At 43.3% G+C, this 40,518-nt stretch carries 34 protein-coding genes and 1 tRNA gene (1 of these 35 cut by a window edge); 18 read left to right on the forward strand and 17 right to left on the reverse strand.

The genetic code is table 11. The features are described 5' to 3' along the window. On the reverse strand, positions 1-619 hold the start of the coding sequence (locus ACO0KZ_RS18760; RefSeq protein ID WP_422998040.1) for a TonB-dependent receptor. It extends 1,778 nt beyond the left edge of the window; 619 of the gene's 2,397 nt are visible here — the first part of the coding sequence; it begins with the start codon at positions 617-619; the stop codon falls past the left edge of the window. A gap of 511 nt (positions 620-1,130) precedes the next feature. After that, positions 1,131-1,565 (reverse strand): lysozyme inhibitor LprI family protein, encoded by a 435-nt coding sequence (locus ACO0KZ_RS18765; protein ID WP_422998042.1) that lies wholly within the window; start codon positions 1,563-1,565, stop codon positions 1,131-1,133. 205 nt (positions 1,566-1,770) lie between these two features. Between ACO0KZ_RS18765 and ACO0KZ_RS18770 the strand changes: the two genes are divergently transcribed. Further along, complete coding sequence (locus tag ACO0KZ_RS18770; protein WP_422998044.1) at positions 1,771-2,571, forward strand: hypothetical protein; 801 nt, start codon at positions 1,771-1,773, stop codon at positions 2,569-2,571. Positions 2,572-2,719: 148 nt separating this feature from the next. Here the strand turns inward: ACO0KZ_RS18770 and ACO0KZ_RS18775 are convergent. Further along, a tRNA-Phe gene (locus tag ACO0KZ_RS18775) sits at positions 2,720-2,788 on the reverse strand. Positions 2,789-3,310: 522 nt separating this feature from the next. Between ACO0KZ_RS18775 and ACO0KZ_RS18780 the strand changes: the two genes are divergently transcribed. From ACO0KZ_RS18780 to ACO0KZ_RS18800, 5 genes are all read left to right on the forward strand, one after another. Beyond that, complete coding sequence (locus ACO0KZ_RS18780; protein ID WP_422998046.1) at positions 3,311-3,832, forward strand: CAP domain-containing protein; 522 nt, start codon at positions 3,311-3,313, stop codon at positions 3,830-3,832. Positions 3,833-3,835: 3 nt separating this feature from the next. Further along, on the forward strand, positions 3,836-4,348 hold the full coding sequence (locus ACO0KZ_RS18785) for a hypothetical protein (RefSeq protein ID WP_422998048.1): 513 nt from the start codon (positions 3,836-3,838) through the stop codon (positions 4,346-4,348). A gap of 645 nt (positions 4,349-4,993) precedes the next feature. Next, a complete protein-coding gene (locus tag ACO0KZ_RS18790) occupies positions 4,994-5,329 on the forward strand; it encodes a helix-turn-helix domain-containing protein (protein WP_422998050.1) in 336 nt (111 codons plus the stop codon). Positions 5,330-5,332: 3 nt separating this feature from the next. Further along, positions 5,333-6,682 carry a HipA domain-containing protein gene (locus ACO0KZ_RS18795; protein ID WP_422998052.1) on the forward strand — a complete coding sequence of 450 codons (1,350 nt, stop codon included), beginning with the start codon at positions 5,333-5,335 and terminating at the stop codon, positions 6,680-6,682. Between the two features lie 1,306 nt (positions 6,683-7,988). Beyond that, a complete protein-coding gene (locus ACO0KZ_RS18800; RefSeq protein ID WP_422998106.1) occupies positions 7,989-9,206 on the forward strand; it encodes an IS256 family transposase in 1,218 nt (405 codons plus the stop codon). 29 nt (positions 9,207-9,235) lie between these two features. On the opposite strand, the gene ACO0KZ_RS18805 is transcribed toward ACO0KZ_RS18800, so the two are convergent. Continuing rightward, a complete protein-coding gene (locus ACO0KZ_RS18805) occupies positions 9,236-10,360 on the reverse strand; it encodes a hypothetical protein (protein WP_422998054.1) in 1,125 nt (374 codons plus the stop codon). Positions 10,361-11,298: 938 nt separating this feature from the next. Beyond that, positions 11,299-11,481 (reverse strand): hypothetical protein, encoded by a 183-nt coding sequence (locus ACO0KZ_RS18810; protein ID WP_422998056.1) that lies wholly within the window; start codon positions 11,479-11,481, stop codon positions 11,299-11,301. Positions 11,482-11,894: 413 nt separating this feature from the next. Here ACO0KZ_RS18810 and ACO0KZ_RS18815 point away from each other — a divergent pair, with 413 nt between their 5' ends. From ACO0KZ_RS18815 to ACO0KZ_RS18840, 6 genes are all read left to right on the forward strand, one after another. Beyond that, positions 11,895-13,433 (forward strand): IS3 family transposase, encoded by a 1,539-nt coding sequence (locus ACO0KZ_RS18815; protein WP_422998058.1) that lies wholly within the window; start codon positions 11,895-11,897, stop codon positions 13,431-13,433. Between the two features lie 29 nt (positions 13,434-13,462). Beyond that, the gene (locus ACO0KZ_RS18820) at positions 13,463-13,867 is read left to right on the forward strand and encodes a tyrosine-type recombinase/integrase (RefSeq protein WP_422998108.1); all 405 of its coding nucleotides are present in this window, start codon (positions 13,463-13,465) and stop codon (positions 13,865-13,867) included. Positions 13,868-13,987: 120 nt separating this feature from the next. After that, positions 13,988-14,545 (forward strand): hypothetical protein, encoded by a 558-nt coding sequence (locus ACO0KZ_RS18825; RefSeq protein WP_422998060.1) that lies wholly within the window; start codon positions 13,988-13,990, stop codon positions 14,543-14,545. After that, positions 14,542-14,808 (forward strand): hypothetical protein, encoded by a 267-nt coding sequence (locus ACO0KZ_RS18830; protein WP_422998062.1) that lies wholly within the window; start codon positions 14,542-14,544, stop codon positions 14,806-14,808. The genes ACO0KZ_RS18825 and ACO0KZ_RS18830 overlap by 4 nt, the downstream gene beginning before the upstream one ends. A 1-nt stretch (position 14,809) precedes the next feature. After that, entirely contained in the window at positions 14,810-15,313 is a 504-nt protein-coding gene (locus tag ACO0KZ_RS18835; RefSeq protein WP_422998064.1) for a protein-export chaperone SecB, read from the forward strand. Between the two features lie 488 nt (positions 15,314-15,801). Then, entirely contained in the window at positions 15,802-17,154 is a 1,353-nt protein-coding gene (locus ACO0KZ_RS18840; protein WP_422998066.1) for a tyrosine-type recombinase/integrase, read from the forward strand. 402 nt (positions 17,155-17,556) lie between these two features. On the opposite strand, the gene ACO0KZ_RS18845 is transcribed toward ACO0KZ_RS18840, so the two are convergent. Beyond that, positions 17,557-18,258, reverse strand: coding sequence for a hypothetical protein (locus ACO0KZ_RS18845; protein ID WP_422998068.1), 702 nt, complete (start codon positions 18,256-18,258; stop codon positions 17,557-17,559). 291 nt (positions 18,259-18,549) lie between these two features. Here ACO0KZ_RS18845 and ACO0KZ_RS18850 point away from each other — a divergent pair, with 291 nt between their 5' ends. The 4 genes from ACO0KZ_RS18850 to ACO0KZ_RS18865 all read left to right on the forward strand — a co-directional run bounded on the left by ACO0KZ_RS18850 (position 18,550) and on the right by ACO0KZ_RS18865 (position 22,853). After that, entirely contained in the window at positions 18,550-19,338 is a 789-nt protein-coding gene (locus ACO0KZ_RS18850; protein WP_422998070.1) for a plasmid recombination protein, read from the forward strand. Between the two features lie 541 nt (positions 19,339-19,879). Beyond that, complete coding sequence (locus ACO0KZ_RS18855; protein WP_422998072.1) at positions 19,880-20,242, forward strand: hypothetical protein; 363 nt, start codon at positions 19,880-19,882, stop codon at positions 20,240-20,242. A 640-nt stretch (positions 20,243-20,882) separates the two neighbouring features. After that, positions 20,883-22,028, forward strand: coding sequence for a hypothetical protein (locus tag ACO0KZ_RS18860; RefSeq protein WP_422998074.1), 1,146 nt, complete (start codon positions 20,883-20,885; stop codon positions 22,026-22,028). A gap of 6 nt (positions 22,029-22,034) precedes the next feature. Next, positions 22,035-22,853 carry a GSU2403 family nucleotidyltransferase fold protein gene (locus tag ACO0KZ_RS18865; RefSeq protein WP_422998076.1) on the forward strand — a complete coding sequence of 273 codons (819 nt, stop codon included), beginning with the start codon at positions 22,035-22,037 and terminating at the stop codon, positions 22,851-22,853. 12 nt (positions 22,854-22,865) lie between these two features. Here the strand turns inward: ACO0KZ_RS18865 and ACO0KZ_RS18870 are convergent, their stop codons facing one another. The 10 genes from ACO0KZ_RS18870 to ACO0KZ_RS18915 all read right to left on the reverse strand — a co-directional run bounded on the left by ACO0KZ_RS18870 (position 22,866) and on the right by ACO0KZ_RS18915 (position 36,733). Continuing rightward, positions 22,866-23,699, reverse strand: a complete 834-nt coding sequence (locus tag ACO0KZ_RS18870; RefSeq protein ID WP_422998078.1) for an SIR2 family NAD-dependent protein deacylase — start codon at positions 23,697-23,699, stop codon at positions 22,866-22,868. Positions 23,700-23,766: 67 nt separating this feature from the next. Beyond that, positions 23,767-24,018 carry a DUF5710 domain-containing protein gene (locus ACO0KZ_RS18875; protein WP_422998080.1) on the reverse strand — a complete coding sequence of 84 codons (252 nt, stop codon included), beginning with the start codon at positions 24,016-24,018 and terminating at the stop codon, positions 23,767-23,769. Between the two features lie 23 nt (positions 24,019-24,041). After that, on the reverse strand, positions 24,042-25,931 hold the full coding sequence (locus ACO0KZ_RS18880) for a 3'-5' exonuclease (protein ID WP_422998082.1): 1,890 nt from the start codon (positions 25,929-25,931) through the stop codon (positions 24,042-24,044). A gap of 103 nt (positions 25,932-26,034) precedes the next feature. After that, positions 26,035-26,904, reverse strand: coding sequence for a GIY-YIG nuclease family protein (locus tag ACO0KZ_RS18885; RefSeq protein WP_422998084.1), 870 nt, complete (start codon positions 26,902-26,904; stop codon positions 26,035-26,037). Positions 26,905-27,266: 362 nt separating this feature from the next. Continuing rightward, positions 27,267-28,124: a DUF3800 domain-containing protein gene (locus tag ACO0KZ_RS18890; RefSeq protein WP_422998086.1), complete on the reverse strand. Its 858-nt coding sequence runs from the start codon at positions 28,122-28,124 to the stop codon at positions 27,267-27,269. Positions 28,125-28,344: 220 nt separating this feature from the next. After that, the gene (locus ACO0KZ_RS18895; protein WP_422998088.1) at positions 28,345-30,051 is read right to left on the reverse strand and encodes a DUF262 domain-containing protein; all 1,707 of its coding nucleotides are present in this window, start codon (positions 30,049-30,051) and stop codon (positions 28,345-28,347) included. A gap of 52 nt (positions 30,052-30,103) precedes the next feature. Continuing rightward, a complete protein-coding gene (locus ACO0KZ_RS18900; protein WP_422998090.1) occupies positions 30,104-31,834 on the reverse strand; it encodes a restriction endonuclease subunit S in 1,731 nt (576 codons plus the stop codon). Then, positions 31,835-33,304, reverse strand: coding sequence for an N-6 DNA methylase (locus ACO0KZ_RS18905; RefSeq protein ID WP_422998092.1), 1,470 nt, complete (start codon positions 33,302-33,304; stop codon positions 31,835-31,837). It lies immediately after the preceding gene. A gap of 309 nt (positions 33,305-33,613) precedes the next feature. Continuing rightward, complete coding sequence (hsdR, locus tag ACO0KZ_RS18910) at positions 33,614-35,998, reverse strand: EcoAI/FtnUII family type I restriction enzme subunit R (protein ID WP_422998094.1); 2,385 nt, start codon at positions 35,996-35,998, stop codon at positions 33,614-33,616. 324 nt (positions 35,999-36,322) lie between these two features. Continuing rightward, positions 36,323-36,733 carry a hypothetical protein gene (locus ACO0KZ_RS18915; RefSeq protein ID WP_422998096.1) on the reverse strand — a complete coding sequence of 137 codons (411 nt, stop codon included), beginning with the start codon at positions 36,731-36,733 and terminating at the stop codon, positions 36,323-36,325. Between the two features lie 391 nt (positions 36,734-37,124). Here ACO0KZ_RS18915 and ACO0KZ_RS18920 point away from each other — a divergent pair, with 391 nt between their 5' ends. Both ACO0KZ_RS18920 and ACO0KZ_RS18925 read left to right on the forward strand, forming a co-directional pair. Further along, positions 37,125-38,951, forward strand: coding sequence for a C1 family peptidase (locus ACO0KZ_RS18920; protein ID WP_422998098.1), 1,827 nt, complete (start codon positions 37,125-37,127; stop codon positions 38,949-38,951). 2 nt (positions 38,952-38,953) lie between these two features. Beyond that, on the forward strand, positions 38,954-39,457 hold the full coding sequence (locus ACO0KZ_RS18925) for an OmpA family protein (RefSeq protein ID WP_422998100.1): 504 nt from the start codon (positions 38,954-38,956) through the stop codon (positions 39,455-39,457). 231 nt (positions 39,458-39,688) lie between these two features. Here the strand turns inward: ACO0KZ_RS18925 and ACO0KZ_RS18930 are convergent. Further along, positions 39,689-40,518 (reverse strand): caspase family protein (locus ACO0KZ_RS18930; RefSeq protein ID WP_422998102.1); only part of this gene is annotated, 830 nt, incomplete at its 5' end.

A 40,518-nucleotide genomic window follows, 5' to 3' on the forward strand; every position in this document is an offset into this window, starting at 1 on the left:
TATCAAAGCGGACGAAAGTGCGAGAAGCGCTATGACTACCAACAGTCTGTTGCAAATTCACGTTACGCTGTGCGAGCGGATCGCTCGAATAGGTCTCGATCGTGCCGCCGAGATTGCTGGTGGACGCTGTACCAAGATCACCCGCGCCCGTCGCCAAAACCACACGACGGACGTTTTCACTGGTGACCGCACGTTGTGGTGCTAAGCCATTGTAGTTGCCGTACTGCTGGTCGCCCAAGGGAACGCCATCCATGGTGTAGCCTAATTGTTGACCATTAAAACCGTGTACGAACAGGAGTAAATTTTGTTCATTATTACCCCATGGATCGGCCGTTTGAAAAGATACACCAGGCAAGGTCTGTAAGGCCTTTAAAGGATTGACACCAGGCAGAATTTTTTGAACTTCAGTGGAACTCATGGAAACAACTGAACGCGATTTTTTGGAGGAAATTTCGACTGTACTGACAGCAGTTGGATCTGTGCTCGCGGCTATCAATTGTGTGGATGCCGTGGTGGCGACGTCCTGCGCCAGCGCAATATTTCCCTGTACAGTGCACAAGGTCGAGGCAGCAAAAACAATCATGTTCGATGTACGTGGTTTGATAAAAAGCTTGTGCATAATGATTCCAATTAGAGAAATAGGTGGATATTGAAAAGAATTGATTTCAGTAAACTCGGCCGAAGTCTAATTGACATGTATGACACAATGGTGACGTAGCCCAATTGTGTAAAAAAAGTTTCTCTATTCCCGATATTTGCTCTGTTGCGCGTAGCGCCAAGTCGTCTAGTTTCTTAGACGGCGAAGTCAAGCGAGTTGTCGCCTAAATTAAATAATCTCAAATTGAACAATCCTGAATTGAATGCTACCAAACAGTTTTTTTAAAAGACCCGAAGCGGGTAATTCTACTTTCCTTAAATCTCTGCCTGCACCGACGATGGCGGACGAGATACATGTGCTGCAGATATCGTATTCAGAAACGTTTTTTTCCATCGACTGATTCGTTGATCATCAAAATGGGGCGCTTTGATAGGATTTCATGATGCTTTTTGCGCTTGTATTTTAGATGCTGTCGCGCTTTGTAGTCGTCACTTTACATTTGCAAATGAACACTCGGGAGAGTCCGTAGTTTCTAATCCGGATTCCAATTCAACAATTCCTTAGTTCGTTGCTCCGTCCGTTCGATCAAACAGCCGAGATGCACGACGCCACGTATAGTGCCTTTCTCATTGAGCGTATATTTGGCTTTGCAATCAGTGTCGCGATATTTGATCCAATTTTGCTGTGCTTCCAACAATTGCTTTTTGACCTCGGTGTAGTTGATATCATCAAACTTATCTGTTGGGGCAAGCTTTTTTATGAGCATTTGATAGGCGGCGTTGAGCGCTTTGTCTTTCTTTGCTAACTCAGACTTTGCGCACTCGTTGATTTCTATTGTATTTGCTTGCGTTTTGCACGGGTCCGCCGTGTTAGTTTCTGCGTAGGCATTTGCTGTCAAGTTAGGGCTCAAGCACATTAAACTGAGTGCGATGGCGTTGGTAGCAATGAGGTGCGATGTTTTCATCATTATTTTTCCTTTCTGCTCGTGTGCTATGTGTTGATGATCTCATTGTACGAGAGATTGGCGTCGTTCACTCTTCAGATACTGTTGAAGTCGATTAGTTGTTGAGATGGATTCGCCTGAGAATTTTCCATTGCAAGGCCTTAATACAGAAAGATCGCCCTATAATCGATTGTAAAATTAACTATTTTAATTGATCAAGAGGTAAGTAATGCTAAAACTCGGGAAGCTGTTCTCTTCGTTAGCTTGTTTGTGTTTTCTAGTCTTTGCAGCATCGTCGGCGCAGGCACAAGCAGCTGCCCCAACATCAAATCAAGCGCCGACTCAAACCCAGACTCAAGAGGGTGCAGCAAGTAGCACAGAAGCGCGTGTCGAAATTAGTTCATATAAAGGGCCGGAATTGCGTTCGTATGCGCAGATGTTAAAAGGACTGTTGGCGTATCAAGAGAAGCGCCTGCATGCACCCGATTCTGAGTTGTATTTCATTTTGATTCCGAAGAAAAAAGAAATGCGCTTAGAGGGTTTGACGATGCGATTGGCAAGCGATGAGACTTCAACCACGATTCCCATCGACACAGGCGGTAAGTTTCAATTGCCTTTGATCGAGCTGAAAAACGATAACGAATACGATTTGATTTTGAATCGACCCAAGGGGCAGTTCTACATTAAGCCCTACGTAAAAAGTGCGAACTTAAATCAAGATACCAAACGCATGGGCGATTTGCGTTTGGAATGTCAGGTACGTTGGGCGATCGAAAAACAAGACGTGTCCTTGGTATTTAGCGCTTATGTGAAATTGATGTCTTCAGGTAATCCATGCGAGACAAAAAACGTCGCGGTGTTTTATTTTGCACCGACGGGTGTTGAGGCGGTGACGTTTGATGCACCCAAAAAGAAGTACGTGATACCAGTGAATGCAGATGGTAAATACACCTTGCCACTTGAAGATAAGTCTATCAGCGATGATGTTTTGGTGTCTTTTGTAAGGAAAGCTGCTGCTCACCAAGAGTAAATTTCAGCTAGGTTGATCTTTGGTTTTTCGATAGACTCAGTTGTCGGTCAACTAGAGCCATGCTTGCAACTAGTCGGATCGGACGATACGTTCAGAAAAGCGACGCCCAAATAAAAACGGCTCACATCTCTGTGAACCGTATTATTCTTGGTGGCCCGGGGCGGAATCGAACCACCGACACAAGGATTTTCAATCCTCGATTAAATCATTTAAAAACAATGATTTAGGTCTATTTTTGCTCCGCAATTCGCTGTTTTTGATAAAAATTTTTGCCCCGAGAAATTAGAATTTTCTAAGAATTGCGGAGCAGAAAAATAGGTGAAATTTTTGTCCCAAGTATGTAATTGGGAGGGGCAGCAATAAGTTTCGCTTTTCTGTAACGGCAACATTGTTTGACAACGTATATGCGGGATGCAAACAAGTTTCTAATTGATGATGTTCCGCGACTTTTGCGTGAGTACGACGCAAGCATTGCTAATGATCAGGCCACATAGAAGATATTTTCAATTGCTCTGAAAACTTTTGCCGATTGGTATTCCTAGAAAATAAGCGCACCATGGACTTCACCTAATTTCAAAGACAACTAACAAGTTGAGAATTTAAAACATCAGATATTCAATCCTTGAAAAATAATCTGAAAATCTTATTTTTATCTTAACATGCGAGCTCTTCGTCAATATAATAGGTTGGGTTAGGCGGTCTTTTTATCCTACTTCACTCTTTTTAAAGCGCGAAACTTATGAAATCGATTAAATTTTTTTTGCCAGCGGTACTGATCTTTTCCGCAGGTTTGTCTGCTTGTGGCGGCGGTGGCAGTGGAAGCTCTACTACACCTACGACTCCTACGACACCTGTTGCTCAGACATGCTCAAATGGTGCGACTGACTTCCCAAACTGCATCATTATCCCTGCAAGTTTGCAAAAGCCATCGCCTGCTAATTACGCTGCTGGGTCTTTACAAGCAGATGTATTTACAGCGTTGAATGAATTTCGCACTAGCATTGGTCTCGGCCCGCTCAATCAAAATCCACTTCTCGATAAAGCGGCTTTAAATCACACTAATTACGCAATCACCAGCTGGATTCCAGGAGAAGATCCTCATTTGGAAGTTGCAGGACGTGTCAATTTTACTGGTGTAGGTTTCTTAGATCGATATCGTGCGGTTGGCTTTACCAACGCGGTAGGGGGCGGCGAAGTGCTTGCAGCTCCTTCAGGCAAGGATGCCATATTGCCGCTCGCGAATGCCATTCTTCATCGTTAAGCAATGATGTTGGAAACATTAACCGACGTCGGTATTTACAGTGAACCTGGTAAGGGGACGCAAATTAATTTTGCACATACATCGGGTCAAAGTAACGCAAGTGATTTTATCGGGGTGTACCCAAACGATAAACAAACCGGCATTTCATTGACTCATAATATGGAATCACCCAATCCATTTAGTGATTTGGAAATGACCATCGACAATATGTGTAAACAAACGAGTTATCCAATTAGCTTACAAAGCCAATCATCAACAACGCTTGCCGTAACTAGTTTTACCATTAGAGAAACGGGTACTACCGTCGATTTACCAGCAAGAATCTTATTGCCTAATTCTCGCAACATTGCTTCAAACTTCGCTGCGGTGATTGGTAAGGCGCCTTTTAAACCTAACACTAACTACACAGTCAAATTCATTGGTAGTGTTGCGGGCGGCAAAGTTGGCAAAGGTTTTAATGTGGATAAATCTTGGAGCTTTACAACTGCATCTAAAAATTGGATGACGTGCAATTAGAGAACAAGTGATTTTGGAGCAAGAAGCCCATGGTAGATCGTGGGGTTTTTTGTTTAGTGTTTTCTTCTTTGGGTAGTATGCACGATGGAAAATCTGAATTTGGAATAAATTTGTAAGGTACTCAATATCACGCCGGGAACTGGCCGAAATCGCCTATTTAATGGCGACGATATGCCACCGCATTTCAAGTTTGGCCGCAGGTTACTATTTTCGAAGTTGGCATTCGACGAGTGGGTTCAGAAGAAAATCGTACATCGTTGATCTTTCGTGGTTGAAAAAATAGAGGTGCCCGTAAATTTTCCATCTTCTTAATGTGGGTTAAAAGTTGAGACCACGCGGCAAGTGGAGTGGTAAGCCCCCTAGTATCGTTGACAATACATAACCTCAACTTGATCTTGCTTGTAAGCTAAGGATCTCATTTGATTCAAATGATCATGCTGTTGATCCGCATCCAAAATTACCACGTGTCGTCCGGCCGAACCTTTGGATTGACGTGCAATTTTTGGGAGTGAGAAAATTATTTCGGAATTTAAGAAATTATTTGATTTTCATCCGAAAAGGGATAAAATATTCGGAATATCAGAAATTTGACTATTTGGGATCGCTCATGATAGATATTTCTGAAATTCCGAAATGGAGATTGTCATGAAACTTGCTCGTCCCATCGACATCGATATCGAAGTCGCTTCGCCTCGAATCATTCTCGAGATGGCTGATGTGGGGCAAATGGTGCGTTTAAAGAGGCGCCAACAACAATTACGTATTGATGATGCAGCAGCCCTAACCGATGTCTCAGTGGATCTCTTCTCTCGATTGGAAAATGGCAAAGGTGCTGTGCGTTTAGATAAGTTACTGCAGGTGCTAGATGCGATGGGACTATGTATGGTGGTCGCATCAAAACAATCAGAACTTGTTCGTGACATCTCAAAAGTTCAAGTAATCACATCTGAAAGTAGTCCTCTTCGCGAGCAAGAAGGTTAGAGTATGAAGCATTTTCTCTATTTGTTCACACAAGATCAAAAAGTCGCCACTATTGCTTACGAGCCTAAGGAGGACTTTTGGTCTTTGGAGTACGATGCCAATTGGGTCGCGTTGCCAAACGCTTTTCCACTTTCCCCTGCCTTGCCGATGTTGTCTGTGACGAAAGCGTATGCTTCAGGGACAATTAAACGATTTGTGGAAAATCTGTTGCCGGAAGGACGTGCACTGGATATCTCTGCTTCAACCTATGGTGTTACGAAAAATAATGTGTTCGCGCTCATTCAACAACTCGGCGTGGAGACAGCAGGGGCGTTTCGCTTTGGTGTCGATCGTGCAGCTGTTGAGGTAGCGAAGCAGGATAATTCCATGCGCGAAATTACAGCGGCAGAAGTTAACGACCGTTTGCGCCAACGTGAGCAAATTCCGTTTGTCGTATGGGATAAGAAAGTCAGGATGTCGATCGCTGGCTATCAAGATAAATTGACCGTCCTTATTCAACAAGACAAAGGCGACTCACACATGTACTTGGCGGCACCGCCTTTGGCATCGACCCATATTTTGAAGCCAGAACCGATGGGAAGAAACATGCCTCATCTGGTTGCTAACGAATATTACTGCATGACCTTGGCCAAGAAAATGGGATTCCCAGTAGCGGATGTCAGCATTCTTCGTGTGCCGCGTCCAGTTTTGCTGGTAAAGCGTTTTGATCGTGAGATAGCTGATTCGCCAGCAGGACTTGCGGTTAAACGGCTCCATATGGTCGACGCCTGTCAGGCATCAGACTTACCGGTCAGCTTTAAATATGAAAGAAACTTAGGTAGTAACGAACAAGTGCGAGATATTCGCGATGGCATGAGTTTTGAAAAGCTTTTTGCCTGCGTTAATCACACCATCAACAAAGCATCCGCCAAGCTGACCTTACTGCGATGGGCACTGTTCCAATTTTTGATTGGTAATAGCGATGCGCACGGCAAGAACTTTTCGTTCTTTGTCTTGCGAGATGGACTTGAACCAGCACCTTGGTACGATCTGGTTAGCGTGGTGCAATACCCAGAGATTTCCCACGAATTGGCGATGGCGTTTGGTGATGTTTTTGACCTAAAAGAGGTGAAGGGATTTGCTTTCGCCGATTTTGCGCAGCGCTGTCAAATCCCGCGTACGCTTCTACACCGAGAAGCCGTGAAAGTGGCAAACAGTGCAGCAAAGTATGCCGATGCACTGGCACTAAATGATGAATTCACTAATGAAGAAAGGGCGTTCATTTTGAAGTTAAGTCAGTTCGTGATTCAACAAGCTGAGCTATTAAAGATCTATACCAAAGAAGCTTTGAAGATTGATTCAAGCTTTCTATAGGGTAAGGATGAGTGAAATCCAGGTTGAAAGGTGTACTCGTTCAGTAGAACTATTCTGTTCAACCGAGTATGCATTTTATGATCTTCGACGTCTTGAAGGATTGCTTCAGCTTTAAATTCATCGGTAAATCGACTTTTTCTCATGATGCACTTCCTTCTCAGTTTTTGACATTATTAAATGTCTACTGAATTAGGGGAAGTCCAGAGATTCAGCTGAAAAAACATGAGTAAAACTCGAACTACTTCCATGGCTAGCAATAGTTTCGAAATAGACGGAAAAGTCAAGCGCACTAAACAGCGAATTTACCCGTTTAGACGTAGCGACTTTGGAAATCAGGAGGGCTAGAATGGCCTTGCATTCTTAATGAAGGAATGGTCTAGTCATACTAGCCCAATAAGTACCATGTCGGCCCATACTTGAATTAGGTTGCCGCTCTAAGTAACTTCTTTAAGATAGCTTTAGTGATTGCCATTGATAAAATAGTGCAACGCTAGCCAGCCTCAAAATACAGATCTGAGTATTTCGACATTGGCTTTGACTTGTGCTATCCCTTGCAATGGCAATCACTAAAGCTATTTATCTGAAGTGTGTTTTTCTATTTTGAGAAAAAATTTCAGGATTGTGCAAACAATAGATCTGTCTTTATAAATTTTTGAAGTCATGCAATCGCACACAAAGCCGGCTCCGTCAGCAAAAGCAACCGATTAAAGTTATTGTGATTCCCAAAAAGAGTCTTACATAGAAACTCCCTATAAATACGGATCGATCAAGCTGTTGAATCAAGTGGTATTTTGATTCAAAATTTTTCTTCATCGATCGTCGATGGCATTTTTCTTCTACGATGTGAATCAGAACCGTCAGAGGGAGAAGCATGAATAACGCAACCAAGAATGGTAGCGATGTGGTCGTTTGCCTGAACGTGTTCATTGTTGAAGTGTTGCTAATCAGGTTGAAATAAAATAGAAGGTGAAGTAGTCCATAGCAAGCTAATGACATGACAAAAATTTTGACGAATCGTCGGCAGTTCAAAAGAATGAATGCACGTTTTATTCCTTTCAAGAGTGAACAGACCTCATGAGCGGAAAGAGTTTTATAAGTGGCGTTTCTGAGTTTTTCATTTGATGCGCCTTTGTCATCGAGATGAAAACTGAGGAGTCTTAACAAGATTGGTGATGACAAGACCTCTGAGATCGCCAAGTAAAGCTTTTGTTCTAACTGCCGTTCGAAAATGAGCCTGTAAATAAATTTGTGTAAATGCCCACGGTCTATTAACCTCTCGAACGAGGAATTACCGATGGACATTTTAATGGATAGAGAAAAACTGAAAGCTTTGGCAAAAGAGCTTGCCAAGGACATCAAGACGGAAGCGGATCTGAATATGCTGTCGAGGGAGCTGGTCAAGCTCACTGTAGAAACGGCCTTAAACGCTGAACTCACCGAACATTTGGGTTACGAGAAGCATTCGGATAGCAAGCCAGGGCGTGGAAATACACGCAATGGCAGCACTGCAAAACGTCTCAAAGGTACGCATGGAGAAGTAGAAATTCTCACGCCACGAGACCGTGACGGCAGCTTCGAGCCGCAGCTCTTACGCAAAGGGCAAACGCGCCTGACTGCGATGGACGATCAAATTCTGACGCTGTACGCGAAGGGACTGTCTACCCGTGAAATTGTGCAAACCTTCAAAGAAATGTACGACGCGGACGTGTCGCCTACATTGATTTCCAAGGTCACAGACCGCGTTCTGGAGCAGATCACACAATGGCAATCTCGTCCACTTGACCCCATTTATCCTATCGTCTATTTGGACTGCATCGTCATTAAAATTCGCGACAATATGCGCGTCATCAACAAGGCAATTTACTTGGCGCTTGGCGTGAACATGGAGGGCAAAAAAGAGCTGCTCGGCTTATGGATGTCCGATAATGAGGGGGCAAAGTTCTGGTTATCTGTGCTCACCGAACTAAAAAATCGTGGCGTGCAAGATATTCTGATCGCTTGTGTCGATGGCCTTAAGGGATTCCCTGAAGCGATTGCCGCCGAGTATCCAGAAACCCGTGTACAGCTATGCATTGTTCACATGGTGCGTAACAGCTTGAAGTATGTATCGTGGAAAGACTATAAAGCTGTTACTGCTGATCTCAAGCGCATTTATCAAGCCACCACAGAGGACCAAGCATTGACCGAGTTGGAACGATTTAGTCAACAATGGAGCGAGCAATACCCACAAATTGCCAAGTCATGGACGACTCACTGGATCAATCTGCGCACGCTATTTGAATACCCACCAGAAATACGTAAGGCGATTTACACGACCAATGCGATCGAGTCTCTCAACAGTGTCATCCGTTCGGCGACTAAGCGAAGAAAACTATTTCCAAGTGATGACTCAGCTATGAAAGTGGTGTATCTCGCCATCTCTCAGGCCGCAAAGAAATGGACGATGCCGATTCACAATTGGCGTATGGCCTTAAATCGTTTTATGATTGAGTTTGGTGATCGTATTCAAAAACACGATCACTAACTTGTTCCGTGGCATTTACACAGAATTTCTTACAGGCTCTCGAAAATAGAAGAAAGTCTTCCAGTCAGTTTTGCCAATTGTTCGATATCCTTCTTGAGAACTATATCCAAAATACATCCTGCATCGAGTAAATAATGCTCCTGTCCAAAAAATGCAATCGACGATTCCCATTTCTGCCCTTCAAATTCGAGATTCGAAACGAACATGGATGAAGGTGCAAAGAAGTGGCGTCGAATCTGAATTTGCAAATTTTCCCGATCCTCTAACGTTTCCTTATATAGCAAGTTTGCGTGATCTTCTAATGGTTCTTTGTAATCCAATGCCTTAAGAAAATCCTCTGAGAGAGAACTGACCTTCGCATCATCACTGTAAGTCGTGTCGCTGCTCCTGATTGTATAGTCTGCCCATAAACTAACTTTATAAACTTTGGAAAACCAGCCAGTTGCATCGCAGTGATGGCACTCTACATATCCTTCATCGCAGCTTCGACATTCGTGTTCGCCAGATCCACCACAAGAGCTACACCGGTTCGATCCATTGGTGCACGTGCATCCTAGTACCACCTCTTCATGGCGGTAATGGCCGTCGCCGTCTCGATGGCTATGAACCTCGATTCGATAGCCCGCGCCGCTGCAGTGAGAGCAGGAAATTTCTCCATGCCCACCGCATGCATTGCACGTTAGGATACCCGTGGAACGGCAACTGGGGCATGATCCCATGCCTGATTGCGAGCAGTCAGGGCACCCAAAATGATGTATCACTCTAGTCTGGTTGGAGTGGATTAAGAATCGCTTGTCCTTTTGTCGATAAAATTTTCCAAACTCAAAACCTGCAATCGTATTTCTACATTCTTGATAGATATCATGATCTGTCGATTGCTGGTGCACTAACCTCGAACATGCTATTTTGTATTCGTGATCATCGTTTTCAATTAATAAGTCATTCCTTGATCCCGATACGACCCCCTTGAATTTTTCTTCTTCTGAGGCGACTACAAGATCAAAAATTTCATTCACTTCGAAAGAAATTTGGATAGATTTGATATCAGTGATCTCGAGTTTCAAATTATTGTGCCTAGTCGCATGATTGACAAACTCTCTGAACTTACAAATGGCATCTTCACTATACTCATCGTGGTATGTAACTTGACTCATTTGGTGCTCCTCCAGTGCGCAATTGACACGTGCATGCACATCAATATAAAAAAGATTATTCGAGGAAAGTTCTGGTGGTGATTGGAGCCTAATTTTGCCGAAGAGGATACAGCCATCAATTCTGAATAGGAGCGCATGTGATCTTCAGTATTACAATGCGGATGTATGTAGCGCTGGAACAGACAATAACTTTCGTAAATTAAATGCCGACCATCTCCTCGCGCGTTGAGCATCGCGCTCACACTTCGTGGATCATTTTTCACCCAGGTGTTCAAAGGTAGGCCAAATAGCTGCCGAATATTCTTGATTTGAGATTTCATCTGTTTCTTCAAATGTTGTATCGATGAATCGAAAATATCATGGGTCTTCGATCCGTCAACTCCAAAAAGTGAGGCGATTTTTGTTGTCAGATAATGACTTGGGATGTACTGCTAGTAGCATGGCATTCGCACTTGCGTGATTTGGAATCTATGAGATAGTGAACAGAAGCCTGACAGTCAAAGCTGACGGTGTCGGCATTTTAATCACTTTGGTGCACTAAAGCGGAGGGGGCATGGGTACATTCCGGCAATATTTCCTTGCTAGCGCCAAGCAGGCATGGCTAGAGTATTGGCTACCAATAAAGTGGCTATTTTCCATAAAACATAGGACTGCGAAAGAACTCGTCCGAGAAGAAAAGCGGTCGACTCAATCAATATCAATATGGTGGATTATTGGGACAACATTCATGTCTTCGCTTTTGGCGAGTGGATTTTTCTACCTTGTTTCTTTGTATATGTCGTCTGAAGGCGACGGCATGATGAGAAGTAAAATTTTGACGATGAGTCTATCGATTGTTTGGACGATTTCAGCGCTCAGAATTGGCTTCTATCTACATTTAAGAAAAGACTAATTGAATGGCGCTATGTGTGACATAGCCCTAGTTTTTAAATGGAAACTCAATCAGTCATTTTGAACATAAATTGATCGAACACGACTGGACCTTTGATATACTCGTCAGCCTTAGCTTGTATGGCTTTGAGGTCTTCCTCAGAGATTGGCCCATCATCTGGTTCTTGCTTCAAAAAGATTTCATTACGAAACCGTTGAATCGCGATGTGGACTATCTCTTGGTCGGACATATTGAGCTCCTCTTTTATGGCTAGAAGCTGACTACATGCTCGGGAATTTAAAGTGATATTCATTTAGATATGCCCTAGGGTACGTCGAAAAATGATGACTGGGTGGATCGTGATCGATCGTGAAGAGAACTGCGTTAAGGGTGAGAAATTATTTCACTTTACAGCAACTGTGATAGTGACACAAATGTTGCTTTAGCTAAAACGATTTCATAATGGACCTAACTCTTGGTCTAAATCGTTATACACCTTATGTCTTTTCATGGAATTTAAGTATTATTGCACCGATAAAGAGCCCAATCACCCACCTGAGTCCTGCTCGCACGCCCTAGTTCACCATAGTCCTTTTCAGACTGTTGGCGCGCACTCAAAAAGGGGGTGCGGATAAAATCTTGGACTACTTTTGGGAGTGGTTCATGTACTCATATGAAGAACGTCTTCGGGCGGTGAAGCTATACATTAAACTTGGCAGGCGCTGTAAAGCGACGATTCGCCAATTGGGTTACGCAACAAAGAATTCATTAAAGACTTGGCATGATGAATTCCAAGAGCGCGGCGATTTAAAGAACAGGTACGTTCGCCCAAAAGCGAAGTACTCGGAAGAACAAAGAATTGTGGCTCTGGACCATTACGCAAACCATGGACGCTGCATTGCCCATACGGTAAAGGCGCTGGGATATCCAGGGCGAGCGAAACTAAGGGAATGGGTTCGCGAACGATATCCGGAAACCGCGCATTACGTCATTGGGAAAAGTGGTAGGCCGAGAGTTACTTTGGCGTCCAAGCGCGCTGCCGTGTACGAGCTATGCACACGGGAAGGAAGTGCAAAGGAAGTTGCGCAAAAGCTGGACGTTGATCGAGTAACCCTGTACAACTGGAAGAACCAGTTACTTGGCCGAGGGGCCTCAGCTTCTATGAAACAAGACAAACGCTCATTGGCAGAATCGGATCGTGATAAATTGGAGCAGCAAGTTGAAACACTCAAGCGCGACATTCACAATCTGCAACTCGAACACGATCTTCTCAAGAAGGCCAATGAACTACTAAAAAAGGATCTGGGCGTCGACCTACATTTACTGAGCAACCGGGAAAAGACGGTGCTGGTTGACGCCCTTAGAGCAGAATACAACTTAATAGAACTTTTTGAGCGGCTCAATTTTGCGCGCAGCTCCTATTTTTACCATAGGTCGCGCCAACAGATTGCAGACAAGTACGCAGACGTACGGCGCACCATGACCCAGATCTTCGAGGACAATCACCGATCCTACGGATATCGTCGGATACAAGCTTCGTTGATTCGACAAAGGATGTTCGTCTCAGAGAAGGTTGTTCAGCGCCTGATGAAGCAGGACGGTCTCCATGTTGCCAGACCTAAACGACGTAGATATCGATCCTATATCGGCGAAATAACTCCAGCCCCGGAAAACATCGTCAATCGTGATTTCCATGCTGAAGCACCAAACGAGAAATGGCTCACAGACATATCTGAATTCCATATCCCTGCAGGGAAGGTTTATCTATCGCCCATGATTGACTGTTTCGATGGCATGGTTGTGAGCTGGTCGATTGGTACAAGCCCGGATGCAGAACTGGTGAATGGAATGTTAGATGCTGCCATCGAGACGGTTGCCAATAACACTGACAAACCGATCGTCCATTCCGATCGAGGTGGTCACTACCGATGGCCAGGTTGGCTAGCACGTGTTGAGAAGGCTTGTATGATCCGTTCCATGTCCCGCAAAGCATGCTCGCCGGATAATGCCGCCTGTGAGGGATTCTTTGGAAGGTTGAAGAATGAAATGTTCTATCCGCGCGATTGGCGTTCGACCACAATTGAACAATTCATTAAGGCGCTTGATGCCTACATTCGCTGGTATAACGAAAAGCGTATTAAAATGTCCCTAGGCTATCTCAGCCCGATTGAATACAGAGAGCGCTTGGGTTTAACAACGTAAATCAGTCCAAGATTTTATCCGCACCCCCCCTGGTCAATTTTGGATGCGCGTCAACAGCTGTTGATGGTCATTTATCGATTGCACAAAACAAGACGGGGAAAAAACTGAGAATTACGATTGAGGGGGCGCTTAAGGAAGTGATTGAACGGATTTTGGCGAAACCTAGAGATAAGGTAAATCAAGCGCTCTTGCAAGATTCATGTGGTCAAACTTTGACATATTTTGCACTACGATCAAGATTTGATAAGGCGCGAAAAAAAGCCGGGGTGAGTTTTCAGATTCGTGATTTGCGCGCCAAGGCAGCAACCGATACGAACGACTTGGCACATGCTCAAAAATTGCTAGGACATAAAAACAGGACTACGACTGAAATCTATACAAGAAACAGAAAAGGGGAAATGGTAAAACCATTGGATTTGAAATTACATGCATAAGTAAAGTCGTATTGTATTGCGTTGCTGGATAGCGAACATATTTGGCTAATTGTGATTGGCCAAATAAGGTTAACTTCTGTTATGATTGAGTAACACCGATAAAATTATTAAAAAATTAATATGATTTTGTTTGAGGGATTTCACGGCACGAGTTTGGATGCATCAAAATCAATAGTAGGTGGACAATTCCTTAAAAGTGAAAGTAGAACTGAGTGGCTCGGTCACGGCGTTTATTTCTTTGTTGAAGGTATTTCTTGTCCTCTTCAAAATGCACAAGATTGGGCGATATGTCAGGCTTGGGACAAGGAAAACTGTGTAAATCTATACGATGATTTTGGAGTCCTTAAGTCGGAAATTCAACTTGGTGAAGATGAGTTAATCGATTTAACTTGTCTGTCTGGACTACAGGCATTTAACGCTACAAAGGCAGAGTTATATTCCGCGTTAATGAAACATGGAATTCAATTGGCGCCTCAAGAGGAACATAATTGTATCCTTTTTAATTTCATGGTCGATGTACTGGAAGTTAAGGCTGTGAAACATCACTTGTATATAAAAAATAAGCGAGAGCGTCGAGCAAAGTTAGACCTTAATGTTCCAAATACAACAGTGTGTTGTTTGGTTGATTTGGGGTCTATTGCAAAAACGGAAATTGTTGTGGAAGGAAAGATAAAATGAATAATGCACTTTTTGAGAAAGCTAAGAAAATTTTAGCGTCGTTGACAGCTGCTGAACTTGAATCCAAGTTATCTGCGTATGGTATAGCATATACAACGCATGTCGTTATGTTTGAAGACGTTGATAATCGTTTGGATGAAAGTGCTGAATACAATATCGCTATGAGTGAAATTGGAGGTACGTTTATTTCAGCTGATGATGTGCTTACGATAAATTTTGCGTTGATATCGGCGAACGACAATAGTTACGCACTGGCTGCTTAAAATGACACTTCAAATTAAAGCGAAAAGATTCTATGTTGTTAAATTGATACTGGATTCTATCGAGCAAATAGATATTGGTGAAAAGCAGTTTACTTTTAGTTTGTTTAACGAAAAAATTAATGACAATGAGCTTTCGGTTGTCTTTGATTTGAAATTGAAATTTCTAGATGTGAATAAGTCGCTTCATTTAATGTATGCCGTTGATTTTGAGGTGAGAGATTCTGATGATGAGGAGTTCGTTGTGTCGGAAGAGACGAGAGAACATCCTTTTTTGATGGTCAACGCACCAGCGATTGGTTTTCCTTTTGTTCGATCATTTGTTAGTACGCTCTCTATTAACGCGGGATATTCACCTATTATTCTGCCTGCGATAAATTTTCAGGAACTTTACAATCGGAAAAAAGCTGCCAAAACGGAGCCTAAAACGAAAGTCATATCAAAAGCTAAGTCAGCCAAGTCAGCCAAGTCAATTAAGTCAATTAAGTCAACTTTGAATGCAGAGTAAAGAATCTTCTAAAATTTTTAGTCGAAATCACTTGTAATCAATTTATTGATGGATAATAAATTAGAAAGCCCTCGAAATTATGCATTCGAGGGTTTTTTATTTTGAAGATGCCTAGTGTGGGCATTTCAATGCGGAACGTAAGAATTGTAGAACTAGACCAAGAATTGTAGAACTGACCGCGCAAAAAATAAGGGCTTACATCACTGTAAGCCCTTATTTTTAATGCGAATTTCTTGGTGGCCCGGGGCGGAATCGAACCACCGACACAAGGATTTTCAATCCTTGAGTATATAAATTTATGATTGTTGATTTTTGTTGATATTATCAATAATTTTCAATAAAAACAAAGACTTAAATTAAATCATAAAAATTCTTGTGTTGATCGATGTTGATCGTTATACTACAAAAAGGCTTACAAGTAGCTTACAACTAAAAGAAAAAGCTTACAAGTAGCTTACAAATAATGATCAATATTGGGGTCTTTAAGCATGGCTAAAATTAGATTTACAACAGGTCGATTGGCTTCCTTTAATTGTGCGCCAGAGAAGGGGCAAGAGTTTATTTGGGATGCAAACGCACCAGGGTTAGGAATGCGTGCTACACCCCGCGGAGATAAAACCTTCTTGTTTCAGTCCAAGCTAAACGGTAAGTCTTTGCGTATTTCTATCGGTGGAATTAGTAATTGGACGATCCCCGAGGCACAGGCCGAGGCCCGTCGCCTACAGACGTTAATTGATCATGGTCATGATCCCCGCCAAATCAAAGACGATAAGTTGAGGTCAGCTCAAGACGCTCGTGATGAGCGACAAGCTCAAGAGTTGGCAATACTAAAGAAAAATGAACGTGAAAAGATAACTCTTGGTGATATTTGGCCTGTATATATTGCAGATCGCCGAGGAAATTGGCGAGAGCTTCACTTAAGAGACCACGAGAAGATGATGCAAGAGGCTGGTGGAAAAAGACTTCGTGGCCCGCAAATTAAGGTGGCTGGCCCATTGGTAGCGCTCGCCTCTGTGCGTTTAATCGATCTGACGCAAGAACGTGTCGAGGAGTGGGCAAGTACTGAAACGAAGAGTCGGCCAACCAGCGCGCGTCTGGCATGGCGTCTTTTGAAGGCATGCTTGACGTGGTGCAAAAACCAGAAAGAATATCGGCACTTGGTCCTAGAAAACGCTGCAAAAAGTAAGCGAGCAAGAGAGACGCTTGGAAAATCAAGACCGAAGAATGAAGATGTTATCTTAAGGGCACAATTGCCATACTGGTTTGCAGCCGTCAATGAAATTCAAAATCCAGTCATTTCTGTGTACTTGCAATGTCTCCTTTTGACTGGGGCAAGGAGAGCAGAAATGGCGGTTTTAAAATGGGAAGATATTGATTTTCAATGGAAGCAAATTAAGCTTGTCGACAAAATAGAACCATACAGAGTTATTCCATTGACGCCGTACCTTGAAACGTTACTTAAGAGTTTGCCACGTAAAAATGAATGGGTGTTTTACAGTGAGAGATCAGCGTCAGGGCATATCACCGAGCCTAGTATTTCTCATCGAAAATTATGTAAGTTAGCTGGAGTATCGGTAAGCCTCCATGGGATTCGTCGCTCATTCGCATCACTTTGCACATGGATTGCGATTCCGTTTGGTGTCCCACAACAAATCATGGGACACACGCCACGAACAGCGCACGACACATACTATAAATTTTGGCCTATTGATGTTTTGGCGTTCTTTCATACAAAAATTGAAAAGTGGATTCTCAATGAATGTTTCAAACGTCCAAACCCTTCTTTAGATGTCGAATTCGGATTTGAAAAAGAAGCATTTCCTATGCTTGAAGCTTTCTGATGCCGTATTAAAAGTTTGCGAAGCCTATAAAAAGGAAGTCATGCAAGACAGTAACGAGAGAAGTAGTCCATTGGGGAAAGCATCCGACGATAAGATCGATCCTACCCTTGCGTATCGAGCCACAACCCATTGGTATCGATATGATCCTAATCGACCGACTTTCGATCAACTTCGCGCTGCTGAGAGAGAAAGCCAGCTACGTGGTTTTCCGGAAAAGAGAAGTCGCGTCAGTGAGGGAATAAAAAGAAGCTTTGGAATACTGAAATTTTGGTGAAATTTCAACAGATGGCGTGCCCATAGGAAGCTCTAAGATAAATTGCCCACCATTTTCTGAGACAACCAACACTTCTTTCTATCTATGCTGAATTCGAATTTAGCGAGATTAGCACCTGACATAATTGCTCATAGAGGGTGTGCGATTTTATCGCTCGGAGCCCCTTGGAGCAAAGTGTTTGAGAACGGTCGAGGTAAAACAGGTAGTTTCAGGAAATGAATACCTCCTGATGACTCGTCCCACACAAAGGAATATGAATTACTTAGCACAATAGGTTCACCGTAGGGTTTCGCAGTTTTGTAAGTTAATTCTTTTCCTGCATCGTAGTGACTTCCATGTCTAAAATCGAAATCATCAGTGTCTTGCGAGTAGCTGCCTTGATTGACATAGTGGTCATGATCTGTCGCAACAATCAAAAAGCCAAGGTCAGCGAAATTTCCGTACGCTTCAAGGTTTTGAATATCGGAAAATGCGTCGTATCTGTTATTTGGCTCTCGGTGGTTTGCAAACTTGAAGAACTTCAACTCTATTGCACAGCTATGCTTGGTCTTAGTTTCAAGATCTTCGAATGATATCCACACGTCAATTTTTGCTTTACTTGTGCCGCTCTTATCGAAAAAACCACCAGACAAAAGGACGGGTTTCTCAAGCTCAATTGAGAACACTTCATTCTTGTTGCGTTCAAATAGCTCCCCGGTTGACTTCAAAAGAGCCGACAACTGAAGCTGCAACGATGCCTCGTTCTCCACGCGAATCCGGCCACCATTGATTTTCTCGCGTAACCGGGCATATGCGAACTCGACAATTTCAATGAGGCGGTCTCTATACATATAGTGTGGCTTAAGTTTATAAAATACCACGATAACCGAACATCAAAAAAAAGACAATTTGATTCTCACTTCTTGCCGAGTCCCATCTATTGACTCGTTTATTGAAAAAATCAGTAACACAGAAATTTCGGAAACTTAAAAAATAGATCCGACGAAAAACAACATAATTTATGTTTCAAACTAAATTCTAAGTATTTCTAAAAGTGGCTCCAAAATGGTTTTTGTTGTACGCGATATTGCTTTGCGAAATTGCGATTGACGACAAATTTTTTTAGCTTTGGAGATTCAAATATGAGTACATCGTATTACTTAGAAGTAAAACCATTAAGCAAAAAGACGACCAAATCACGCAGCAATGACGAAGTTTTCTTGCGAGCGCTCAAGCACAACATGCGAGAGATTTTGGCAGAGATTGGGATTCGTCATGGGCAACGAATTGACCCCGTTCGTACAAATTTGAATGTCGACCTATACAGCGTTGGTTCGTCAGCAGTGACCGCTGCAAATGTTGGAAACGAACTGATATCTAGGTCAGTAAAAAAGATTCGCCGAAATGCGAGTTTAGGGATTGAGATCGTCTTCTCGCTCGGTAATGGGATGAATATCGACTATGAGCAGTTCTTCCGTGACTGCACGGAATGGGCGAAGGAATATTACAAGGTCCCGCTGCTTAGTTCCATTATTCACAACGACGAAATGTGTCCGCATTGCCACGTCATCTTGATACCAATTCAAGACGAAAAATTGAGCGGGTCAAAATTGTTAGGCGGTATGAAGGAAACTTTTGGTATGCGACGTGATTTTTACAAAACCGTCGCGAAGAAACATGGCCTTGCTCAACAACGATTCAAAGCGCGCGTACAAGAAAATCGTTCGTCAAAAGTTAGCGTATCCGACACAATAGATACCGCAATTTCTGATGCATTAAGATCAATCTTCAATATGAGTGATGACGTGTTGACTGCCTTGATTAAGGGCGACAAATTTTCTTTAATTCGATTATTGAACATCCGTGTTCCGAAAGGAACGTTCAATAAATTTCTAAATTCAACATTGACAGGGAGAGAGCGCGACGCGTAACAGTCAATGTTTTCTCCAACCCAACACGCGGTTTTTATGAATGAGTACCGCACAAATACAAGTGAAAAAATTGAATGTCCTATCTCTGTGTATAGGGTATTTGCATTTGGCACTTTGTATTCTTGTTGATTGATGCGGTTTTCTATTTGAAATTTATGAAAATTGTGTATCGGTTTTAGAACGTAAAAATAAAATCTAAGTTTTTTTGGAAATGGTTTGAAAATGTGTTTTGTGGATTGGTTGGTCAAGTTTAATGAGATCAGTTTCGATAAAATATTTTATACAAGAAAGAATAAAGAATGCATAAGCTAATTAGTAGAAACAAAAAAAATGGCAAGGTTGATAATTTCAATTTTCGGGCATCGTCTATTGTGGAAGATTCGGACAAACGAAAGTTCTTCGATGTTCTTATCGACAAACAGGTGAAGTCTGAAAACTTTAGGATAGGAATGACATTTATGCTTGGTGCCAGGAGATATTTTTTGAAAAAGATCAATATTTTGATTCTCTCGCACTTCAACAACGGAAAGGCGGTATCTAAATGATCTATTCTGTTGATGGCAATAATAATTTTGATTTCAGTGGATGGTTCCAAACATCGAAAAACCCAATCTCAGTGCAGTTTCAGGGTTTGCGAACATCTATTTCTCAAAGTCCGATCAAACTAATAAATTTGGTCGAAAAAACCTTGAAGCCTAAGAAGCGCAAGCCGACGTTTCCATCAATAGAGGAGGAAACAAGAACCCATGTCAGCACTGCATGTGCTGCATTTTGGTTGAACCGCGAGGAGCAAACTTTGCGTTCTTGGGCGAGTCTTCAGAACGGGAAGGTAAATCCCATTCGCGTCAACGGGAGACTAGCGTGGCCAGTAGCAGAGATAAAGAAAGTTTTGGGAATCGCCTAGTATTTCGTATATTGTGTATTGCCTTTAGTTTGTAGAAATGCCCAGCATCGCCACTAGATCATTTTTTGTAAGAATTTTTTGAAATGGAAATGATCTAGTCGGCTGCGACTCCTCACAATATGGTGCAACGATACACTCCTGTTACATGGATATTCTTTACTAAAATTTGTGTAGCAATAAATACGTGAAATGAGTGTAGAAAACATCAATGGAATTCAGTCGCAGAGACTGTGGAGACCTAAACAGCAAGGATGTGTTTAAGTCTGATAGTTCGCAGCAAGGTTCTCTCAAGGTTCGCACCAAACTATCAAATGATGCGCGGCTAAGTTGGCTGCGTATTCAAGTTATTAAATATTTGTATCGACGCATCTCTAGCACCTAATGGAATGCTGATATCTCGACTCAAGGTTACTTGGCTTTCAGATGGGATAATGCGGATGAGTGGGCAACTATGTCGAAGCCTTAGGCAAAGACGACAGCATCAAACAACGGCAGCGTTTCATTCGTTCCGACTTTTTCCAATAACCAGCAAATTCCAATGTTTGAGTTATATCATGGCCACGATGCATACCACGGCCATGATTGACATCTTGGCCGTGGTATATATAATGGCCGTGGTAGATATCAACTGGTGCCAAATATGAATTCACCTTCTTTACTCAATAACCGGAACGAGAATGCGGAGATTCTCGTAGCTGATCTATTCGAGAACCACGGCTGGGAGATCAATCGTTCACCAGAATACGATGCGAAACATCCCGACATGGTGATTCGAAGAGAGGCACAATGCTATATCGTGGAGGTCAAGGCACTTTCAGAAGGACGAGCCGATCGAGCGATTCCCATGTTGTCACAGGCAATTCTACAAGCCCAAGCATATGCCCTTGACGTGGGTGATGCACGGCCACTTGCTGTAATCTCCGTAGAAAATGCATCCCAGTCTCTGTCGAAACAACTTCGATTGTTTGTTGAAAAATACGCGCCGAATGTAGCTGTTGGCCTCGTTTCCAAGAATGGGCTCAGATACTTTAGGGGGGAGGGGTTAGAGGAACTGAATGTCGAGCCGAACGAGATACGATGGCACGGGAGTTCACCATCGAATCAGCTTGTTAATCTTTTTTCGGATCTCAACCAATGGATGCTAAAAGTATTGCTGGCACCTGAAATACCTGATCACCTGTTGCAAGCACCGAGACAAAAATATCAAAGCGTTTCTGAATTTGCTGAGGCCGCTAGTGTATCTCCCATGAGCGCTTCCCGGTTTTTGCAGCAATTACGCAACGAAGGATATTTGGACGGTTCTTCGCGATATCTCGCTCTTGTCCGTCGCCAAGAATTATTCAATCGTTGGCGATCAGCTACGATACGTAATGCGCCAGAACTACCAATGCGCTTCCTCATTCGTGGCCCTATACAAAAACAAATCGTTAGCCTTCTGAACAATAATCAGGGAGAGTCTTGCCTGGCGCTATTTGGGGCAGCCGAGGCTTTAGGCTTAGGGCATGTCAGCGGCGTGCCAAACTATGTCTACGTGCCAAAGCTCCCACGACCAGATGACAAGAAATGGAGAGCGCTGGCAGGCGCCCCTCCTTCTGAGATGCCAGACCTGATCATCAGGCAAACACTTTCACCAAAATCAGTTTTCAGAGGTGCCGTACACCAAGATGGCATGATCGTTTCCGATATCATCCAAGTTTGGTTGGATGTCGTCAATCACCCTTCACGTGGTGAAGAACAGGCCAAGCTGATCTATGAAAAAATACTTCGTCCGATTATAGGAAATTAAAATCAAATGAACGATCTAGATGCAATCGCGAAGCTCGCTCAAGCACTTTTCCCATGGCGTGATCATCTTGTATTTATTGGGGGATGGGCACATCGAATCCACCGATTCGACCCGAGGGCAAACAAGCTGGAATACCAGCCAGTATTCACACGTGATACTGACTTGGCGTTTGCCAACAGAGCTCCAATCGAAGGCGATATCAAAGCTGCACTTATACAACATGGCTTCAAGGAACAATTAGGTGGTGAGCACAAGCCACCGGTGGCTTACTACACACTAGGTGATGAGAATGGCGGCTTCTATGCCGAATTTTTGACACCATTGACCGGCAGTGGTATTAAAAAGAAGACTCGAGAGCAAGATGCGACCATGCGGATGGCGGGTATCTCAGCCCAAAAGATTCGTAATTTGGACATCCTCCTTGTTGATCCTTGGGTGATCACTCTTGGCCCCCAATTTGGCATTCCATTACCATCATCAATGGACATTAAGGTAGCCAACCCGCTTTGCTTCATCGTTCAGAAATTTTTAATCCAAAAGGATCGTCCTGTGGCAAAGCAAGCCCAAGATGTGCTGTATATCTACGACACCATCGAACTTTTCGGAGCGTTGCTTGAAGAATTCCATGAAACATGGAAGGGGCGCATTAGTCCAGCTTTAGGTAACAAATTGAGCGATACCGTTCTGAGGTTAAGTGAAAGCACATTCTCGAACGTCAATGACGTGATTCGAGACGCGGCACGCATTCCAAAAAATCGCAAACTTTTACCGGAGCAGATACAACAGACATGCCAGTTGGCGTTTGAGATCATTTTTAATAAATAGCTCAATCGTGAATTAGATTAGCGCATCTGCTATTAGTAACAGTGCTTCCTTCGCACCCAAAGGAATACTGATATCTCGATGTAAGCCAACTTCAGATTCCGAAGGATTAATTCTTATGAGAGGGCAATCAAGTCCTTCGCCAAAATGCCGTGCGCTTGGGATCGCCGTGCCAGCGCCAATTTCTATTACCACTGGACGTGATGCACGAGCGAACCAAGTCAGTAGGCTTGACTCGGCCTGCTCATAACGATGACCTTCAAATCCCCAGTCTCCAAACATTAAAATATTCGGCCTGGCTAAACCATCGCAAACCGGACAGCGCGGTAACGGTGAAATTAATATGCAGTTGGACTCATCAACGATAGGCTGAAATTCATCGGCAGGCCAAGCCTCATTTCCGCATTGGTCCATGCATTGCAGCATGTGAATTGAACCGTGACATTGCGTGACATGTCGTGACTCAAATCCAGCTTTCTGAAATTGTCCGTCCACATTGCTCGTGAAGTGTCGCAAACCTAGCGGCATCTGTTCCGCTAGCTTCAACAAGCATTGAAAGCCCTCATGCGGAATCGTATTGCGATAAAGCTGCAAGCGATGCCCATAGAAACCCCAAGCTAATTCTGGATGTCGTTGAAACGCTTTGGGGTTTGCGATTTGAGTGAAGTTGATTCCCAAGTTGCCGAGAGCGGGGTAGGCGCTCCAGAAGCCGTTTTCTCCTCGGAAGTCTGGTAGGCCCGAGTCTATACCCATGCCTGCACCGGAAGTAATCACGAGGGCATCTGCTTCCGTGATGAGATCCGCTGCAGAGCCGATCAAGCCTTCAAACGATATTTTTTCACAATTCATAAACGTATTCTAGGCAATGATTTATATCCCACTTATTGGCTAAAATTCTTTAGCGCTATGTTTAAATTTAAAACCAGCGTTTAAAAGGCGAAGGGTCAACACCACCTGGCACGTACCAAATTTTTTGACGGCCGTTATATAAAGCGCCAAGTTTTTTTGCATCTTCTTTTTCACGAAATGGCACTTTTAGAGGGATTGCACCTTGTGTAACAGCGCCACCTAAAGACCTAAACGCTTCTTTCGAAAAACGCTTGGCCGCTTGAATGTCAATATCAAGCAGGAACTGACTTGGTTTTGGATTTGGTATAGAGCTACTCATTATTTAATAATCCATTTATGAAGCTATTTATCTTGTGGCGCAAATAGAGAAACCCTGTCTCTTGCTCGACTAAGAGCAACATAAAACAATCTTCTTTCCTCACTTACATCGCGATCCCTCTGCGGTAATATATCTTTCGCCAAATTGGGGAGAAGCACGTGTGCCCACTCATGTCCTTTTGCGTAATGCATGGTCGTTACATTGACGAACTCAGTTGCTTTGAATTTTTTCTTCTCCGCGATATGCTGTTCGAATCTATCAATCAACGTCAGTAGATCTGCCGCCATTAAGTCAGTCTCTTTGGCATAGGCTGTAAATTCAGAGATCATCATCAGTGTACTTTTGACGATGTCATTATTGACGTGTAAACGCCTAATTTCACTATCGAGATCCAAACTTAAAACGGCTTGTTCCAGTAATTCGCCAGCTTTCAATTTTGTATGGTTTTCTTGGAGGAAAATACGTGTTTTTCTGATTCGTTCCAAAGCACTTCTTTTCCAATTGGGAATGTTCTGTCCTTCCGATTCTGCAGCTAATTTCATTGCATGTTCGGCTGCACCAGATAAATCCTTTGGCGACTCAACGACCCAATCAGCAGCATCGTTGAGTGTAGCCGCACTTAAACCTAGGCTCGGCAGTGACAATAAGCCCTTGACAATTTCTTTTCGCTTTCTAAGATCCGAAATGGTGTCGAGATTATCTAGCGCCAGATGTAACACGCCTCTGAGTGTGTAAATCTCCGGCCTTTCGAAAAATGGTTTTCCACCCAGAATTTGATAGGGAATGCCTTTGTGCATTAACGCACTTTCTATTGCGATTGTGTGGGCAAACTCCCTAACAAGTATTGCTGCATCATTCAATGGATTACCGATGGATTCCCAATTTAATAGTTCGGTCACAACATCGTGGGCGCAGTTATTTGCGTATTGAAAGATATTTACCTCTGTTATTCGCCTCTGATTTGAGATGCACAGCTTGCCATCCTCTTCCACTTTTCTACCAAAAAGAGAGTTGATAACAAATGCTAGTTCGGGGCCAAAGCGAAACGTTTCTTGCAATTTGAGTCGCTTTATACCCTCATACTCTTGTTCAATTCGCTCCTGCATAAATAACGGATCTGCACCCAACTGTGTGTTCACACATTGATCGGCATCACCAACTGCAACAAGTCTTGCACGAGACCCCGCAATCGCTTTTAAGAGTCTGAGTTGTGCTTCATTGATGTCATGAAATTCATCTATCAGAATCAACGAGAACTCATTTGTAAAGGTTTCGATCGATTCTGGGTCCTCTTCAATCTTGCAAATTAGGTCATATAGCATGTCCCCGTTTGCACGAAAACCAATCCTTCTACGTATGTTCTCATAGGTTTCAAAAACAATGCATGTGGTCTCAGGAATGTCAAGGATCTCAAGTTGTTCAGAATATTCAAGGCCCAATTCATTAAGCTTTAATAATTTGAGATTACGCTTAAGTATCGCAAATTCCCGCATGATGGAATCAATGTATGCAGGATCGGTGTTTAGATCGCCGCTTGATCGACGTAGCAGCGGAGAAGATTGTGCTTCGATGATTGCATCGTGTAGATATTTGATTGTCGCTCGTTCATCCAAAACCATAGCGAACTCGAGAATCCCTAAATCTTCAAATTTTTTTACCAGTTTTGTAGCAATCGAATCAAACGTTTCTGGCGAAACTGCCATTCCTTGAAGCATTTCGTATTGCTCTAGTTTGCTTCTCGCCGACTCGGTAGAAGTGATTAGTAAGATTTCTGATGATAATGTACCCGTCTTGATGGCACGTTTACAGCAAGCGACCAATGTCGTTGTTTTACCGCTACCTGCCACAGCGTCTACTAAGATATGACCAGTAGTGTTATACGCAATACGAAGTTGTTCTTTGGTGAGATTCATTTATTGAAAACTTCCCAAGTTGTATGCATGAAGTAATTTTACTTGCGTTTATATAATGCAGCATCACATTTAAAGCGTTGCAGAGATTACCAGGAACTTCAAACTAAAGGGTTGCTTGCTGTGTTTGAATCTCTTTGAGCGTACGCCCATTCCCATCTTTCCATTCAGTGCGGCCGTTGGCGCTGCGTCCTAGGACAATTGCTGCCGCAGTGGATGGGCTAGAAAAACTATAGTCTTGTTTGAATATGTAGCTGTCGCCAACACGCTTCAATACTTCGCTATCGATCAAGTCTTGGCGTAAATCTACGATGCCATGCATTTGTTGCTGCATTGACGTTGTGATTTCATCACTCGCCTGTGAATTTGCCTTCACGACAAAGCCTTGATTGGATTCGTATCCTTGCGCTTTTAAACCCTTTCCGACACAGTTCAAAAGGGTTGTGCCAGCAATGCGATTGTCTGACGCGCGGGTTAATTCAAAAGCTGAAATGCCCAAGACCGGCAGCATGCTTAGCATATGATCGAGAAACACCAGCATGTCTGCGCGGTCGGCTTCGGAAAGCGTCGGTTCGTTCTCTGATTTAATGTTTTCCAACCGCATGCGCTTCGCGTCTTTGGCGCGTTCGATCAATTGGGATTCAAGGAACTGCACGTGGGCTTTATTTAGCTGACCAGAGCCCGCCACAAAAAAGACTGCCCGCGTCCAAAAGTCTTTATTGCTGAAATGGTTTTCCAGTCGAGGCTTAACGGGATCGCCTTCACCGATATAAATCATTTCACCATCACCATCAGGGCGTGGACCAAGCAGAAGATAGACACCCGTTTGCGCAAACTCTTCGCGCTGTTTTATGGTTGGTAGCAAAGGGCGGGGAAATACAATTGCTTTGCCTATCCAATTGCTGCGTTCGACGATGCGCAGACCGTCTGGGTCGCCATTGGCTACGAAGATTCTTAGGGAGAATGGTGAGGTCATGCGAATATTAGTGGGCTAAACGAAAGGAGATAATCGGTTTGATATTGATGTAAAAAATCATTTCTATATTTAAATAAATGCAATAAAGGAAATGTAATGATATTTGCGATTAAATAAGAATGTCTAATAATTTCAAAGACTTATATGTATATCTCCTAAAATATGACGTTTGTGATTAACTAAAGCGAGCCTAAGATTGGCACATACTTTGCATTCTTTCGCCTGAACTGTGTTTGTTATAACAGCGATCTCCAATAATTTCACTTGTGATTTAACGCTTCTTTGCTATAATTCTGCCCAAGTGGACTGGGGGTTCCCGGTCGGCGTCTAAGCCTCGGTGAGTTTCATCGGGGCTTTTCGCTTTATGGCTTGGGATAAATCTTCAATCCCCAGTTTTCAAATCCTTCACCGACATTCTCTCTACCGCCATCACAATAGAATTTCTTCTTCAGTACATCGAATGCGCGATTTTCCTGTGTAGGTCGAAGGATGCGCATGCCGATTGGGCGAGCAACTAAGTCGGCGAGTTGCAATCCTGTCGAGTTCACTTTTTTATCCGCAAAAATGATGTTGAAGGGGAACGGGATACTAAGACGATTTTCTCCGTCGCAAGTACGGCGAAATTCTAATTCGAGTTCGTTGTCTTCTTTTGGACCTCTACGCTCCACCACGACGTGCGTGGTAGCGCCATCCTGATTCTTTTCCTGTAAAAACTCATAGAGGGTTTCGAGACAAAATCCAAGCGCGAGGTGATATGGATTAGTCTCTTGTCCGACTTTATTTTTCAATTCCGTTTTATCGATCACGCAGCTAACCAGAATAAAATTGCTGGCATCGATAATGCTCGTCAACTCATTCAGGAATGCATGTTTGTGCGTACGACTTTGGAAAAAATTGAAGTTGCCTTTTTCTTTTCTTATTTCGTTTTCATGCAAGACAATGAGATCATGGCCGAAATGATTAAACTTAAATTTCTCTAAAGCGGGCACGACAGTTTCACAATAATAGCGTTTGTGGAAGATGCAAAATGCCAGTACAAAAACAGGGTAGTTCTCATCCAAAGTTTGCATGCCGTGATCACCGCTTTCATCAACGTACACTACGTAGTTGCTGAACTTGCCGACAGGCGGCACCGCTAAAGTTGTCTGTGCATTTGCGGGATCAATGTTCTCGAATAATGAGAATTGTTTTGGTTGGGAGTTTGTAGTTTCGGTTGACATGTTTGTTCTTCAGTTGGCTGTCTTTAGCTATCTACTTCAAAATTATTGCGATGCTGACCCCAATCGTGCGTTAAGGAGAATGGTTGGGACATTGGGAAAATTTCTATTTTCTGAAAGCGCTTAGAAGGAACGGCATTGCGTAAGAAAATTCAATGCTGTCCCTCTCTATTTCACGAATCAAGCAGTTTGTGTGATTGATGTTTTCCTTGAAGAGTGCTTTTTATGCCCACCAACGCTTTACGAAATCATCAACCAATGCTTGGCCCCGTTTTTCCAAGTCAGTTTTCTTAAAAGATTTGGTTATTGAAAATTCCGTCGCAAAAATTGAAGTGATTTTGAAGGCACTTTTGCTATAGCCTACGATTTTTTCTACAAGGTCATCGTTCTGGATTGAGCTATTAATTTTTTTCTCTAAAATCGTTAGGTTTCCGATTAAATTTTTATTTGTTTCAAAATCATCGTCATCTTTAAAACCAAAAGAACGAGGTTTGAATTTTGGTGTCTGGGATAATATGTGCTCAATGGTTGGTTCATTTTTCATGATCTCCTTGAGCTTTTCAATTGAATAGACTTTATTTGTTAAACGTTCACAATAGTCAATGAACAAAGTTCTGAGTAGTCCAGTTTGCTTATAGTAATCACCAGTAGTTAAATAGTCTCTAAAACGGTCGTCTTTCAATTCAAAAGAGTTGAACCAAATTAGCCACTCTTGGATTTCTTCAATAGTCCAAGGCTCGCTGTTTAAACTATATGCCAGTTCAGCAATATGCTTTTTCCCTTGATAGTCGCGAATTTTCAACACGCGTACATCAATTATTTCAACCATTTTTAAAACACTTATGTTTTTGTCCGGTAAGATTTGACCGAGAAAGCCATTCTTTTCAAGCTGTGTTATCGCTGGGTAATAGGTCGCAGATAGACCAAGTATTGAGAATAATTTGTAATAGTCTGCTTGATCAACCGTTCTTGCGATTATTTGTTTGAAGGCTTGAATGTATTCTAATAGGCTGTTTAGATAGTTAATTAAATATTCATCAAGCAATAGAGTGTCGGTATTCTTTCTCAAAGATGTCAATTTATGTTTGACGTCATCTAATACATGTTGGCTAGTCGGCTCATAGCTTTCCTCAGAAAAACAAATGTGATGGTGCCTTAACAATTCATCTTCATTAAATGACTTAGAGCTAATCACATTGATTTTTTGATCGGTGCCAATCAATTTAATATCATCATAAAGTTCAAATATCTCACCGAACTTATCATTGATCGCATCGTCATATTTTTGAGATAGGTATTTATTCGAAAAATAAAATAGAAGACTTTTCATCTTATCCATTCTAGATAATTCGCGCCCACGATCATTTACTGTTTGAAAAATCCGAATCGCATCAGATTCATTTTCTTCAACGAACTCTAGGATGGACAGGGATTCAATCGCCTTCAAGAATTTCAAAGGAGCTTCAATACTCAGGTCGACGATCGATTCCATTTCGCTGTAGGCATCAAGAATAAGTCTTTGGCTCTTGTTTTTTGGTACAAGATCGTCTTTCGATTCCAAAAGATTGAAGTAAAATTCTTTGTCTCGCTCTAGTGGCGTTAACTTAAATTGATTTCGTTCTTTGATGTAGTAACGACCGTAAAAGTCACGATCTTCCTTTTCCTGTAATTTTTTGATAATCACACTGATAAACATGACGAGCGTCGTTATCCTCTGTTGGCCATCAACAATATTGAATAGTTCGTCATCTTCTGTTTTGGCTAAAACGACAGTCCCAATATAATGGCTAGCCTTCGTATCTATTGCTTCCTGAATGTCTTCATATAACTCTCTCACGTTTTGCTTTTCCCAAGCATAACTTCTTTGATATTTGGGTATGTTAAAAACTTTACTTGAAAAAAATTGCTTAAGTGATTGTTGATTGGACACGTTGTTCCTCTTCAGTTTGATGAAAATTAGATATAGTAAATAGTTGGAAAAATCACGCCACTAGGGCATGTTCGATTAATGTACGCGCTAGTTTTTGTTGTTGTTGTCTAGTATTCTTGATTCGATGTTTAAGTTGTTCGCATAGATCAATTAGTTCGTCGACTTTGGCGACAATCCGATGTTGCTCTTCTAGTGGAGGCAAACCGATTGGCATCTTTTTTAAAATTCCGTGATTCAGATTTACCATGGTCGTGCCTACGGCCTCACCTGCAAGATATGTTCGAGCGTATTCACAGCGGAAAAATACTCTTAAATAGTCTCGTAAAACTTCGACTGAAAATCTTAGGACGAAACTTCCAGTTCCACAGAGCCAACCACTTTCATGTTTTGTGACAAGCGCAATCCGCCCAACTTCACCCCTTCGAGCCATTACAATATCGCCTTCATAAATTTTATAAGTTTCAAGCGTAGCGGCCATGTCTGTTGAAACAGAGACCGACCAGTCTGGTGTGATTCTGTCGTCGATCATATGTGATGGGTTGATGAGCGGCACCCCTCCATCTACATAATCAGATTGGTGAATCATTGATCCAAATGGACCAGTCGATACATCAGTCGCATAGTCATTGAACCGCACCCATTTCCATCCACGAGGCAAAGCAAAGTTTTTTTCTGACTCCTCAATCATGGTTGATGGCTTGTCTTTCCTAATTTTTCCCTCAGCAACCAGCTTCGCTTTCTCATTCTGTATCCGCTTAAGCAACTGACTAGCCGGCTCATCGTTCGGGTCTTGTGGTACGAGTTTGCCCATGACTGCTAGTTGTAGCAGGGTTTGTTTGAGGGCGTCTATGCTGGATTCTGTGGTGAATAGGGTGTCGAAGTGCGTGGCGATGCGTTGCCAGTTGGCGTTGAAGTCTTCTGCGTCTTGCGATTGCGTGAGCGTGCTTAACAAGTGGCTGACGAGTTGTTCGTGGGCGTCGGCGGCGTTGTTGTGTTGGGCTTCTAGTTGGTCGCATAGCGCCATTAGTTCGTCTACTTTGGCGACTATGCGATGTTGTTCTGCTTCAGGCGGAATCGCTAAAACGATACTGTTCATTTTCGCCTGGTTCATCTTCGGTTGCGCCGTACCAGTAACGAATGGTTTCAAATCAATCGCATTTACGAATAATTCAATATAGCGTAAGTAGTCCTCAGAGAATCCGTCTAGGACATGTGCGTGATTATTCACCCAGTATTTTCCACGCGCGATGAATGCTATGGGGGTTGAACGATTCACCAAATTCGCACCATCCTCGCCAATCAGAAGTAGTGGCTTGTCGAATAGATATTCATCGATCTTATCGATTACACCGGATGCACCGTAGTAGTCGTAAAGTCCTTTCCGATCTTGTCTATGACCAGCAGCAATAGGCTTTCTCTCCGCATCTCGATTGATAAGCGCATCGCCAAACCTTACCCATTCCCATCCAATCGGCAATTTGAACCTTTTCTCGCCTTCTTTAATTGGAGACGATTGAGTTTCCTTTTTTTGTCTACCGACGGAGATTAGTTCAGATTTATGAATAGATATCTTTTGCAACAAACTACTAGCAGGCTCATCACTCGCATCTTGCGGCACCAACTTCCCACGCACTGCCAATTCCAAAATCAACTCACGTAATTTCTTAATGCCATAGACACTATTCGCGTTTCCCGAAGCGCGGCCACGTCCCGATTTTTTCTCGGTGTCTGCGGCGGTCCAAATGTCGAGATGATCGGTGATCAGTTTATGTACTGCGCTCATTTATTCCTCGCCCTGAAATGCTTTGGTCAAGATGTCTTTGAGCTGATTGCGTAGGCCGCTGATCTCGGTTTGCATGACGGCGTATTGCGCTAATAATTGTTCAGGGTCATGAACCTGTTGCTCGCCTACGTGCGGGTTTTTGCAGTCGAGGTTGTAGTTGCGGGCTTTGATGTCGTCGATGCTGACTTTCCATGCTTGCGAGCTTTCTACGCGTGTGGCGTAGCCATCTTGCTCGCTGCCCCACCAGGCTTTTTCGGTGGCGAATTCTGCGATGCGCATGGGTTTGGTTTTGTTGTAGCTTTTCACGCCTTCTGGGTAAGGGTGTTCGTAAAACCAAATGTCTTTGGTTGGGCTGCCTTTGCTAAAAAATAGCAAGTTGGTTTTGATGCCTGTGTAGGGTGCGAACACGCCATTCGGTAAGCGCACGATGGTGTGTAGATTGCATTCTTCTAGCAGCTTTTCTTTGATGCGGGTTTTGATGCCTTCGCCAAATAAGAAGCCGTCCGGTAAAACAAGGGCGGCGCGGCCGTTGGCTTTGAGTAGCTGCATGATCAGCACGACAAACAAGTCGGCTGTTTCGCGCGTGCGGAACGCGCTGGGGAAGTTGGTTTCTATGCCGTCTTCTTCCATGCCACCAAAGGGTGGATTGGTAACGATGACATCGACGCGTTCTTTTGGTGTCCAGCTAATGAGTGGACGCGAGAGGGTGTTGTCGTGGCGAATATTGCTGGGCACATCGATGCCGTGCAAAATCATATTGGTGGTGCAGAGTAAATGCGGCAGCGGTTTTTTTTCAATGCCGAAAATACTGCTTTGTAGTTGCGCTTCGTCATCGACGGTTTTGACGTTTTGACTGCGTATGTGTTCAATCGAACAGGATAAAAAGCCGCCCGTTCCGCAAGCCGGGTCCATGACTTTTTCACCGAGGCGCGGGTTGGTCATTTGCACCATAAATTCCGTGACGGCGCGTGGTGTATAAAACTCGCCCGCATTGCCTGCCGCTTGGAGGTCGCGCAGTAATTGTTCGTACATGTCGCCAAACAAATGACGTTCTTGTGCTTTGTTGAAGTCGATGCCTTCTTGAATTTTGTTGATGACTTGGCGTATCAATTGCCCCGACTTCATGTAGTTATACGCGTCTTCAAATACGGAACGAATCACATAAGCACGTTGGTCGCCGCCTTTGGCTTCAAGGGTTTGCAGGGCAGGGAAGAGATCGTTATCTAAAAACTGTTTGAGTTCGTCGCCGGTGATGCCTTCGGCATTGGCCGCCCAATTACGCCAGCGGTATTTTTCGGGCAGCGGTGATTGGTAATCGTCTTGGATGAGTTCCCATTCGGTTTCGCGGTCATCAAAAATTTTGAGGAATAACATCCAAACGAGCTGACTTAAACGCTGGGCGTCGCCGTCAACGCCTACGTCTTTACGCATGATGTCTTGAATGGATTTGATGGTGCTGGAAATGCTCATGGGATTCTTTTCTGCTTTAAGTATTTGTTGATGCTTTGATTTTCATTGTTTGCGTTTTTATCGTAGCGTAAGTGCAGCTCCATAGGCGCTAAGCAAAATCGAGATTTATCTTTAGCTGGGAAGGCTCTTGCTTTGCTCCTTCCTCTTCAAGGGGAAGGCTGGGATGGGGATGGGTTTTAGTCGTGTAATTAACGATATCTTGTACTCAAGCCAAACCCATCCCCACCCTAACCCGCCCCTTGAAGGGGCGGGAACCTTATATCCATGAGACTTACAGCTTATTTCAATTTGGTTGGCGCTATTCTCGATCTACGCATATAAATTGTGTTCTAACTCAGCTAGTGCCGCTAAATAGCCTTGTTTGCCGCCAAAGGCGGAGACTAGTTCGGTGGCGCTGCCCATGTTTTTAAATGGGTCTAGCGTGAGAATTTTAATATCCTCAATGTTTTCTATGCCAGTGTCGGCATATTTTTCTAATAGGGTTTCCAATACTTGTCGTGCTTGTGCGCCATATTTGGTGAAGTAGTTACGCTTCTTAACTTGGTCGGCACGTTCACGGCGGGTGAGTGGCGGTTGATCAAAGGCGACGTGGCAGATTAAATCAAAAGCGTCAAAATTTTTGCCTACGTCTTCGGCTAATGCTTCCAGCAATACGCCATGTTGTTGTAACTCTTGCAGAATGGCGCTCTTGCGTTCGGCTTTGCTCCAGCGTAGTAAAAATTGATCTAAGGAAGAATAATCTTTGCGTACGGTATTGCGCGTGTAGTCTTTTAGCGATTCGGTGATGAGCTTGCCATCGGAACCCATGTATTGCACGCGTTCTGAGCTGACATAGACATCGACATTGTCAACCACGTATTTTACCCGACCTTGCTTGATCCCGATCCCGTCAATTTCGATTTGGCTTTGTTCATCGATAGGATATACATCGTCCGCTGGATGCAGAACAGGATTGCCGTGTTCATCAAGGATGAGCTCAGGGATTTCATCGGGTGGAACTGGCGTATCGTCGCCTTTGGGTTCATAGATCACCACAGGTTCGCCATCAAAATCTTTATCGGCAAATAGCTCGGTCGCCTTTTTGAAATCCATGATGGTGAACCAGTATTTATCGTAATCCTCATTAATGCGCGTGCCGCGACCTATCATTTGCTTGAACTCGGTCATGGATTTGATGTGTTGATCGAGTACGACGAGCTTGCAGGTTTGTGCATCGACGCCAGTTGTCATGAGTTTAGACGTGGTGGCGATGACGGGGTAGCGTTCTTCTGGATTGATGAAATTATCTAATTCGGCTTTGCCTTCTTTTTCATCGCCCGTAATGCGCATGATGTATTTGCTGCTTTCTTTCACTCGTTCTGGATTGAGATTGACTAGGGCTTGGCGCATGCGTTCAGCGTGATCAATATCATCGCAAAAGACGATGGTTTTTGCGTAAGGATCGGTGGCAGTGAGAAATTCGGTGATTTTTTTGGCGACTAGCTCGGTGCGTTTTTCGAGCACCAAGGTTCTATCCATATCGACTTGATTGTAGATGCGGTCTTCGATTTCTTGGCCGAGTTTGTCCACTTGGCCTTTATTGGGTCGCCAGCCTTGCACGTCTTTGTCGATATCGATACGCACCACTTTGTAGGGGGCGAGAAAGCCGTCATCGATGCCTTGTTTTAGAGTGTAGCTGTAGACCGGATCACCAAAGTAACTAATGCTGGACACTTCCTTGGTTTCTTTGGGGGTAGCGGTTAAGCCTATGTGAGTGGCGTTGGAGAAGTAAGTGAGAATCGAACGCCAAGCAGAATCTTCCGCCGCGCTACCGCGATGGCATTCATCAATGACAATGAGATCAAAGAAATCGGGTGAAAATTGTTTGTAAATGTTTTGTTCTTCTTCCGTACCAGTGACGGCTTGGTACAAGCACAGGTAAATCTCGTAACTTTTATCGACCTGACGCTTGCTGATCTTGGTCATGGCTGAACCGAAGGGTTTGAAGTCATTGTTTTTGGTTTGATCAACCAAAATATTGCGATCCGCAAGAAACAAGATGCGTTTCTTGGTGCCGGATTTCCAAAGACGCCAAATGATTTGGAATGCGGTGTATGTCTTGCCCGTGCCTGTTGCCATGACTAGCAAAACGCGTTGCTGCCCTCGGGCGATCGCTTCGACGGTATTGTTAATCGCATTAGATTGATAGTAGCGCGGCGCGCGGCCAGTGCCATCATCGTAGTAGGGCATTTCTACGGTTTGGATCGCTTCTGGTGTGGCGATGCCTTTCCAAACGCAGTAGCGTTGCCATAGTTCGGATGGCGACGGAAATTGTGTGAGACCAATCTCTATCTCAGCTTTTGCGGCATTGCCAGTACGGTCGTGGAACTGAAATGCGTCGCCGTTTGAGCTAAAGACAAATGGCACACCTAATGTCTCTGCGTAGTTCAAAGCTTGTTGCATGCCATCGCCAACACTGTGTTTGTTGTCTTTGGCTTCGATGACGGCAATAGGAATATTTTTTTTGTAGTACAGAATGTAGTCGGCGCGTTTTTGTTCGCCGCGCGTATGCAATTTACCGCGCACGATAATGCGGCCTTTGGTGAAGCTGACTTCTTCTCGAATTTGTGTGTGCAAATCCCAGCCTGCTTCAACAATGGCTGGGGTAATGTATTTGCTGCAGATATCGCGTTCAGAAAGGCTCTTTTTATCCATCGACTAATCCACTGTCCATCAAATTGAGGAGCAGTGATTGTACTTCAGACTCTATAGAGCGCAGGTGATATTTACGGGATTTATAGGTTTGTTTGTGGTCTTTTTTTGAGGGTGTAAATTTACATGTAAAAAATTGCCGATTGCGTTTGGAGTAAATGAGGGCGTGGTTAATTTGATTTGTCGAATTACCCACCGAAACGATGATCGATAAGTTGTAGACTTGCGTTAATTTATCGTCTTGCAAGCGTCAAGCGTAGCCGCTCCACCAGTTCTCGACATCAATTTCTCAATTTTTTCTTCTATTTTGGCCTTGGCAAATGGCCATCAAGCTGAGGATTTTGACTTGGGAAACACAATAAATGAGAATTTTCCTTTATGCTCACTTGCCACGGTTCTTCGGTTCGGATTTTCTCCGCCAAATGATGTTGCCAATGCGATCGACATTTCTCCGAGCTTCACTTTTCTCGGGTCTATTTCCTCTACGATAAATGCTGAGGTTTTGTCGTTCGATAGGTTTGTTGGGTAACCAAAATCTCCCATTGATCCCGTGCTCGATAACGCATTGAAATCTCCAGGAAAAACGAAGTATGGAACGTTGCATGCAGCGACATGTCTTTCTGGATTGTGTTTTCCTCTTGACGGGTCAAACAATGAAGTCTGCGCAACGAAGAAACCAGTGTATTCTGATGGAGCATTTTGAATATAAGGAAGTAGAGGGTTCTTTGTGTCGATCAATAATGCTGATGGCCACTATGACTGATTCTGGTAAACCCCATTTACAGGACAATCAAGACCTTTGAATGCAACGTCGTCTGTGCAATAGTGTTTGGTATCGTTGGGACAGCGAGTAACATTGTTAGAAATGTGAGTGCCATTCATATACTTCCAAGTTTTCATGCAAATCAATAGGCTTATCCTTTGGAAGTTTGAAAATACAACAAATAGACGTGGTTGTGGATATTTGCCATTCATTTGATCACATTCTAATGCTACGATTTAACGGCGAGTTAAATTGAGGTGGACTTGATTCTTGAACAAAGACGCGAGCCACACTATAGCAAATACCATCAAATTTGACTGAGTCATTACTACTACTAGTCTATTCCCATTTTTAATCGGAGTAAGTATGAAAGAAAATAGGAAGTTCATATTATTTTTTTTAGGTATTTTGTCTTTCTCATCTTGGGCCCAGGGCGCGGATGACGAGCAGCGGGTGCGCGGCGGGGTTCCTGATGATCCCAAAGTCGTGTTGACAGTACCTGTACTACGGCCATTTAGAGCTTATTTACCTGATCAAGCAGATTTGCTTAGGTATATACCCCCAGTAGGTGATCAAGGAATGCAGGGCTCTTGTTCGTCTTGGGCTACAACATATTACGCGTTTAGTGTCTTGTTTAATCGTGAGATGGAACAAGCATTTCCGGATCTAACTGGAAAGGGTAAGTTTGCTTTCAGTCCTGCCTTTCCATACAACTTAATCATTGATGGCGGATGCGAATCAGGTTTTAAAGGCACTTCAATTTCAGACAATTTGAATATTCTCAAAAAGATAGGCGCAGTATATTTGAGCGAACTACCATATAGATCTAATGATTGTTCTGCACTTCCAGATTCGAACGCTTTAAAAATATCCGGTGAGAGGAGGCTCATCGACTATCGCCGCATCGAGGTAACAAGTAAAGATCAAATTACCGAATTTCGGAAAATATTTCCAAGTCCTGATTTCTGGCCATATATGAAAAGCGATGCGATGGACAAAATTCGTGGAGCGATCAGTGAAGGAAAACCAGTAGTTTATGCGCAATATACAGGGACTGATAAGCCCGTAGGGAATTTTAGCATTTACACTAAAGGGGTCTTTAATTCTAAAGATGAATTGGCTGGTTTGCACGCCTTAACCATAGTCGGTTATAACGACGATGCGCAAACCTTCACAATTGTAAATTCTTGGGGGAAGACTTGGGGTGAAAGCGGATTCATGCGAATTTCGTATAGTGCATGGCTTGCTAACTTGGGGAGCCCAAATGTGTTCGTACTTGATCTTCCTGATCGTCTAGGACTAAGGCAAACAATCTCTCGGATTTATCAGATTGATTGGCCAAAACCGAAACCAACGCCAACGCCAACGCCAACTCCGACACCAACACCAACACCAACACCAACACCAACACCAACACCAACACCAACACCAACACCAGTGCCAGTGCCCGTACCAATACCGACCCCAGTGCCAGCACCTATCGTTGAATTAACTTTTCAAGAAAAGATGAAGGGTATCGAAGCGTTAATATCGAGTTCTAATTTAATTTCGAAATGCTCAAAATTGAACACCGAGGCTGTCAATAGAGGAGTTATGCTCCATGGTTTTGTCGAAGATAAGCGAGAATTGGAGGCCCTTGAAAAGGCAGTAAAAGAAAAATTTGGAATTGTTCTGAACGCTGCTGCCGTCAGAAATTTGCCTTGGCCCCAATGCGAGATCGAAGACAACTATATACGAAATAACCGATTGAACGGATGGAAACTCAAAGTAGAAAACATCAATGAAGGAGATATCGTAAAAAATAGAACTTCAGTGAAGATGTCACTTTCTACGTTGAAAGGGCAGTACTTCATCTATGTTTTTCATATTCAGGCAATTCGAGATGGAAATGTCTCGGTAATCATGCAGCCATCATTCCGTGATTCTAAACCGGCACCGTTACAAACAAATGTGGAGTTGAATCTGAACTCTCCAATTCCAGGAATAACTAAGAACTATTTCATTACAAAACCATTTGGAGCTGAAACGATTTTGATGCTCGTGACTAAGAAGCCTATATTTAACTCGCCGGTCGCAACAAACTTATGGAATGAACGTTACCTTCTGACTCTACTGCGCGGGTCATTCCAACGCTTGAAAGAAAGCGGCGACGTGATTGCAGTCGATGCTGTTCATTTCAAAACCGAGGAGTAAAAATGATTAAGAATCTTATCGTAGTTATGGCTTCAGCGCTTGTTCTTGTAGGTAATGTCGCCGCACAGAAGGCTGTTAGTCCGGAGAGTATTATTCGCCAGCTTTCACCAAAACATAGTCGTGCACTTTGCGGGAATTTGAGCATCAATTTAACCATTAATTTTGAATTCAATTCATTTTTGCTTACTAGTCAGGGAGCCGAGCAGGCAAGAAATCTTGGTGCGGCAATTCAAAGTGATGATTTGAAAGGACAGAAATTCGGCATCATCGGTCATACAGATCTAAAAGGATCTGTCGAATACAATCAACTGCTTTCTGAAAAAAGGGCGCTGGCAGTGAAACAGTTCTTGATCAACGAATTTAACGTCAAGGCGGATGCATTGATAGATTCAGGCAAGGGAAAATTAGAACCATTGGAGAACGAACAGTCCCCATATGCAGATCGCAAGAATCGTCGAGTACAAATCGTTAATCTCTCCTCTCCGTCTGAACCTTGCGGGGGCTAAATTTTGCTAGCATTTATCGCTTTTAGTAGAGCTACAAATCCTGGCGCAGCAGTGCAACTAAATTTGGATTAGAGCACTAGCTTGGTATACCGTGGGTTCCGAGAAATATCTTGTGGCTTGATCATCAATATTTAGGGTTTAAGCCGATGTGGATTAGGTACCTCGATGAAGTACCTAGTCATAGTCTTAACTTGGGTTGAATGAAAGTCCCGCAGGGCGCTGAATTGAAGCTTATTTCATCTTGACCGAAATTGGGAAATCAACGACACCACCAGGAGCTTGTGTTACTGGGGTTTGAGTTCCCTCGGTCAGCGTGTTAACTCGTCCGCTGATGTAAAGGTCGAGCATCTTATAAGTTACCTTACCTGTTTTGCCGAAGTCTGCTGCCCCGTCGATTCCCTCGAGAAGCGCTTTTGTGAATGCGCCGTTGCCCCATACAGGGTCTTCGTAACTCTTCTGAGTTCCGGTGCTTGAACTGAAAACAACCACTCCGTTTTCTGCACTCGATAATTCATTGATGACGCCGTTAACGTTTCCGAATGTATCGTTAGAACCTAGTATGGCACCTGAGTAACAGCTATCGAAGAAAAATAATATTTTGCCGCGTAATGAAGCGAGCTTTCGTTTGAGCACATCTTTTCCGATCGATGTCAACTTCAGCTCTTTCGGGTCTGCGTCGATTGGAAGGAAGGTGTAACCAATTGAGGGCTCATTTCTTCCATGCCCAGCAAAAAATATGACACCAACGTCATGCTTAGTTACTTGCTTTTGCAGCCATTCTAGCCCTTGGAGAATACCTGTTTGAGTTGCATCCTGATCTATCAATAGTTTGATTTCAACTTGTTTGTAGAGGGCACCCTCTTGTCTACGGACAGTGTTTGCAAAATCAGTGGCATCTTTTGCTGGGTATGTTAGTTTTGTAATTTTCTTATTGGAATAATTGGCAGCGCCGACTGACAAGACATACAGTCTCGGACGAAAATCGAATTCTTCCTCTTCTTTTTGTTTTATTGATTCCTTTGCTGTGAGTTTTCTAGTCACTTTAAAGGTGGCAGGAACCG

The sequence above is a fragment of the Undibacterium sp. Di24W genome (genome assembly GCF_049340325.1).
Taxonomy (GTDB): domain Bacteria; phylum Pseudomonadota; class Gammaproteobacteria; order Burkholderiales; family Burkholderiaceae_D; genus Undibacterium.

What these genes read in the sequence shown, in the direction of transcription:
- ACO0KZ_RS18765 (WP_422998042.1), bottom strand. Translation starts at nt 1,565, where the DNA reads ATGATGAAAACATCGCACCTCATTGCTACCAACGCCATCGCACTCAGT.
- ACO0KZ_RS18770 (WP_422998044.1), top strand. Translation starts at nt 1,771, where the DNA reads ATGCTAAAACTCGGGAAGCTGTTCTCTTCGTTAGCTTGTTTGTGTTTT.
- ACO0KZ_RS18780 (WP_422998046.1), top strand. Translation starts at nt 3,311, where the DNA reads ATGAAATCGATTAAATTTTTTTTGCCAGCGGTACTGATCTTTTCCGCA.
- ACO0KZ_RS18785 (WP_422998048.1), top strand. Translation starts at nt 3,836, where the DNA reads ATGATGTTGGAAACATTAACCGACGTCGGTATTTACAGTGAACCTGGT.
- ACO0KZ_RS18790 (WP_422998050.1), top strand. Translation starts at nt 4,994, where the DNA reads ATGAAACTTGCTCGTCCCATCGACATCGATATCGAAGTCGCTTCGCCT.
- ACO0KZ_RS18795 (WP_422998052.1), top strand. Translation starts at nt 5,333, where the DNA reads ATGAAGCATTTTCTCTATTTGTTCACACAAGATCAAAAAGTCGCCACT.
- ACO0KZ_RS18800 (WP_422998106.1), top strand. Translation starts at nt 7,989, where the DNA reads ATGGATAGAGAAAAACTGAAAGCTTTGGCAAAAGAGCTTGCCAAGGAC.
- ACO0KZ_RS18805 (WP_422998054.1), bottom strand. Translation starts at nt 10,360, where the DNA reads ATGAGTCAAGTTACATACCACGATGAGTATAGTGAAGATGCCATTTGT.
- ACO0KZ_RS18810 (WP_422998056.1), bottom strand. Translation starts at nt 11,481, where the DNA reads ATGTCCGACCAAGAGATAGTCCACATCGCGATTCAACGGTTTCGTAAT.
- ACO0KZ_RS18815 (WP_422998058.1), top strand. Translation starts at nt 11,895, where the DNA reads ATGTACTCATATGAAGAACGTCTTCGGGCGGTGAAGCTATACATTAAA.
- ACO0KZ_RS18825 (WP_422998060.1), top strand. Translation starts at nt 13,988, where the DNA reads ATGATTTTGTTTGAGGGATTTCACGGCACGAGTTTGGATGCATCAAAA.
- ACO0KZ_RS18830 (WP_422998062.1), top strand. Translation starts at nt 14,542, where the DNA reads ATGAATAATGCACTTTTTGAGAAAGCTAAGAAAATTTTAGCGTCGTTG.
- ACO0KZ_RS18835 (WP_422998064.1), top strand. Translation starts at nt 14,810, where the DNA reads ATGACACTTCAAATTAAAGCGAAAAGATTCTATGTTGTTAAATTGATA.
- ACO0KZ_RS18840 (WP_422998066.1), top strand. Translation starts at nt 15,802, where the DNA reads ATGGCTAAAATTAGATTTACAACAGGTCGATTGGCTTCCTTTAATTGT.
- ACO0KZ_RS18845 (WP_422998068.1), bottom strand. Translation starts at nt 18,258, where the DNA reads ATGTATAGAGACCGCCTCATTGAAATTGTCGAGTTCGCATATGCCCGG.
- ACO0KZ_RS18850 (WP_422998070.1), top strand. Translation starts at nt 18,550, where the DNA reads ATGAGTACATCGTATTACTTAGAAGTAAAACCATTAAGCAAAAAGACG.
- ACO0KZ_RS18855 (WP_422998072.1), top strand. Translation starts at nt 19,880, where the DNA reads ATGATCTATTCTGTTGATGGCAATAATAATTTTGATTTCAGTGGATGG.
- ACO0KZ_RS18860 (WP_422998074.1), top strand. Translation starts at nt 20,883, where the DNA reads ATGAATTCACCTTCTTTACTCAATAACCGGAACGAGAATGCGGAGATT.
- ACO0KZ_RS18865 (WP_422998076.1), top strand. Translation starts at nt 22,035, where the DNA reads ATGAACGATCTAGATGCAATCGCGAAGCTCGCTCAAGCACTTTTCCCA.
- ACO0KZ_RS18870 (WP_422998078.1), bottom strand. Translation starts at nt 23,699, where the DNA reads ATGAATTGTGAAAAAATATCGTTTGAAGGCTTGATCGGCTCTGCAGCG.
- ACO0KZ_RS18875 (WP_422998080.1), bottom strand. Translation starts at nt 24,018, where the DNA reads ATGAGTAGCTCTATACCAAATCCAAAACCAAGTCAGTTCCTGCTTGAT.
- ACO0KZ_RS18880 (WP_422998082.1), bottom strand. Translation starts at nt 25,931, where the DNA reads ATGAATCTCACCAAAGAACAACTTCGTATTGCGTATAACACTACTGGT.
- ACO0KZ_RS18885 (WP_422998084.1), bottom strand. Translation starts at nt 26,904, where the DNA reads ATGACCTCACCATTCTCCCTAAGAATCTTCGTAGCCAATGGCGACCCA.
- ACO0KZ_RS18890 (WP_422998086.1), bottom strand. Translation starts at nt 28,124, where the DNA reads ATGTCAACCGAAACTACAAACTCCCAACCAAAACAATTCTCATTATTC.
- ACO0KZ_RS18900 (WP_422998090.1), bottom strand. Translation starts at nt 31,834, where the DNA reads ATGAGCGCAGTACATAAACTGATCACCGATCATCTCGACATTTGGACC.
- ACO0KZ_RS18905 (WP_422998092.1), bottom strand. Translation starts at nt 33,304, where the DNA reads ATGAGCATTTCCAGCACCATCAAATCCATTCAAGACATCATGCGTAAA.
- hsdR (WP_422998094.1), bottom strand. Translation starts at nt 35,998, where the DNA reads ATGGATAAAAAGAGCCTTTCTGAACGCGATATCTGCAGCAAATACATT.
- ACO0KZ_RS18920 (WP_422998098.1), top strand. Translation starts at nt 37,125, where the DNA reads ATGAAAGAAAATAGGAAGTTCATATTATTTTTTTTAGGTATTTTGTCT.
- ACO0KZ_RS18925 (WP_422998100.1), top strand. Translation starts at nt 38,954, where the DNA reads ATGATTAAGAATCTTATCGTAGTTATGGCTTCAGCGCTTGTTCTTGTA.